Annotated in this window: 52 protein-coding genes and 2 pseudogenes (1 of these 54 cut by a window edge); 37 read left to right on the forward strand and 17 right to left on the reverse strand. The window is 70.1% G+C overall.

Features of this window, described 5'->3' with window-relative positions:
* Positions 1-88: 88 nt before the first annotated feature.
* The 5 genes from ASF44_RS13020 (at position 89) to ASF44_RS13040 (ending at position 3,604) form a co-directional block, all read left to right on the forward strand.
* A complete protein-coding gene (locus tag ASF44_RS13020; protein WP_156374484.1) occupies positions 89-604 on the forward strand; it encodes a hypothetical protein in 516 nt (171 codons plus the stop codon).
* A complete protein-coding gene (locus tag ASF44_RS13025) occupies positions 604-798 on the forward strand; it encodes a hypothetical protein (protein WP_056899665.1) in 195 nt (64 codons plus the stop codon). The genes ASF44_RS13020 and ASF44_RS13025 overlap by 1 nt, the downstream gene beginning before the upstream one ends.
* A gap of 858 nt (positions 799-1,656) precedes the next feature.
* Complete coding sequence (locus ASF44_RS13030) at positions 1,657-1,902, forward strand: hypothetical protein (RefSeq protein WP_056899666.1); 246 nt, start codon at positions 1,657-1,659, stop codon at positions 1,900-1,902.
* Positions 1,899-3,020, forward strand: a complete 1,122-nt coding sequence (locus tag ASF44_RS13035; RefSeq protein WP_056899667.1) for a site-specific integrase — start codon at positions 1,899-1,901, stop codon at positions 3,018-3,020. The genes ASF44_RS13030 and ASF44_RS13035 overlap by 4 nt, the downstream gene beginning before the upstream one ends.
* Positions 3,021-3,160: 140 nt before the next feature.
* A complete protein-coding gene (locus tag ASF44_RS13040; protein ID WP_056899668.1) occupies positions 3,161-3,604 on the forward strand; it encodes a DUF2501 domain-containing protein in 444 nt (147 codons plus the stop codon).
* 31 nt (positions 3,605-3,635) lie between these two features.
* On the opposite strand, the gene ASF44_RS13045 is transcribed toward ASF44_RS13040, so the two are convergent.
* A complete protein-coding gene (locus tag ASF44_RS13045; protein ID WP_056899669.1) occupies positions 3,636-4,115 on the reverse strand; it encodes a YqaA family protein in 480 nt (159 codons plus the stop codon).
* Positions 4,116-4,236: 121 nt separating this feature from the next.
* On the opposite strand from ASF44_RS13045, the gene dusB reads away from it, so the two are divergent.
* From dusB to purH, 3 genes are read left to right on the forward strand one after another with little or no spacing between them, the layout of a single operon-like run.
* Positions 4,237-5,277 carry a tRNA dihydrouridine synthase DusB gene (gene dusB, locus ASF44_RS13050; protein ID WP_056899670.1) on the forward strand — a complete coding sequence of 347 codons (1,041 nt, stop codon included), beginning with the start codon at positions 4,237-4,239 and terminating at the stop codon, positions 5,275-5,277.
* Positions 5,274-5,510, forward strand: coding sequence for a helix-turn-helix domain-containing protein (locus tag ASF44_RS13055; protein WP_056899671.1), 237 nt, complete (start codon positions 5,274-5,276; stop codon positions 5,508-5,510). The genes dusB and ASF44_RS13055 overlap by 4 nt, the downstream gene beginning before the upstream one ends.
* 37 nt (positions 5,511-5,547) lie before the next feature.
* Entirely contained in the window at positions 5,548-7,179 is a 1,632-nt protein-coding gene (purH, locus tag ASF44_RS13060) for a bifunctional phosphoribosylaminoimidazolecarboxamide formyltransferase/IMP cyclohydrolase (protein ID WP_056899672.1), read from the forward strand.
* Between the two features lie 67 nt (positions 7,180-7,246).
* Here the strand turns inward: purH and ASF44_RS13065 are convergent, their stop codons facing one another.
* The 3 genes from ASF44_RS13065 to ASF44_RS13075 form a co-directional block, all read right to left on the reverse strand.
* Entirely contained in the window at positions 7,247-7,993 is a 747-nt protein-coding gene (locus ASF44_RS13065; protein ID WP_082524746.1) for a glycine zipper 2TM domain-containing protein, read from the reverse strand.
* Positions 7,994-8,085: 92 nt separating this feature from the next.
* Positions 8,086-9,387 (reverse strand): glutamate-1-semialdehyde 2,1-aminomutase, encoded by a 1,302-nt coding sequence (gene hemL / locus ASF44_RS13070; protein WP_056899673.1) that lies wholly within the window; start codon positions 9,385-9,387, stop codon positions 8,086-8,088.
* 5 nt (positions 9,388-9,392) lie between these two features.
* Positions 9,393-10,328 carry a bifunctional hydroxymethylpyrimidine kinase/phosphomethylpyrimidine kinase gene (locus tag ASF44_RS13075; RefSeq protein ID WP_056899674.1) on the reverse strand — a complete coding sequence of 312 codons (936 nt, stop codon included), beginning with the start codon at positions 10,326-10,328 and terminating at the stop codon, positions 9,393-9,395.
* A 145-nt stretch (positions 10,329-10,473) separates the two neighbouring features.
* On the opposite strand from ASF44_RS13075, the gene ASF44_RS13080 reads away from it, so the two are divergent.
* From ASF44_RS13080 to ASF44_RS13145, 14 genes and pseudogenes are all read left to right on the forward strand, one after another.
* Complete coding sequence (locus tag ASF44_RS13080; RefSeq protein ID WP_056664812.1) at positions 10,474-10,626, forward strand: rubredoxin; 153 nt, start codon at positions 10,474-10,476, stop codon at positions 10,624-10,626.
* A gap of 25 nt (positions 10,627-10,651) precedes the next feature.
* Positions 10,652-11,041 carry a PleD family two-component system response regulator gene (locus ASF44_RS13085; RefSeq protein WP_056899675.1) on the forward strand — a complete coding sequence of 130 codons (390 nt, stop codon included), beginning with the start codon at positions 10,652-10,654 and terminating at the stop codon, positions 11,039-11,041.
* A gap of 23 nt (positions 11,042-11,064) precedes the next feature.
* Positions 11,065-11,547, forward strand: a complete 483-nt coding sequence (locus ASF44_RS13090) for a chemotaxis protein CheW (protein ID WP_156374485.1) — start codon at positions 11,065-11,067, stop codon at positions 11,545-11,547.
* Positions 11,546-11,926 (forward strand): annotated as a pseudogene (locus tag ASF44_RS13095) (methyl-accepting chemotaxis protein); the annotation flags it as partial. The gene ASF44_RS13090 and the pseudogene ASF44_RS13095, both read left to right, overlap by 2 nt.
* A 32-nt stretch (positions 11,927-11,958) precedes the next feature.
* On the forward strand, positions 11,959-16,986 hold the full coding sequence (locus ASF44_RS13100; RefSeq protein ID WP_056899678.1) for an Hpt domain-containing protein: 5,028 nt from the start codon (positions 11,959-11,961) through the stop codon (positions 16,984-16,986).
* A gap of 413 nt (positions 16,987-17,399) precedes the next feature.
* Positions 17,400-18,668 carry an ABC transporter substrate-binding protein gene (locus ASF44_RS13105; protein WP_056899679.1) on the forward strand — a complete coding sequence of 423 codons (1,269 nt, stop codon included), beginning with the start codon at positions 17,400-17,402 and terminating at the stop codon, positions 18,666-18,668.
* 125 nt (positions 18,669-18,793) lie between these two features.
* On the forward strand, positions 18,794-19,732 hold the full coding sequence (locus tag ASF44_RS13110; RefSeq protein ID WP_056899680.1) for a carbohydrate ABC transporter permease: 939 nt from the start codon (positions 18,794-18,796) through the stop codon (positions 19,730-19,732).
* A gap of 10 nt (positions 19,733-19,742) precedes the next feature.
* Positions 19,743-20,588 (forward strand): carbohydrate ABC transporter permease, encoded by an 846-nt coding sequence (locus ASF44_RS13115; RefSeq protein ID WP_056899681.1) that lies wholly within the window; start codon positions 19,743-19,745, stop codon positions 20,586-20,588.
* A 6-nt stretch (positions 20,589-20,594) separates the two neighbouring features.
* Entirely contained in the window at positions 20,595-22,244 is a 1,650-nt protein-coding gene (locus ASF44_RS13120; RefSeq protein ID WP_056899682.1) for an alpha-glucosidase family protein, read from the forward strand.
* Between the two features lie 13 nt (positions 22,245-22,257).
* Entirely contained in the window at positions 22,258-23,448 is a 1,191-nt protein-coding gene (locus ASF44_RS13125) for an ABC transporter ATP-binding protein (RefSeq protein ID WP_056899683.1), read from the forward strand.
* Positions 23,449-23,509: 61 nt separating this feature from the next.
* Positions 23,510-25,966, forward strand: coding sequence for a glycoside hydrolase family 65 protein (locus ASF44_RS13130; protein ID WP_082524747.1), 2,457 nt, complete (start codon positions 23,510-23,512; stop codon positions 25,964-25,966).
* 20 nt (positions 25,967-25,986) lie between these two features.
* The gene (gene pgmB, locus ASF44_RS13135) at positions 25,987-26,646 is read left to right on the forward strand and encodes a beta-phosphoglucomutase (RefSeq protein WP_056899725.1); all 660 of its coding nucleotides are present in this window, start codon (positions 25,987-25,989) and stop codon (positions 26,644-26,646) included.
* A gap of 96 nt (positions 26,647-26,742) precedes the next feature.
* Positions 26,743-28,014: a carbohydrate porin gene (locus ASF44_RS13140; RefSeq protein WP_056899684.1), complete on the forward strand. Its 1,272-nt coding sequence runs from the start codon at positions 26,743-26,745 to the stop codon at positions 28,012-28,014.
* A 165-nt stretch (positions 28,015-28,179) separates the two neighbouring features.
* Positions 28,180-28,518 (forward strand): PRC-barrel domain-containing protein, encoded by a 339-nt coding sequence (locus tag ASF44_RS13145; RefSeq protein WP_056899685.1) that lies wholly within the window; start codon positions 28,180-28,182, stop codon positions 28,516-28,518.
* Between the two features lie 11 nt (positions 28,519-28,529).
* On the opposite strand, the gene ASF44_RS13150 is transcribed toward ASF44_RS13145, so the two are convergent.
* Positions 28,530-30,032: a deoxyribodipyrimidine photo-lyase gene (locus ASF44_RS13150; RefSeq protein ID WP_056899686.1), complete on the reverse strand. Its 1,503-nt coding sequence runs from the start codon at positions 30,030-30,032 to the stop codon at positions 28,530-28,532.
* Positions 30,033-30,073: 41 nt separating this feature from the next.
* Between ASF44_RS13150 and ASF44_RS13155 the strand changes: the two genes are divergently transcribed.
* The 7 genes and pseudogenes from ASF44_RS13155 (at position 30,074) to ASF44_RS13185 (ending at position 35,346) form a co-directional block, all read left to right on the forward strand.
* Positions 30,074-30,673, forward strand: a complete 600-nt coding sequence (locus ASF44_RS13155; protein WP_056899687.1) for a YqgE/AlgH family protein — start codon at positions 30,074-30,076, stop codon at positions 30,671-30,673.
* Positions 30,670-31,089: a Holliday junction resolvase RuvX gene (ruvX, locus tag ASF44_RS13160; protein WP_056899688.1), complete on the forward strand. Its 420-nt coding sequence runs from the start codon at positions 30,670-30,672 to the stop codon at positions 31,087-31,089. Before ASF44_RS13155 ends, ruvX begins: the two co-directional genes overlap by 4 nt.
* Before the next feature lie 84 nt (positions 31,090-31,173).
* Complete coding sequence (pyrR, locus tag ASF44_RS13165; protein WP_056899689.1) at positions 31,174-31,671, forward strand: bifunctional pyr operon transcriptional regulator/uracil phosphoribosyltransferase PyrR; 498 nt, start codon at positions 31,174-31,176, stop codon at positions 31,669-31,671.
* Between the two features lie 2 nt (positions 31,672-31,673).
* The gene (locus ASF44_RS13170; RefSeq protein WP_056899690.1) at positions 31,674-32,636 is read left to right on the forward strand and encodes an aspartate carbamoyltransferase catalytic subunit; all 963 of its coding nucleotides are present in this window, start codon (positions 31,674-31,676) and stop codon (positions 32,634-32,636) included.
* A gap of 2 nt (positions 32,637-32,638) precedes the next feature.
* Positions 32,639-33,934, forward strand: coding sequence for a dihydroorotase (locus tag ASF44_RS13175; RefSeq protein ID WP_056899691.1), 1,296 nt, complete (start codon positions 32,639-32,641; stop codon positions 33,932-33,934).
* Positions 33,935-33,938: 4 nt separating this feature from the next.
* Positions 33,939-34,685 (forward strand): 1-acyl-sn-glycerol-3-phosphate acyltransferase, encoded by a 747-nt coding sequence (locus ASF44_RS13180; protein ID WP_056899692.1) that lies wholly within the window; start codon positions 33,939-33,941, stop codon positions 34,683-34,685.
* Between the two features lie 14 nt (positions 34,686-34,699).
* Positions 34,700-35,346, forward strand: a pseudogene (locus tag ASF44_RS13185) (aspartate/glutamate racemase family protein).
* Between the two features lie 73 nt (positions 35,347-35,419).
* Here ASF44_RS13185 and ASF44_RS13190 read toward each other — a convergent pair.
* A complete protein-coding gene (locus tag ASF44_RS13190; RefSeq protein WP_056899693.1) occupies positions 35,420-36,490 on the reverse strand; it encodes an ABC transporter ATP-binding protein in 1,071 nt (356 codons plus the stop codon).
* A 91-nt stretch (positions 36,491-36,581) separates the two neighbouring features.
* On the opposite strand from ASF44_RS13190, the gene ASF44_RS13195 reads away from it, so the two are divergent.
* Positions 36,582-38,195, forward strand: coding sequence for an iron ABC transporter permease (locus ASF44_RS13195; protein WP_056899694.1), 1,614 nt, complete (start codon positions 36,582-36,584; stop codon positions 38,193-38,195).
* Between the two features lie 3 nt (positions 38,196-38,198).
* Here the strand turns inward: ASF44_RS13195 and infA are convergent, their stop codons facing one another.
* From infA to ASF44_RS13215, 4 genes are all read right to left on the reverse strand, one after another.
* Positions 38,199-38,441: a translation initiation factor IF-1 gene (gene infA / locus ASF44_RS13200; protein ID WP_056899695.1), complete on the reverse strand. Its 243-nt coding sequence runs from the start codon at positions 38,439-38,441 to the stop codon at positions 38,199-38,201.
* Positions 38,442-38,648: 207 nt separating this feature from the next.
* Positions 38,649-39,095, reverse strand: coding sequence for an HIT family protein (locus ASF44_RS13205; protein WP_056899696.1), 447 nt, complete (start codon positions 39,093-39,095; stop codon positions 38,649-38,651).
* 49 nt (positions 39,096-39,144) lie between these two features.
* Positions 39,145-39,987 carry a dienelactone hydrolase family protein gene (locus ASF44_RS13210; RefSeq protein ID WP_056899697.1) on the reverse strand — a complete coding sequence of 281 codons (843 nt, stop codon included), beginning with the start codon at positions 39,985-39,987 and terminating at the stop codon, positions 39,145-39,147.
* 100 nt (positions 39,988-40,087) lie between these two features.
* Entirely contained in the window at positions 40,088-40,981 is an 894-nt protein-coding gene (locus ASF44_RS13215) for a LysR family transcriptional regulator (RefSeq protein WP_056899726.1), read from the reverse strand.
* Between the two features lie 104 nt (positions 40,982-41,085).
* Here ASF44_RS13215 and ASF44_RS13220 point away from each other — a divergent pair, with 104 nt between their 5' ends.
* The 7 genes from ASF44_RS13220 to ASF44_RS13250 all read left to right on the forward strand — a co-directional run bounded on the left by ASF44_RS13220 (position 41,086) and on the right by ASF44_RS13250 (position 50,272).
* Positions 41,086-43,203, forward strand: coding sequence for a 3-hydroxyacyl-CoA dehydrogenase NAD-binding domain-containing protein (locus ASF44_RS13220; protein WP_056899698.1), 2,118 nt, complete (start codon positions 41,086-41,088; stop codon positions 43,201-43,203).
* Positions 43,204-43,241: 38 nt separating this feature from the next.
* On the forward strand, positions 43,242-44,429 hold the full coding sequence (locus tag ASF44_RS13225) for an acetyl-CoA C-acyltransferase (protein ID WP_056899699.1): 1,188 nt from the start codon (positions 43,242-43,244) through the stop codon (positions 44,427-44,429).
* Positions 44,430-44,437: 8 nt separating this feature from the next.
* The gene (locus tag ASF44_RS13230; RefSeq protein ID WP_056899700.1) at positions 44,438-45,634 is read left to right on the forward strand and encodes an acyl-CoA dehydrogenase family protein; all 1,197 of its coding nucleotides are present in this window, start codon (positions 44,438-44,440) and stop codon (positions 45,632-45,634) included.
* Positions 45,635-45,650: 16 nt separating this feature from the next.
* Positions 45,651-46,787, forward strand: a complete 1,137-nt coding sequence (locus ASF44_RS13235; RefSeq protein WP_056899701.1) for an acyl-CoA dehydrogenase family protein — start codon at positions 45,651-45,653, stop codon at positions 46,785-46,787.
* Positions 46,788-47,236: 449 nt separating this feature from the next.
* Entirely contained in the window at positions 47,237-48,034 is a 798-nt protein-coding gene (locus tag ASF44_RS13240; RefSeq protein ID WP_056899702.1) for an oxepin-CoA hydrolase, alternative type, read from the forward strand.
* Between the two features lie 35 nt (positions 48,035-48,069).
* Complete coding sequence (locus tag ASF44_RS13245) at positions 48,070-49,233, forward strand: CaiB/BaiF CoA-transferase family protein (RefSeq protein ID WP_056899703.1); 1,164 nt, start codon at positions 48,070-48,072, stop codon at positions 49,231-49,233.
* A gap of 31 nt (positions 49,234-49,264) precedes the next feature.
* Positions 49,265-50,272 (forward strand): tripartite tricarboxylate transporter substrate binding protein, encoded by a 1,008-nt coding sequence (locus tag ASF44_RS13250; protein WP_056899704.1) that lies wholly within the window; start codon positions 49,265-49,267, stop codon positions 50,270-50,272.
* A gap of 12 nt (positions 50,273-50,284) precedes the next feature.
* Here the strand turns inward: ASF44_RS13250 and ASF44_RS13255 are convergent, their stop codons facing one another.
* The 7 genes from ASF44_RS13255 to ASF44_RS13285 form a co-directional block, all read right to left on the reverse strand.
* Positions 50,285-51,232 carry a hypothetical protein gene (locus tag ASF44_RS13255; protein WP_156374486.1) on the reverse strand — a complete coding sequence of 316 codons (948 nt, stop codon included), beginning with the start codon at positions 51,230-51,232 and terminating at the stop codon, positions 50,285-50,287.
* A 229-nt stretch (positions 51,233-51,461) separates the two neighbouring features.
* Positions 51,462-51,938: a hypothetical protein gene (locus ASF44_RS13260; RefSeq protein WP_162243807.1), complete on the reverse strand. Its 477-nt coding sequence runs from the start codon at positions 51,936-51,938 to the stop codon at positions 51,462-51,464.
* Between the two features lie 117 nt (positions 51,939-52,055).
* The gene (locus tag ASF44_RS13265) at positions 52,056-52,313 is read right to left on the reverse strand and encodes a DUF3253 domain-containing protein (RefSeq protein ID WP_200930597.1); all 258 of its coding nucleotides are present in this window, start codon (positions 52,311-52,313) and stop codon (positions 52,056-52,058) included.
* A gap of 72 nt (positions 52,314-52,385) precedes the next feature.
* Positions 52,386-53,372, reverse strand: a complete 987-nt coding sequence (locus ASF44_RS13270; protein ID WP_056899708.1) for a tripartite tricarboxylate transporter substrate binding protein — start codon at positions 53,370-53,372, stop codon at positions 52,386-52,388.
* A gap of 28 nt (positions 53,373-53,400) precedes the next feature.
* Entirely contained in the window at positions 53,401-54,360 is a 960-nt protein-coding gene (locus ASF44_RS13275) for a 2-hydroxyacid dehydrogenase (protein WP_056899709.1), read from the reverse strand.
* Between the two features lie 21 nt (positions 54,361-54,381).
* The gene (locus ASF44_RS13280; RefSeq protein ID WP_056899710.1) at positions 54,382-55,578 is read right to left on the reverse strand and encodes a mandelate racemase/muconate lactonizing enzyme family protein; all 1,197 of its coding nucleotides are present in this window, start codon (positions 55,576-55,578) and stop codon (positions 54,382-54,384) included.
* A 5-nt stretch (positions 55,579-55,583) separates the two neighbouring features.
* On the reverse strand, positions 55,584-56,168 hold the 3' portion of the coding sequence (locus tag ASF44_RS13285) for a tripartite tricarboxylate transporter substrate binding protein (RefSeq protein WP_056899711.1). It continues 381 nt past the right edge of the window; the window shows 585 of its 966 coding nt (coding positions 382-966); its start codon lies beyond the right edge, outside the window; the stop codon is at positions 55,584-55,586.

Here is a 56,168-nt window from a genome sequence, read left to right on the forward strand (position 1 = left end):
ACCTTCAACGGCGAGGACAAGATGTTCCGCAAGGGCCCGGCCGACTTGCCAGGTCGCGCCCTGCCCGATGACGACAACGAGGATCCCGATGACGAAGCGCCTATGGACCGCGGAGGAAGACGCACGGCTGCGAGCCATGTACACGACGGCCACGGTGAAGCAGATCGCGGAGCTGTTGAACCGCACGGAAATGTCGATCCGCATTCGGGCCTGGGAACAGGGTCTTCGGAAGCACCACAAACCGGCTTGCAACTGGAAGCCGATCGGCTCGGAGCGGATGGACCGCGGGATCCTGATCAGGAAGGTGACGGACACCGGCCGCGACAAGAAGGACTGGAAGCGGGTGGACGTGATCGAGTGGGAGGCCAAGAACGGCCCGATTCCCCCGGGGTACAGCCTGATGCTCAAGGACGGGAACGGCCCGAGGACGCAAGACAACCTGGCGCTGTTCACGAAGAGCGAGCACTTCAAGCGGGCGAGCGTGCACGCCATGCCCCCGGAGATCGCAGCGCTGTATCAGCTCAAGGGGCAGATCACGCAAGCCATCAACAGGCGGACGCGGACGGAGCAGCAAGCCCCATCGGAGCCATCCGACGACACCTGATGGCGACTCTGGCAGACCTGCGTGACCGCGAGAACCCGATGCCCATCGACCGCGCCAAGGCTGTGGCCGAGGTGGCCACGGTGCTGATCAACAGCGCCAAGGTCGAAGTCGAGTACCTGAAAGTGACCAAGCGCAAGACCGGCGAGTTCTTCCGGCCGGGAAAGGTGGTCGAGAACGGAGGCCCCAATGGATGAAGAACGCAGCGCTACGGCCACGGTTCGGGCCGCGGGGAGCTACGAGCCCTATGCCCTAGCGTGGCTCAACATCGCGCGACAGCAGAAAAACTGCCCCGTCAGGAAACTCTCGCTGCGAACGCGCAAGCCGATGTATCACCTCCCAGTGCAAGCGATAGGCCATGACAGGGGCCTCCCCACCGGTGAGGCTTCGTCCCGCCAGCATTTCCAAGGCCGGAACGCTGATCAGACAGGGACGATCTCTACCTCCGACAAAAAACTCAACCCGGCGCGGATTGATCCTGTACTGGGCGTGCTGGTCGGCGTTCACTGCGTTTTCTGCGGCGGCTCATTAGTTCAGCCAAAAATTCTGACCGAAGAATCAAACGCCCGGTACATCAAAAGACATGTGCCAGGGCCAGCCGGAGCGAACGCTAAACAGAGTCGGCGAGAGGCATCTGTGCTTTTTCAACGAGCTGGTGCCGCCGCCTCGAGCGCATCAACTCACATATTGGAGTTGCGTGCTTTCAGCGCGGTGTTTTGGTGGAGGAGCCACCCCTGCGCCCAGGCAAGCTCGGTTCGCTTCGCCGGAGCATCCTGCCAGTCGGAAACGGCATGTGGATTGAAGTGGAAGCAAACGCCTCGCCTAAACGCCTGCCATCCCTCAAGTTTTGCATTGGTCACGCTAAGAGTCATAGGGCATCCGAAGGGACTGGCGCGCCTGGGGAGCCCCGCGCGTAATCGACGGATGTTCTACCTCATCCGTGGCCACGTCAACGACGCCGACCCGACGCGGTTGGTCGAGGCCGCTGCCAGGACCTCTCCAACGCATGACGAAGCGCGCGATCGGCCAGTTCTCCGGCACGCGGAGGTGTTTGCGTGACTGCCGCCGTTCGTTGGGTCACTGTCGGGCTGGCGTCGGAACTGACAGGCTTCACCGAGGAGTTCTTCCAAGAGCACTCCCGGGGTGGCCTTTGGATTGAGGGCAAGGTCTGGAAGTGGGTGCAGGGCCGCAAGCTGTTTGACCTGCAGGCGCTGTACGACTGGATCGACCATCAGCCCAGCATTCCCTCGCGGCGAGGCCGTAAACCGAAGGACGAGGCCTGCCAGGTGATCGACGCATGAGCGGCGTGATCGTTCGCGACCGGCACCTGCAGATCGATCTGCGCGCGCAGGGCTTCGGCCGTGAGCGCCTGGAGATCGAGCCGACACCGGTCAACATCAAGTATGCCGAACGACTTCGCCTGGAGATCCTGGGCAAGATCGAGCGTGGCACCTTCGCGCTGGGGGACTACTTCCCGAACTCTCCGCGGGTGGCGAAGGATGCGCCGAGCATGACCTGGGCTGAGGTGGCGGCCGAGTGGAAGAAGGTGAAGCGCGGCGAGATCGAGCACAGCACCGCGCACAGCTACGCCCAGACGCTTTCGTCCAAGCACTTCACCGACTGGCAGGGCCTGCGCATGAACGCGCTGGACTACCGTGCGCTGATGGCCAAACTGGCCGCGCTGCCGCAACACCCGAAGACCTGGAACAACATCGCCAGCGTGCTCAGCATGGTGCTGGAGTACGCGAGCAAGGCGAAGCTGCTGCGCGAGCCGCTGCACCAGCACGTTGAGATGCGCCGTGCCAAGAAGCCGCTTCCGGACCCGTTCACCCTGGAAGAGGTCGAGCTGATGCTGTCCAAGATGCGCAACGACCGCGGCCGGCTGTACTACGAGTTCGCCTTCTTCAGCGGCCTTCGGCCAAGCGAGCAGATCGCATTGCGTTGGTCGAAGGTGGACTTCAAGCGGGGGACGGTGACGATCGACACTGCATTCACGCGCAGTGCGGAGAAGGGCACCAAGACGGGAGTGTCGCGCGAAGTCGAGCTGACAGGGCGAGCCCTGGCCGTCCTCGAAGAGCAGCGCGCCGTGAGCCATCTTGCCGGCGACCATGTGTTTCTTGGCATGGACAACCTGTTCTACACGACGACGAAGGGGCCGCTGGATGGCTGGTGGAAGCCAGCGATGAAGCTTTCCGGCCTACGCCACCGCGACGCGCGTCAGACGCGACACACCTTCGCGACGGTTTGTCTGCACGCCGGCAGCACGCCGGCCTGGGTGGCGCGTCAGCTCGGGCACTCGGTGGAGATGTTCTACCGTGTCTACTCCAAGTGGATCGAGGCGGCCGACGCGGGGTCCGAAGTCAGGCGGCTGAACAGCTTTCTGTCGGGTCAGAAAACCGGGACACAGACCGGGACATGACCCGCTTTTTCGGTGGTGTTCGCCGACCGCTTCCAGAGGGAGAATGGGGGGGTCAAGAAATTCGGCTGTTTTCCCTCTGCCTATAGGACCGGGTTCGATTCCTGTCGAGGGGACCAGCCTGAACCAACCAGGACTCCACCATGGCCCGCCTTCGCCTGCGCACCTCCACACTCGCCCTCGTGCTGCTGACCGCCCTGTCGGCGCAGGGCGCCAGCCCGCTCGACCAGCTCAAGAGCGCCGCCGGCGAACAACTGGGTGGTGGCAGTGGCGGCGCGGCCGGCATGCTCGGCGGCTTGGGCCTGCCCAGCATCGGCAGCGGCACGGCCAGCAATGCGGCCGGCGTGCTGCAGTACTGCATCGAGCGCAAGTACCTGGCCGGCGGTGCGGCCGGCATCAAGGACAAGCTGCTGGGCAAGGTCGGCCTGGGCGGCGGCAAGGAGACGCAGGACAAGGGCTACCAGAGCGGCCTGTCCGGCATCCTGAACGGCAGCGACGGCAAGTCCTTCGACATGGGCAAGATCCAGGACCAGCTCAAGGACAAGGCCTGCGGCTACGTGCTGGACAACGCCAAGTCGCTGGTCTGAGGCACCCCGGCTTGGGCGGCCGGCCTGCCACTCAGTGCCAGGCCCCTGGGAACGCCCACACCAGCGATCCCGTCATCGCCAGGTAGCGCAGGAACTTGCCGATGGCCATGTAGAACAGGCAAGGCCAGAACGGCAACTTCAGCCAACCCGCCACGGCGCACAGCGGATCGCCCACCGCCGGCAGCCAGGCCAGCAGGCAGGCCTTGGGCCCCAGCCGCTTCAGCCAGCCCAGCACGCGCACGTGGTGCGATGAATGGCTGTAGCGGTCAGCCACCTTGTGTGCGCCGTAGCCCATCCACCAGTCCACCGCACCGCCCAGCGTGTTTCCCACGGTGGCGACCAGGATGGCTGGCCAGAACATCTCGGGATTGAGCTTGACCAGGCCGAACACGACCGGCTCGGAGCCCAGCGGCAGCAGCGTCGCCGAGATGAACGACACGACGAACACCGTGCTCAGGCCGAACTCGGGCAGCGCCAGCGCGCTCAACAATTGGTTCAGCCAGGCTTCCATGAGCGGGCCAGTATAGGGATCCGGCGCATGGCGTCTGTAGGCGGGCGGATTGTTTCAATTGCTGAAATATGAGGCAGCTAGAATCGCTCCCCCGCCTCCGCCCCCACCCCTTCGCCCCACCATGCAGATCGGCCAGTTCCCATTGGCGAACAACGTGTTTGCCGCCCCCATGGCCGGGGTGACGGACCGCCCGTTCCGCCAGCTGTGCAAGCAGCTCGGGGCCGGCTATGCGGTGAGCGAGATGGTGACCTCGCGGCGCGACCTGTGGAATTCGTTGAAGACCTCGCGCCGCGCCGACCACACCGGCGAGGCCGCCCCGATCGCCGTGCAGATCGCCGGCACTGATCCGGACATGATGGCCGAGGCCGCCGCCTACAACGTGGACCGCGGCGCCCAGATCATCGACATCAACATGGGCTGCCCGGCCAAGAAGGTCTGCAACAAGTGGGCCGGCTCGGCCCTGATGCAGAACGAGGCACTGGCGGTGTCCATCGCCGAGGCCGTGGTGGCCGTCTGCGCGCCGCGCAACGTGCCGGTCACGCTGAAGATGCGCACCGGCTGGTGCGCACAGCACCGCAATGCCGTGGTGCTGGCGCGCGCCTTCGAAGGCGTGGGCGTGCAGATGCTGACCGTGCACGGCCGCACGCGCGAGCAGGGCTACAGCGGCCATGCCGAGTACGACACCATCGCCGCGGTGAAGGCCGCCGTGCGCGTGCCGGTGGTGGCCAACGGCGACATCGCCACGCCGGAGCAGGCGCGCGCGGTGCTGGCCGCCACGGGCGCGGACGCCGTCATGATCGGCCGCGCGGCCCAGGGCCGGCCCTGGATCTTCCGCGAGGTGGCGCACTTCCTGGCCACCGGCGAACACCTGGCGCCGCCGCTGGTGGCCGAGGTCCGCCGCCTGCTGCTGGACCACCTGGCCGAGCACTATGCGCTTTACGGCGAGTACACCGGCGTGCGCTCGGCGCGCAAGCACATCGGCTGGTATGTGCGCCAGCTGCCGGGTGGGGAAGATTTCCGCCAGCGCATGAACCGGCTGGAGCAGCCGGACGAACAACTGGCCGCCGTGGCCGCATTCATGGACGAGATGGGCAGCCGCCACGAGCGCATGCCCACGCCCGAACCGGGCAGCGCAGAACTTCTGGAGGAGACCGCAGCGTGAGCAAGAAAAGTATCGAAGAGTGCGTGCGCAGCAGCCTGGAAACCTACCTGAAGGACCTGCACGGGATAGAGCCGGGCGGGGTCTACGAGATGATGATCCGCGCCGTCGAGAAGCCCATGCTCGAGGTCGTCATGCAGCACGCCGAGCACAACCAGTCGCGCGCGGCCGAATGGCTGGGCCTGAACCGCAACACGCTGCGCAAGAAGCTGGTCGACCACAAGCTCATCAAGTGAGCCCCTTCCCTTTCTCTCGCCTTTTCCCCTCCATCCGATGAATGCACTGATCTCCGTTTCCGACAAGACCGGCGTGCTGGCGCTGGCCCAGGGCCTGCACGCGCTGGGCGTCAAGCTGCTGTCCACCGGCGGCACCGCCAAGCTGCTGGCCGATGCCGGCCTGCCGGTGACCGAGGTGGCCGACCACACCGGTTTCCCTGAGATGCTGGACGGCCGCGTCAAGACGCTGCACCCCAAGATCCACGGCGGCCTGCTGGCGCGCCGCGCGCTGCCGGCCCACGTGGCTGCGCTGGCCGAGCATGGCATCGACACCATCGACCTGCTGGTGGTGAACCTCTACCCGTTCGAGGCCACCGTGGCCAAGCCCGGCTGCACGCTGGAAGACGCCATCGAGAACATCGACATCGGCGGCCCGGCCATGGTGCGCAGCGCCGCCAAGAACTGGCAGGACGTGGCCGTGCTGACCGATGCCTCCCAGTACGAAGCGGTGCTGGCCGAACTGCAGGCCGGCAACGGCAAGCTCTCGGACAAGACACGCTTCGCGCTGTCGGTGGCCGCGTTCAACCGCATCGCCGACTACGACGGCGCCATCAGCGATTTCCTGTCGGCCGTCGACTTCGAAGCCAGCGCCGGCCAGCCCGCCCCCGTGCGCGCGCCGTTCCCTGCGCAGAGCAACGGCCGCTTCGTCAAGCTGCAGGACCTGCGCTACGGCGAGAACCCGCACCAGCAGGCCGCGTTCTACCGCGACCTGCACCCGGCGCCCGGTTCGCTGGTCAGCGCCAGGCAGCTGCAGGGCAAGGAGCTTTCGTACAACAACATCGCCGATGCCGACGCGGCCTGGGAATGCGTCAAGAGCTTCGACGAGCCGGCCTGCGTGATCGTCAAGCATGCCAACCCCTGCGGCGTGGCCGTCGGTGCCGATGCGCTGCAGGCCTACGGCAAGGCCTTCCAGACCGACCCGACCTCGGCCTTCGGCGGCATCATCGCCTTCAACCGGCCGGTCGACCTGGCGACAGCGCAGCAGGTGCACAAGCAGTTCGTCGAGGTGCTGATGGCGCCGGGCTACAGCGACGAGGCGCTGGCGCTGTTCCAGTCCACCAAGGCCAAGCAGAACGTGCGCGTGCTCGAGATCGCCCTGCCGAACGCCTATGGCGCCGCTGACGCGGCGCGTGGCGGCTCCAGCGATTGGGACAACGGCCGCAACGCCATGGACGTTAAGCGCATCGGCTCGGGCCTGTTGATCCAGACCGCCGACAACCACGCGCTGCAGTTGGCCGACCTCAAGGTCGTGACCAAGAAACAGCCCACGCCGCAACAGCTGCAAGACCTGCTGTTCGCCTGGAAGGTCGCCAAGTACGTCAAGAGCAATGCCATCGTGTTCTGCAAGGACGGCATGACCATGGGCGTGGGCGCCGGCCAGATGAGCCGACTGGACTCGGCCCGCATCGCCAGCATCAAGGCCGAGCACGCCAAGCTCTCGCTGGCCGGCACGGTGGTGGCGAGCGACGCCTTCTTCCCGTTCCGCGACGGGCTGGACGTGGTGGTGGACGCGGGCGCGACCTGCGTGATCCAGCCCGGCGGCTCCATGCGCGACCAGGAGGTCATCGACGCAGCGGACGAGCGCGGCGTGGCCATGGTGTTTTCGGGCGTGCGGCACTTCCGCCACTGAGCCCAGGCCTGCGCCAACGAAAAAAGCCCGCTCTTGGCAAGCGGGCTTTTTTGTGGGGCGGTGGCTCTCAGCGCCAGTACGGCCGCGGGCCGTAGTAGCGTGGCGGCGGCCCGTAGTAGCGCGGCGCCGGCGCATAGTGGCGGTGGGACAGGTTGGCACCGATCACGCCCAGGCCGATGCCGATGGCCAGCGGGGCCACATAGGACGAGGACGGCGTGCTGTAGACAGGCGCCGACTCATAGACCGTGGTCACCGGCTCGGTCTGGTAGACCGCCGTGGCCGGCTGCACGTAGGTGGTGCTGGAGATGATGCGGGCCGGCGCGCGCACCGGCGCCTGCTGCGGCGGCACGCTGCCGATGGGCGTGACCTGCAGCGGCACGCTCGGGCCCGGGTCGTTGGCCATCTGCACCTGGTAGCGGCGGCCGGCGTACTCGTAGACCACGTCGTAATAGGCGGCCTGGTTCTGGTAGAAGGTCTGCGTGCTGCAGTTCTGCACGGTCTGGACCTGGTCGGGCTGCTGGCCCTCGACCTGGTTGCCGACCACGGCACCGCCCAGGGCGCCGATCGCGGTCGCCGCGGCGTGGCCGCTGCCACCGCCGAAGGCACTGCCGATCACGCCACCGGCAATCGCTCCGATCACGGCGCCGGCCCCCGAGGGCCGCGAGGCCGTGACCACCTGCTGGTTGTTGCAGACCAGGCGCGGCACGGCCACCTGCTGCATCACGGGCGTGGCCGAGATCACCGTGCCGTACTCCTGGGCAAGCACCGTGGCGCTCAGCAGGCTGGCGCCGGTGAGAAGCAAAAGCTTTTTCATGGTGATCCTTACGATCTGCGGGCCTGCGAAAAGTTTAGGCCTTTACACAGGCTTTTCAACGTCCGGGACGCGCCCGGCGTTGACGGGCTGGATCAGCCCCCAGCCAACGTGCGGAACACGGCGCGCGCGGCGTCCACCGTCTGCGCGATGTCGTCTTCGCTGTGGGCGGCGCTGACGAAACCGGCTTCGTACAGGGCGGGCGCGATGTACACACCACGCTCCAGCAAGCCATGAAACAGTTTGTTAAAGCGCGGGCCGTCGGTGGTCATGACGGTGCGGTATTTCTGCGGCAGCGCATCGAGCAGGAAGAAACCGAACATGCCGCCTTCGCTGTCGCCGCTGAACGGCACGCCTTCGTCGGCCGCGGCCTGGCGCAGCCCGGCCACCAGGGCCTGCGTGTGCCGTGCCAGCGCCTCGTAGAAGCCCGGCTTGCCGATCTCGTGCAGCGTGGCGAGGCCGCAGGCCGTGGCCACCGGGTTGCCCGACAGCGTGCCGGCCTGGTAGACGGGCCCCAGCGGCGCCAGCTGCTCCATGACGGCACGGCGCCCGCCGAAGGCCGCCAGCGGCATGCCGCCGCCGATGACCTTGCCCAGCACCGTGATGTCGGGCACGAAGCCGGGGATGTCCTTGGCGTAGACGCTCTGGGCCCCGCCCAGCGCCACGCGGAAACCCGTCATGACCTCGTCGAACACCAGCAGCGCGCCGTGCTGCGTGCACAGCTCGCGGCAGCGCCGCATGAAGGGCACGCTGGCGCGCACGAAGTTCATGTTGCCCGCGATCGGCTCGATCATGAGGCAGGCCAGCGCAGCGCCGTGCTCGGCAAAGGCCTGCTCCAGGCCCGCGAGGTCGTTGTACTCGAGCACCAGCGTGTCCTGCACCACCTCGGGCGGCACGCCGGCGCTGGTCGGGTTGCCGAAGGTCGCCAGGCCCGAGCCGGCCTTGACCAGCAGCGCATCCGCATGGCCGTGGTAGCAGCCCTCGAACTTGATGATCTTCTTGCGCCCGGTGGCGCCGCGCGCCAGCCGGATCGCGCTCATCGCGGCCTCGGTGCCGGAGCTGACCAGGCGCACCATGTCCATGGACGGCAGGTGCGCCAGGATGGCTTCGGCCAGCTCGATCTCGCGCTCGGTCGGCGCGCCGAACGAGAAGCCCTGCACGGCCGCTTCCTGCACGGCCGCGAGCACCGCCGGGTGGCCGTGGCCGAGGATCATCGGGCCCCAGGAGCCGATGTAGTCGGTGTAGCGCCTGCCTTCGGCATCCCAGAAGTAGGCGCCCTGGGCGCGTTGCACGAAGCGTGGCACGCCGCCCACCGCGCGGAAGGCGCGCACGGGCGAGTTGACGCCGCCGGGAATCACGCGCTGCGCGCGTGCGAACAGTTCTTCGTTGGTGCTCATGGTGGTCAGTGGCGCACGGCGCCGTCGTCGTTGTCGGCCTCGGTTCCAGCCTCTTCCTCGCCGCCCTCACCCTCTTCGCCATCCTCGGGCTGGGCCCAGAACATGCGGTCCGGCAGCACATGGCCCATGCCGGGGCGGAAACCGCCGTCCAGGCTCTGGTCCAGGTAGGTCAGCGCCTCGCCCACGGCCTCGCCGAGTTCCGCGCCGCTGGCCAGCAGCGCGGCCAGGGCGGCCGACAGCGTGTCGCCCGCGCCCGTGAACTGGGCCTCGAACAGCTCGAAGCGCGCACTGGCCAGCACGGTCTGCGGCGTGGCCAGCACGTTGTCCACGTGCTGCTCGGGCAGCAGGATGCCGGTGACCAGCGTGTACGGCGCGCCCTTGTCGGCCGCGGCCTTGGCGATGTCGCGCGGCGAGGGGCTGCGCTGGGCGCTCCAGTCCGGCAGCAGCCAGCGCCACAGCGTGCTGTGGTTGCCCACGAGCACGGTGGTCTGCGGCAGCAGCAGCTCCTGGAAGGCATCGAGGTAGGCGTCGATCTGGTCCTCTTCCCACCACGACAGGTTGGGCATGTAGGCCACGACGGGCACGTCGGCGTAGTCGGCCGTCAGCTCGGCGATGGCCGACAGGTTCTCGGGGCTGCCGACGAAGCCGACCTTGATGACCTGCACCGCCATGTCCTCGAGCACGGCGCGCGCCTGCTCGGTCACGGCCTCCTCGTCGAAGCTGAAGTGGTCGAAGATCTCGGCGCTGTCGCGCGCATAGCTGCCCGTCACCACCGGCAGGGCATGCGCGCCCACCGATGCGATGGCCACCGCGTCGGCCGACAAACCGCCCGCGCCGCTGGGGTCGTTGGCGTTGAAGACCAGCACGCAGGCCGGACCGGCGTCCTCGTCCGTGGCAGACGCGTCGGGCTCGGAACCAGGGGATGCGTCAGGGTCGTTCATGCGGATGGCGGCGGGGCCTTGGGAGGGGGGTGGAGGGGCGTGCGCTGGAGCCTTGCCACCGGGCATTGCGCCCGGGACGCCTCTATACAATCGCCGGCATTCTATTGGAACGCCCCCGAACACTGTGACCGACCCTAAAACCTGGATGTGCCTGATCTGCGGCTGGATTTACGACGAAGCGGCAGGCGCGCCGGACGACGGCATCGCGCCGGGCACGCTGTGGGCCGATGTCCCGATGAACTGGACCTGCCCCGAGTGCGGCGCCCGCAAGGAAGACTTCGAGATGGTCCAGATCTGAGCGCCGGAACAGGACTCGCGGAACCATGACGACCACCACCCCCAGCCTGCGCGTGATGGTGGTCGACGACAGCAACACCATCCGCCGCAGCGCCGAGATCTTCCTCAAGCAGGCCGGCCACGAGGTGCTGCTGGCCGAAGACGGTTTCGACGCGCTGGCCAAGGTCAACGACCACGCGCCGCAGCTGATCTTCTGCGACATCCTGATGCCCAGGCTCGATGGCTACCAGACCTGCGCCATCATCAAGCGCAACGCGCGCTTCGCCGACATCCCGGTGGTCATGCTGTCGTCCAAGGACAGCGTGTTCGACAAGGCCCGCGGCCGCATGGTCGGCTCGCTCGACCACCTGACCAAGCCGTTCACCAAGGACCAGCTGCTGCAGGCCGTGCTGCAGTACGGGCGCCCTGGCGCGTGACCCCGGTCGCCACCGGCTGCGCCATGGCTCCGCACGACACCGCCCCCACCCTGCCGCCCGCGCACTGGCTGGCCGTGCAGGCCGGCGGCCAGCGCTGCCTGGTGCCGCTGGCCCAGGCCGGCGAGATCTTCCCGTGGACCGCCGTGCAGCCCACCCCGTACACGCGCGCGTGGTTCCTGGGCGTGGCCAACCTGCGCGGCGACCTGTGCGGCGTGGTCGACCTGGGGCGCTTCCTGCAGCGCGATGCGCCACGCAGCGAGGACACCGCGACGCCCGATGCCAAGCTGCTGGGCTTTCACCCCGCCATCGGCCTGAACTGCGCGCTGCGCATCGACCGGCTGCTGGGCCTGCGCAGCGCGGACGCCTTCGGGCCGGCAGCGCCCGGCACGCCGGACGTGCCGGCCTGGCTCGGCCCGCAGCACACCGACGCCGAAGGCCTCGTTTGGCAGACCCTGGACCTGCAGGCGCTGGCGCATTCGCCCGCCTTCCTGGCCATCGATGCCTGAGCGCCTGCACAGCGCCACTGGCGCCATGGACACGGTGCGCGTGCAGATCCAGGACGCCGCCAAACGCATCAAGCGCCTGGGCGAATCGTCCCAGCAGATGGGCGAGATCACCGCCCTGGCCGCCGACCTGGCCGAGCAGGCCCAGGTGCTGGCGTTGAACGCCGCCATCCAGGCCGCCTCGGCCCCGGCATGCGGACAGGGCTTCGCGACGGTGGCCAGCGAGGCGCAACGCCTGGCGGCGTGCTCGGCCGACGCCGCCAGCCTGATCGCCGGGCTCGTGCAGGCGCTGCAGTCCGACACGCACGACGCCATGGCCGCGATGGATCGCGCCACCCAGGGCGTGGTGGCCGGTGCGCGGCTGCTCGAAGGCCCCGCCACCCCCTTCCCCGTGCCCAGCCCCACCGAACCGACGTGAACGACACCACCGCCCAGCCGGCCACGCCTGCGCACGCCCCCGACCATCCCCACGACCTGGGGCCCGTGGCCTGGGTGCTCGAAGAGCTGCGCCGCACGCTGGATGCCGCCGCGAAATGCCTGCAGCGCTACCGCCGCGAGGCCGACGCCGCCGGCGGTGGGTTCCACGTGCCGGGCCTGCAGCACCTGCTCCAGGCCGGTCAGCTGCTGCACCAGTGCGCCGGCGCGCTGCACCTGGTGGAACAACCTGCCTGCGCGGCGCTGGCGGGCGCCATGGAAGCCGCCATCCAGCGCTTCGCCGAACAGCGCCAGCCCTGCACCGACGAGGCCGTCGCGCAGATCGAACAGGCGGGCCTGGCCATCACCGAATACCTGCAGGCCCTGCTGGCGGGCAAGCCCGTGGCGCCGGTCGAACTGTTCCCGCAATACCGCGAGGTGCAGGCGCTGGCCGGCGCCGGGCGCAGCCGCCCGGTCGACCTGTGGACGGCACCGCCATTGGCGCAGGCCGTGCCGCTGCCGGCCGATGCCCAGGCGCTGCACCACGACCCCTCCCTGCGCGGCCGCTTCGACCAGGCCGTGCTCAAGGTCGTGAAGACCGCCGACCCGGCCGCCGCGCAGGCGCTGCACGACCTCGCCCTGGGCCTGGCCGCCGGCAGCGCCGTGCCAGCGCAGCGCAGCTTCTGGCAGCTGGCGGGGGGCTACTTCCAGGCCCTGGCGCTGGGCCTGGTGCCGGCCGACCTGTACACCAAGCGCATCGCCTCGGGCGTGCTCACGCAATACGCCGCGCTGGCGCGCGGCGAGGCCGAGCCGGCCGCCGGGCTGGTGCACGAGCTGCTGTTCTACTGCGCCAGCGCGGTGCCGCCCGCGGATGCGGCCGGTGCCGCAACGCTGGCCGCCGTGCGTGCCGCCCATGGGCTGGACGCCAGCGGCGCGGCCGACTATGCGCAGCGCCGCTTCGGCCGCTTCCATCCGGTCCAGCTGGCGCAGGCGCGCAAGCGCATCGCCACCGCCAGCGAGACCTGGGCGGCCGTGGCCGGCGGCGATGCCCACCAGCTGCGCGCCGCGCACGAGCAGCTGCTGCCGCTGGCCGACGCGCTGGCCCGGCTGCACGACGACAGCGCCGTGCTCGCCCAGGCGCTGCTGCAGGCTGTCGAGGCCGCCTGGCGCGTGGGCGGCACGCCGCCCGTGCCGCCCTCGGCCGCGCTGTCGCTCGAGGTGGCCACGGCCCTGCTCTACCTGGACACGGCCTACGCCGACCTGGACCGCAGCGGCGCCGACCTGCGCGCGCGCTCGGCCCTGCTGGCCGAGCGGCTCGTGCGCGTGCAGCAGGGGCAGGCGCCCGAGCCCATGGAAGGCTGGATGGAGGCGCTCTACCACGGTGTCAGCGAGCGCCAGACCATGGGCAGCGTGGTGGCCGAACTGGGCCGCACGCTGGCGGAGATCGAGCAGGCGCTGGACCAGTTCTTCCGCGCGCCGCGCGAAAAGGGCGTGCTCGGCAAGGTCGTCGCCCAGCTCACGCAGATGCGCGGCGTGCTCTCCGTGCTGGACCTGCAGCAGGCCGCCCATGCCGTGCTGCGCATGCGCGAGACCGTGGACGGCTACATGGCCGACCAGGTGGACGACACCGCCGCGCTCAACACGAGCTTCGAGCGCCTGGGCAGCAGCCTGGGCGCGCTCGGCTTCCTGGTCGGCATGCTGGGCTACCAGCGCCACCTGGCGCAGCAGCTGTTCGTCTACGACGAGGCCCAGGGCCTGTTTCGCCTGCGCGCGGGCCATGCCGCGGACGGCGCCGGGCCCGGACATGGGCCTGAACCAGCACCCGCACCGGAGCGCGCGGCCGCCCCCGAACCCGAACCCGAACCCGAGCCCGTCCCGGAGCCCGGGCCGCCGGCCGCCGCCGCCGCCGCCGCCGAGGCCGAGGCCGAGGTCGAGGAAGATGCGCAGGCCGACCTGCTGCAGATCTTCCTCGACGAGGCACAGGCCGTCGTCCAGGACGGCCAGGCCGCCGTGCAGGCGCTGCGCGAGGCGCCCGAAGCGCATGCGCCGCTGGCGCAGCTGCGGCGCGCCTTCCACACGCTCAAGGGCAGTGCCCACATGGTGCAGCAGCACGACTTCGGCGAGGCCGCCTGGGCCTTCGAGGCGCCGCTGAACGCCTGGCTGGACACGCACCGCCCCGCCGACGCCGGCTTGCTGCAAGCCACGCAGCAGGCGCTGCAGGCCATGGCCGGCTGGATCGCCGACATCGCGGCCGGCCGCGACGCCGCGGACCGGCTGCCGGCGCTGCAGTTGGCGGCCCAGGCACTGCATGCGCCACCGCCGAACGGCAGCCCGCTGCCCGCGCAAGGCGAAGACGCACCGCCCGGTCACGACGACGACCACTTCCGCGAGATCGGCCCGCTGCGCATCGCGCTGCCGCTCTACAACGCCTTCCTCAACGACGCCGACGAGTGGTCGCGCCAGCTGCAGGCCGAGCTCGGCGAATGGGCCTTGCAGCAACCCATGCCGCCCGCGGCCGGCAGCCAGGCGCTGGCGCAGTCGCTGGCCGACAGCGCGGCCGGCGTGGGCTTCGACGCACTGGCCCGGTTGGCCGACCTGCTCGTCCAGGTGCTGGCAGGCGAGCCGCCGCGGTCCACGCAGCCCGTGCTCGACGCCGCCGAGGAAATCCGGCGCCTGCTGCACCAGTTCGCGGCCGGCTTCCTCAAGCCCGCGCGCGACAGCGTCGTGCAGGCGCTCAAGGCCCTGCTGCAGACCGCGCCGGACGGCGCCGCCTTCGAGGACGAGATCGACAGCCAGGACGCCATCGACGCCGACCTGTTCCCCGTGTTCGAGGACGAGGCCGCCGAACTGCTGCCGCAGCTCTCGGCGGCGTTGCGCCAGTGGCAGATCACGCAAGCCACGCAGGCCGCGCCCGCCGACGCTGCCGCGCGCCAGGCCGTGCTGCGCGTGCTGCACACCCTCAAGGGCAGCGCGCGGCTGGCCGGCGCGCTGCGGCTGGGCGCGCTCGCGCACCGGCTCGAAAGCGCGGCCGAGCAGATGCCCGACAACGCCGCGCCGCCGCAGATCGAGACGCTGCTGGCCCATGCCGACCGGCTGCAGCACGCCTTCGACCAGCTGCGTGCGCAGGTGCACGGTCTGGCCGCGCTGCCCGAGGAGGCCGTGGTGCTGCAGGCGCCCCGCCCCGTGTCCGGCCAGTCGGTGCGTGTGCGCGCGCAGCTGCTGGACCAGCTCGTCAGCGGCGCCGGCGAGGTGCTGATCACACGTGCGCGCATGGAGGCCCGGCTGGGCGAACTGGGCGGCGCGCTCGACGCGTTCGACGGCCGGGTCGAGCAGTTGCGCCAGCAGCTGCGCGAGCTGGAGACGCAGACCGAATCGCAGATCCAGGCCAGGCTGGCGCAGCCCGGCGCCAGCCTGGACACCTTCGACCCGCTGGAGTTCGACCGCTTCACGCGCACGCAGGAACTGGCGCGCGGCATGGCCGAGTCATTGGCCGGGCTGGCCGCCGCGCAGCGCCAGCTGCAGCGCGGCCTGCAGGGCACGCAGGACGACCTGGCCACCCAGGCCCGGCAGGCGCGTGCGCTGCAGCGCGAACTGCTGCGCACGCGGATGGTGCCGTTCGAGGCCATCGCCGAACGGCTGTACGGCACCGTGCGCCAGAGCGCCAAGGAGGCGGGCCGCACCGTGCGGCTGGACCTCGCAGGCGGCGGCATCGAACTGGACCGTGGCGTGCTCGACCGGCTGGCACCGGTGTTCGAGCACCTGCTGCGCAACGCCGTCACGCACGGCATCGAGGACCCCGCACAGCGCAGCGCGGCGGGCAAGCCGGCCGCGGGCGCCATCACCGTCACCGTGGCGCACGAGGCCAACGACATCGCGTTCGCCATCGCCGACGACGGCCGGGGCCTGGACCTGCCGCGCATCCAGGCCCGTGCCGCCGCGCTCGGCCTGCTGACGGCCGAGGCGGCGCTCACGCCCGACGAAGCCGCGGCGCTGGTGTTCCTGCCGGGCTTCACGACGGCCACCGCGGTCACGCCCATGGCCGGGCGCGGCATCGGCATGGACGTGGTGCGCACCGAGGTCCACGCGCTGGGTGGCCGCATCGAGACCGTGAGCCAGCCCGGCGCAGGCACGCAGTTCAGGCTGGTGCTGCCGCTGACCACGGCGGCCACCCAGGTGGTGCTGGTGCGCGTGGGCCAGCAGACCTTCGGCATTCCGACGCACCTGGTCGAGTCCGTGCGCCGCCTGGCGCCCGCCGAACTCGCACAGTGCTATGCGAGCGAACAGCTCGTCGAGGGTGGCGAGCCGCTGGCCTTCTACTGGGCCGGCGCGCTGCTGCAGTGCGCCATCGCGCAACCGGCCGCGCGCGAACGGCCGGCCAGCGTGCTGCTGCTGCACAGCGCACAGCAGCGCCTGGCCCTGCATGTGGACGAGGTGCTCGGCCACCAGGAGGTGGTGGTCAAGAACCTGGGGCCGCAGCTGGCGCGCCTGCCCGGCCTGTCCGGCATGTCGGTGCTGGCCTCGGGCGCCGTGCTGCTGCTCTACAACCCGGTGGCGCTGGCCGCCGTCTATGGCGTGATGGCGCGCCAGGCCCAGCACGAGCACGCGCTGCGCAACGGCGACGGCAGCCCCGCAGCAGACCCGACGGTCGCGCCCGCGCCGCTGGTGCTGGTGGTGGACGACTCCGTCACCGTGCGCCTGGCGACGCAGCGCCTGCTGCAGCGCGCGGGCTACCGCGTGGCGCTGGCCGCCGATGGCCTGCAGGCGCTGGCGCAACTGCAGGCCGAGCGGCCGGTGCTGGTGGTGACCGACATCGAGATGCCGCAGATGGACGGCCATGCGCTGACCCAGGCCATCCGCGCCGATGCCGCCCTGGCCGGCCTGCCCGTGGTCGTGATCAGCTCGCGCACGGCCGGCAGGCACCGCGACCATGCGCTGGCACTCGGCGTGGACCACTACCTGGGCAAGCCCTATGCCGAAGAGGAACTGCTGAGCCTCGTGCGGCGCCACGCCGCTGCCGCGACACCCTGAGTACGGGTGCGCGGCGGCGTCAGCCGTACGCCACGCATCGCGCCGCCTGCCTCTGCAGCAGTTCGCATCCTGGACCGCGCACGCGGGCGCTTGACGCAGCCGTTGCACCGCGGCCAGCACGGTCTTGCGCATGCCGCGCGCCATGTCGCTGAAGGCCCATGGGCCTGCCTTCGTCCAGGCGGCATGGACCAGCGCCGGCACCCACAGGCGACGCACGGATTGCACGCAAACAACAGCAAAGACCATCGCATGAGCCAATGGATGCAATGACTGCATGCATTCATGCCCATACCTGATAACACAGCGGTTACCAGGGAAAACGATTGCATTCCATCGTTTTGCTTTGAACACAATTTAACGATCCGCCGGAGAGACCGACGAACGCACACAAAACCACACGAGGGGAACCATCCGTGAAAGCCATCAGAACGACCTGCCTTGCCGCCGCCACCCTGGGCCTCGCCTGGTCGGCAGCCCAGGCCGGCGTGACCGTCACCGTGTCCTGCGGCACGGTCGGGCAGGACTTAGAGTTCTGCAAGAAAGCCACCGACGAGTGGAGCAAGAAGACCGGCAACACGGTCAAGCACCTGACCATTCCGCAGTCCACCTCGGACATCCTGGGCCTGTTTCGCCAGATGTTCGCGGCCAAGTCCAGCGACGTGGACGTGGTCTCCGTCGACGTGGTCTGGCCCAGCTCCATCAAGGCGCACCTGCTCGATCTCGGCCCCTACGCCAAGGGCGCCGAGAAGAACCACTTCCCGGCCATCGTGGCGAACAACACCGTCGATGGGCAGTTGCTTGCCATGCCCTGGTTCACCGACGCAGGCGTCCTGTACTACCGCAAGGATCTGCTCGAGAAATACGGCGAGAAGCCGCCCACCACCTGGGACGAACTCACCGCGACGGCCAGGAAGGTCATGGACGGCGAGCGCAAGTCAGGCAACGCCGACATGCAGGGTTACGTGTTCCAGGGCAAGGCCTACGAAGGCCTGACCTGCAATGCGCTGGAATGGGTGGCCAGCTACGGCGGCGGCTCCATCGTCGATGCCAAGGGCGACATCACCATCAACAACCCGCAGGCTGCCAAGGCGCTCACCACGGCCGCCGGCTGGATCGGCACCATCGCGCCCACCGGCGTGCTGAACTACGGCGAGGAAGACGCGCGCGGCGTGTTCCAGAAAGGCAACTCGGTCTTCATGCGCAACTGGCCCTACGCCTGGTCGCTGAGCCAGGGCGCCGACAGCCCGGTCAAGGGCAAGGTCGGCGTGGTCAACCTGCCCAAGGGCGGCGATGGCAAGCCGGCGGCCACGCTGGGCGGCTGGCAGCTGTCGGTCGTCAAGTACTCCAAGAACCCGGCCGTGGCGGCCGATCTGGTCATGTACCTGACCAGCCCCGAAGTGCAGAAGGACCGCGCGATCAAGGGCTCGTACAACCCCACCATCCCCGCGCTCTACAAGGACGCCGACGTGATCGCGGCCAACCCCTTCTTCGGCACGCTGTACGAGACCTTCGTCACCGCCGTGCCGCGCCCGGCCACCGCCACGGGGGCGAAGTACAACGAGGTTTCAGCCGCGTTCTGGAACGCATCGCACAGCGTGCTTTCCGGCAACGCCAAGGCCGACGACGCGCTGGCCAAGCTCGACGGCCGCATCAAGACCATCCGCCGCGGCCCCAAGTGGTGAGCCCGGCCTGAGCGCGGCGGCGGTCGCCCGCCGCCGCAACCCACCACCCCAAGCGTTCCCTGCAAGCCGGCCATGGCCGGCGGGCGGAGCGCGCGCACCCGTCTTCTTTTCCAGCAGGACATCCCATGAGCAGCCCGACTTCCGCGCTGACACGCGAGCGCACACGCAGCGCCTGGATCTTTCTCGCACCCACGGTCACCGTGCTGCTGCTGGTGGCGGGCTGGCCCCTGGGCCGCACGATCTGGTTCAGCTTCACCGACGCCAGCCTGGACACCATCGGCAGCGCCAGTTACCAGTGGGTCGGCTTCGCCAACTACTTCGGCGAGTACGGCGTCTTCAACTTCGGCGCGGCCGAGGGCTTCTGGCGCACCGACTGGGGCAAGGCGATCCTCAACACCTTCAAGTTCGCCACCGTCTCGGTGGTGCTGGAGACGGTGCTGGGCGTGGTCTTCGCGCTGGTGCTCAACGCCAACTTCAAGGGCCGCGCTTTCGTGCGTGCGGCGGTGCTGGTGCCCTGGGCGATCCCCACCATCGTCTCGGCCAAGATGTGGGCCTGGATCATGCACGACCAGTTCGGCGTGCTGAACGCCATGCTCAAGACCTGGGGCGTGATCGACAGCAACATCGCATGGACGGCCGACCCGGCCTACGCGCTGTGGTCCGTGGTGCTGGTGGACGTGTGGAAGACCACGCCCTTCATGACGCTGCTGACGCTGGCCGCGCTGCAGATGCTGCCGCGCGACTGCTACGAGGCCGCCCATGTGGATGGCATCCACCCGGTCAAGGTCTTCTTCAAGGTCACGCTGCCGCTGATCTGGCCGGCGCTGATGGTGGCCGTCATCTTCCGCCTGCTCGATGCACTGCGCGTGTTCGACATCATCTACGTGATGACGTCCAACAGCGTGGACACGATCAGCATGTCTGGCTTCGTGCGCCGCGAGATCGTGGACAACAACTACGTGGGCTACGGGTCGGCCGCCTCCACCGTGCTGTTCCTGATCATCGGCGCCTGCACGCTGCTGTACCTCAAGCTCTCGCGCGTCGACCTCGGCGGCAAGAAGTGAGGAGCGCGCGATGAACCTCTCCACCCAACGCCTGCTGGGCAGCATCGGCCTGTACGCGCTGGTCGCCGTGATCTGCCTGTTCTGCCTGTTCCCGTTCTACTTTGCGATCGTCACCTCGCTCAAGCAGGGCACCGAGCTGTTCAGCACCTCGCTGTGGCCCGACGCGCCCACGCTGAAGAACTACATCAGCCTGTTCACCGTGCCCGAGCAGCCGTTCGGCCGGCACCTGTTCAATTCGGTCGCCGTGTCCTGCCTGGTGGTGGTGGCCTCGCTGCTGCTCGGCGTCACGGCGGCCTACGCGCTGGGCCGCATCCAGTTCAAGGGCCGCGGCCTGCTGCTGCTGACGGTGCTGGCGGTGTCCATGTTCCCGCAGGTGGCCGTGCTGTCCGGCATGTTCGAGCTGATGCAGGCCATCGGTTTCTACAACCACTGGTGGGGCCTGACGCTGCCCTACATGATCTTCACGCTGCCGTTCACGGTCTGGGTGCTGACCACCTTCGTGCGCGACCTGCCCAAGGAACTCGAGGAGGCCGCCATCATGGACGGCTGCACCCCCTGGGGCGTCATCACCAAGGTGTTCCTGCCGGTCATGTGGCCGGCGCTGGTGACCACCGGGCTGCTGGCCTTCATCGCGGCCTGGAACGAGTTCATGTTCGCGCTGACCTTCGTGCTGTCCAACGCCGACCGCACGGTGCCGGTGTCGATCTCGCTGATCAGCGGCGCCGACAAGTACGAGATCCCCTGGGGCAAGATCATGGCCGCCTCGGTGCTGGTCACGCTGCCGCTGATTGCGCTCGTGCTCGTCTTCCAGCGCAAGATCGTCGGCGGGCTGACCTCTGGCGCGGTGAAGGGCTGACGCGCCATGACCGCAACTTCCAACCACGACTGGTGGCGCGGCGGCGTGATCTACCAGGTCTACCCGCGCAGCTTTGCCGACAGCAACGGCGACGGCATCGGCGATCTTCCCGGCATCACGGCCCGGCTCGAGCACATCGCCCGCCTGGGCGCCGATGCGGTCTGGCTGTCGCCCTTCTTCACGAGCCCGCAGAAGGACTTCGGCTACGACGTGAGCGACTACCGCGGCGTCGACCCGATGTTCGGCCAGCTTGCCGACTTCGACGCCCTGGTGGCGCGCGCGCATGCGCTGGGCCTGAAGGTCATGATCGACCAGGTGCTCTCGCACACCTCGGACCAGCACGCCTGGTTCGGCGAGAGCCGCGCCAGCCGCGACAACCCCAAGGCCGACTGGTACGTGTGGGCCGATGCGAAGCACGACGGCACGCCACCCAACAACTGGCTCAGCGTGTTCGGCGGCAGCGCCTGGCAGTGGGACACGCGGCGCTGCCAGTACTACCTGCACAACTTTCTGGCCAGCCAGCCCGACCTGAACGTGCTGAACCCGGCGGTGCAGGACGCGCTGCTCGGCGAGATGCGCTTCTGGCTCGACCGCGGCGTGGACGGCTACCGGCTGGACGCCATCAACTTCTGCTGCCACGACGCACAGCTGCGCGACAACCCCGGCCGCGGCGCGCCCGCGCACGTGGACCCCACGGCACCGGCCGCCAACCCGTATTCGTGGCAGGTCCATGAATTCGACAAGAGCCGGCCCGAGGCCCTGGCCTTCCTGCGCCGCCTGCGCGCGCTGGTGGACGCATACCCCGGCACCGCCATGGTCGGCGAGATCGGCGACGAGCGCGGCCTGGCGCTGATGGCCGCCTACACCGGCGGTGGCGACAAGCTGCACATGGCCTACTGCTTCGACCTGCTGGGCCCGCAGTACGACGCCGGCTACCTGCATGCGTTGCTGGCCCAGTCGCTGGACACACTGGGCGACGGCTGGCCCTGCTGGGCCATCTCCAACCACGACAGCGTGCGCGTGGCCACGCGCTGGGGCGGTGCACGGCCCGATCCGGCGCTGCTGCGCCAGGCCGCCGCGCTGCTGCTGACGCTGCGCGGCAGCGCCTGCCTCTACCAGGGCGAGGAACTCGGCCTGCCCGAGGCCGACATCGCCTTCGACGACCTGCAGGACCCCTACGGCATCGCCATGTGGCCCGAGTTCAAGGGCCGCGACGGCTGCCGCACGCCCATGGCCTGGCAGGCCGATGCGCCCGACCTGGGCTTCGGCAGCGGCGCCGCACGGCCCTGGCTGCCGCTGGCCGCCGGACACCGTGCGCTGGCCGCCGACCGCCAGTGGGCCGACGACGGCGCGCTGCTGCACCACTACCGCCGCCTGCTGCAGTGGCGCCGTGCGCAACCGGCGCTGCGCCAGGGTTCGATGGCCTTGCTGCCGCGCCAGGGCCAGGTGCTGGCCTTCGAACGCGCGCACGCCGGCCAGCGCCTGCTGTGCGTGTTCAACCTCGGTGCGCAGAGTGCCCGCTTCGCCTTGCCCGGCGAAGGCTGGACGCCGGACGCCGGTGCGCCTGCGCAGCCGCCCGGCCTGCGCAGCGGGCAGGGCGCGCTGCTGCTGCCGCCGCACGGCACCGCCTTCCTCACCTTGCCCTCCCAGACCTGACAGGAGAAGAACCATGTCCGCCATCAGCTTCCGCGGCGTCCACAAACGCTACGACGGCGCCAGCGCCGACACCATCCGCAACGTCGACCTGGAGATCAAGGACGGCGAGTTCGTGGTCTTCGTCGGCCCCTCGGGCTGCGGCAAGTCCACCCTGCTGCGCATGGTGGCCGGGCTGGAAGACATCTCCAGCGGCGAGCTGGCCATCAAGGGCCGGCGCGTGAACGAGACACCGCCCTCGCGCCGCGGCGTGGCCATGGTGTTCCAGAGCTATGCGCTCTACCCGCACATGACGGTCTACGAGAACATGGCCTTCGGCCTCCGGCAGCTGCGCACCGACAGCACCACCGTGGACCAGCGCGTGCGCAAGGCCTCCCGGATCCTGCAGCTCGACCCGCTGCTGCAGCGCCTGCCCAAGGAGCTCTCGGGCGGCCAGCGCCAGCGCGTGGCCATCGGCCGGGCCATCGTGCGCGAGCCCGACGTGTTCCTGTTCGACGAACCGCTGTCCAACCTGGACGCCTCGCTGCGCGTGCAGACCCGGCTGGAGATCGCCAAGCTGCACAAGGACATCGGCACGGCCAGCATGATCTACGTGACGCACGACCAGGTCGAGGCCATGACGCTGGCCGACAAGATCGTGCTGCTCAATGCCGGCGAGGCGGTGCAGCGCGATGGCAGCGTGGCCCAGTTCGGCGCGCCGCTGGCGCTCTACCACCACCCGGTCAACAAGTTCGTGGCCGGCTTCATCGGCAGCCCGAAGATGAACTTCGTGGCCGCGAAACTGCGCAGCGCCGGCCCTGGCCACGCCGTGGCCACGGTCGGCCCGGTCGCCTGCCAGGTCGATGTCGATGCCACACGGCTGAAGGCCGACAGCGATGTCACGCTGGGCGTGCGGCCCGAGCATGTGCAGGTTGCCGAGAAGGAAGGCGGCGCCAACGTGGTGACCGGCCTGGTCGCCTTCCTCGAGCAACTGGGCGAGGCCAGCTACGTCTATGTGCGCCTGGCTGGCGGCGAACTCGTCACGGTGCGCCAGAACGGCCATTGCGCGCGCGACATCGGCAGCCCCATCGCACTGCATTTCCCGGCGCGGCACTGCCACCTGTTCGATGGCGACGACGTGGCGCTGCACCGCACCGTCGATCCGCTGATGCTGAAAGACCGGCCCGTCGTCGCCGGCGTATCGATCTCGCGCACCGCCGCGCACTGAGCCTCCACACACCGCCGTCCGTCCTGCCGCGGCGCCGCGCGCCGCTTTTCGATTCCGCTCCATGACCCGCATTTCTTCCGCTGCGCTCGGCGTGGCACCCTGGTGCCTGCACGAAACCCGGTTCGACCCCGATCGCGCCGGCCTGCACGAAACCCTGTTCTGCCTGGGCAACGGCCGCATCGGCCTGCGCGGCGCGCACGAGGAGGGCAGCGCCTGGCCGGGCACCGACCAGGACGCGACCTACCTCAACGGCTTCCACGACGTGGCCGACATCGCCTACGCCGAGAACGCCTACGGTCTGGCCCGGCTGCACCAGTTCATCGTCGCCGTGCCCAACGGCAAGGCCGTGGCATGGCAGATCGACGGCGAACCGTTCGACCCCGCCAGCGGCCAGATCGAGGACTACGCCCGCGAACTCGACCTGCGCAACGGACTGCTGACGCGCCGCTTCGTCTGGGTCTCTCCACGCGGACGGCGCGTGGCCGTGCACAGCACCCGGCTCGTCAGCCTGGAGCGCGACGCGGTCTGCGCGCTGCGCTATGAACTCCAGGTGCTCGACGGCCCGGCCCACATCGCCATCGAGTCCTTCATCGATGCCCGGGCCCACGACATGGAGGCCAGCGACGATCCGCGCGCCGGGTCCGCCCACGCCGCCAAGTCGCTGGTCGAGGTCTCGGCCGAGCGGCACGGTCCGCAGGTGCTGCTGGTGCACCGCACCAAGCGCAGCGCGATGCAGGTGGCCAGCGCGCTGCACAGCCTGGCCTGGCATGCCGGCCAGGGGCCCATCGCCGCGCAGGACGCCGGCACCGCCGCCTGCCTGGGCCACCGCTTCGAGGCCGAGCTGCGGCAGCACGAAACCTTGCGGCTGGACAAGGTCTTCGGCCTCATGGGCTCGCACCACGCGCCGGCCGAAGACCTGCCGGCCTTGCTGGGCCGCGCCGTCGAGCAGGCGGTGGAGGCCGGCTTCGAGCAGCTGTGCGCGGAGCAGGCGGCCTACCTCGCACGCTACTGGCAGGACGCCGATGTCGTGATCGAGGGCGACGATGCGCTGCAGCAGGGCATGCGCTTCAACCAGCTGCACCTGCTGCAGTCGGTCGGCCGCGACGGCCGCACCAACATCGCCGCCAAGGGCGTCACCGGGAGCGGCTACGACGGCCACTACTTCTGGGACACCGAGATCTACGTGCTGCCCATGCTGCTGCACACGCAGCCGCAGATCGCGCGCCGGCTGCTCGAGTTCCGCTACCACACGCTGGACGCGGCGCGCGCGCGGGCACGCGAGATGGCCCACGCGCAAGGGGCGCTGTTCCCCTGGCGCACCATCGACGGGCCCGAGTGCTCCTCGTACTTCCCGGCCGGCACGGCGCAGTACCACATCAATGCCGACATCGCGTTCGCGGTCAAGCGCTACTGGGACGTGACCGGCGACGACGCCTTCATGCTGGACCACGGCGCCGAACTGGTGTTCGAGACCGCGCGCATCTGGATGGGCCTGGGCCACTACCAGCAAGGCCGCTTCGAGGACGGCAGCACGCGCCGCTACTGCATCCACACCGTGACCGGCCCGGACGAATACACGGCGCTGGTGGACAACAACTTCTACACCAACGCGATGGCCCAGATGCACCTGGGCTTCGCCGCCGAACTGGTGCAGTGGCTCGCGCAGCAGCATGCCGGCCAGTTGCTGAAGCTGCAGCTGCGCATCGGCCTGGACCTGCGCGAGGCCGAGACCTGGCAGGAGGCCGCGCGCCACATGTACCTGCCCTACGACGAGCGGCTCGGCGTGCACCCGCAGGACGACGGCTTCCTGGCCAAGCCGCGTTGGCCCTTCGACGGCGGCAACGACGCCCCCAAGCGCCCGCTGCTGCTGCACTACCACCCGCTGGTGATCTACCGCCACCAGATCTGCAAGCAGGCCGACGTGCTGCTGGCCCTGCTGCTGCTGGGCGAGCAGTTCCGCCAGGACGACAAGCGGCGCGACTTCGACTACTACGAGGCCATCACCACGCACGACTCCTCGCTGTCGCGCTGCATCTTCGGAATCATCGCCTCGGAGGTCGGCTACGCCGGGAAGGCCTACGCCTACTTTGCCGAGGGCGTGCGCACCGACCTGGACGACCACCACCGCAACACCCGCCACGGCGTGCACACCGCGGCCATGGCCGGCGCCTGGCTGGGCGTGGTGGCGGGCTTCGCCGGCCTGCGCATGCGCCGGCGCATGCCCACCTTCTGGCCCACGCTGCCGGCCGGCTGGCGCCGCTACAGCTTCAAGTTGCGGGTGGCCGGCGCACAGCTGGAGCTCGACATCGACGCCGAGCGCTGCACCTACCGGCTGCTCGCCGGCGACTGGCTGGCATTCCGGCATGGCGGGCAGACCGTGGTGCTGGGCGGGGAGCAGCGCGAGACCACGCTGGCGCTGCCGACTCCGGCCGCAGCGTCCGCCGAACCGCCCGCCGCCGCGACCGCCCCATCCGCACTGGCCGCCCCGTCCGCCGCTGCGCACGCCGCCTTCCCGTGACCCAACCGCCCGCCCCCACCGTGACCCGCTCCCGCCATTTCTCGCACGCCTTCATCTTCGACCTGGACGGTGTGCTCACCGACACCGCCCGCCAGCACCTGGCCGCCTGGGGCGCGCTCGCGCGGATGCTGCAGCTGCCATTCGACGCGGCCATGGAGGAGCAACTGCGCGGCCTGTCGCGCATGGACTCGCTGGAACACGTGCTGGGCCCGGCCGCCGGCCGCTTCAGCGCGGAACGCAAGCAGGCGCTGGCCGAGCACAAGAACGCCGCCTATGTCGACGCCATCGCCGGGCTGACGCCCGCCGACCTGCTGCCGGGCGCCCTGGCCGCGCTGCAGGCCGTGCGTGCGGGTGGCTGGGGCCTGGCGCTCGCGTCGGCCAGCCGCAATGCGCCCACGGTGCTCGCCCGGCTGGGCGTCGCTCCTCTGTTCGACCACGTCGTCGACCCGGCCAGCGTCGCGCACGGCAAGCCGGCGCCGGACATCTTCCTGGCGGCGGCGCAGGCATTGAACGTCGCGCCCGCGCACTGCGTGGGCATTGAGGACGCCGCTGCCGGCATCCAGGCCATCCGTGGCGCCGGGATGTTCGCCGTGGGCATCGGCAGCCCGCAGGTGCTGCGCGGCGCCGACCTGGTGCTGCCCGACCTGCTCGGCCTGCAGCCCGGCCTGTACCTGCGCTGAAGCCCCCCGCGGGCCACAGCCCATCGATTTCCAGGCCTGCCGGCCCTGGCGCGCAAGCCGGCACTTTCCACCACGAAGACCCCAGAGGAGAACCACATGACAACCCACCACCCGACCCGGCTCGCCGCCGCCATCGCCGCGCTGCTGCTGGGCAGCCAGCCGGTGCTGGCGCAGGACCAGGCCGCCGACCCCACCCGCGATTTCGTCAAGAAGGTCAGCGATGCCACCGGCCTGGAGTTCTGGGGCTACGCCCGCAGCGGCTTCTACAGCGGCAACAAGGACCAGGGCCGCCTGCGCGGCAATTACTCGCTGGGCGGCGATCTTCAGAAGTACCGCCTGGGCAACGAGGGCGACCACTACATCGAGTTCGGCATCGGCAAGCGCTTCGACCTGGGCGACGGCGGGAAGTGGGGCGTGTTCTACCAGCCCAAGATCTACAACGGCGACACCGGCACGGCCCAGGCCTACGCCACGATGACCGGCATCTTCGGCAACAGCGCCACGCTGTGGGCCGGCCAGCGCTTCCACCGCATCCAGGACGTGCACATCGTCGACAACTGGGTGATGGAAGACGGCGACAACTACGGCGCCGGCGTGGACGACATCCCGCTCTTCGGCGTGGGCACGCTGAACGTGGCGCTGTACAACTCCGACTCTTTCGACAACAAGGCCGGCAACCCGAACAACGCGCACCGCCTGAACCTGCAATGGCGCAAGATCCCGACCAACCCCGGGGGCTCGATCACCGTGACCGGCGCGCTGGTCAACGGCGACTTCGCGCGGGGCAGCGACGGCGGCGCGCTGGGCATCGTGCACAACCAGAAGGACTTCCTGGTCAAGGGCCTGAACAATTCGCTGATGCTGCAGGCCTCCAACGGCCATGCGGACATCCGCGGCAAGTTCTACGGCCTGGACGATGCGGCCGGCACCCCCAGCGCCGGCGCCCGGCAGCGCCGCATCCTGGACACGGTCGACTTCCAGATCGGCAAGCTCGGCGGCCAGGCCCTGATCGGCTACCAGACCCTCAAACCCGACCAGGGCCTGGAGCAGAAGGACTTCAGCCTCGGCGGCCGCCTGACCTACGGCATCGCCCCGCGCACCAAGCTGATCGGCGAAGTGGCCACCACCAGCCGCAAGATGGACGGCGGCGAGACCCAACGCCTGAACAAGGGCACCATGGCCGTGGCGTTCTCGCCCAACACCGACTTCTGGACCCGTCCGGAATTCCGCGTGTACTACACCCACGCCAACTGGAACTCGGCCGCAGCCGCTGCCCACTCGGATCCCGCCAACGGCCCCGCCTACGGCATCAACGACAAGCGCAGCAACAACACCTTCGGCGTGCAGATGGAAGTCTGGTGGGAGTGAGCCACGGGCACAGGCGTGCCGCCGCGGGCATGGGCGGCGGTGCCCGTGCCGCCTGCGCCGCCCAGCCTACGGGCGGCGGGCGCACGCGCTGACAGCGCGGCCGGGGCAGGCATGCGACAAAGCGGGCATGGGGCCGCCGGCCCCGCAACCGACAAGGAGATCGCGATGTCCAGTCCCACCATCACTTCCGACAAGGTCGAAGGCACGACCGTCTACGACGCCAAGGGCGGCAAGCTCGGCAGCATCGACAACCTCGTCATCGACAAGCGCTCGGGCCTGGTGCGCTACGCCGCGCTGGAGTTCGGCGGCTTCCTGGGCATCGGCACCGACCGCTACCCCATCCCCTGGCCCATGCTGCACTACGACACGGCGCTGGACGGCTACGTGGTGCCGCTGGATGCCGAACGCCTGGACAACGCGCCGCGCTACGAACGCGAGACGCAACCCGATTACAGCGACGACTACGGCCGCCGCGTGTACGAGCACTACGGCGTGACGTGGTGATCCGCGGGTGATCAGCGCCGCTTGGCCGTCGTCTTCTTGCCGGCCAGCGGCTTCTTGACCACCGCATAGCGCGCCAGCGTGCGTTCGCGCGCCTCGGCGTGGTCGACCACGGGGTGCGGGTAGTCGCGCCCCAGCTCGATGCCGGCTGCCGCCAGTTCGATGGCGCTGGCCTTCCACGGCGCATGCAGCAAGGGCGGCGGCAGGTTGGCCAACTGCGGCAGGTAGCGGCGGATGAACTTCCCTTCCGCATCGAACCGTTCGCTCTGCGTCACCGGATTGAAGATGCGGAAGTACGGCTGCGCATCGCAGCCCGTGGACGCCGCCCATTGCCAGCCACCGTTGTTGGCCGACATGTCGAAGTCGTTGAGCTTCTCGGCGAAATAGGCCTCGCCCCAGCGCCAGTCCAGGCCCAGGTGCTTGGTCAGAAAGCTGGCCGTGACCATGCGCAGCCGGTTGTGCATGTAGCCGCTCTGGTTGATCTGCGCCATGGCCGCGTCCACCAGCGGGTAGCCCGTGCGGCCCTCGCACCAGGCGGCGAACAGCGCGTCGGCATGCTTGCCGCGCTCCCACTTCACCGCGTCGTACTCCGGCTTGAAGGCCGACTCCGCGGCATGCGGGAAATGCGCCAGGATCTGCATGTAGAAATCGCGCCAGATCAGCTCGGACAGCCACACCGCCGGCCCCTGCATGCCCTGCGCGGTCAGCTGCTGCGCACTCGACGCGAGCTGGCGGATCGACACCGTGCCGAAGCGCAGGTGCACGCCCAGGTAGCTCGGCCCCTTGACGGCCGGGTAGTCGCGCGCCAGGTGGTACTGGTCCATGCGGTCGAAGAACTCCTCGAACAGCTGCTGGCCGCCGCTGGCGCCCAGCGGGATCTTGAGTTCGGCCAGGTTGGTCGGCTCGAAGCCGATGTCGGCCAGGCTGGGCACCGGCCGGCGGTCGCCTTCGGGCCGGGGCGCCAACGCCTCGGCATGGCGCGCCACCGGGTAGGACGACAGGTAGAACGCGTCCACCTTCTTGAGCCAGGCCGCCTTGTAGGGCGTGAACACGCTGTAGGGCGTGCCGGCCTGCGTCAACACCTCGCCGCGCTCGAAGATCGCCTGGTCCTTGCTGGTCAGCAGCGCCGCCCCCATGCCGGCCAGGGCGCCGCGCACCTGGGCGTCGCGCGCCATGGCCGGGGGCTCGTCGTCGTGGTTGGCGAACACGGCCTGGGCATGCAGCGCGTGCGCGAGTTCCGGAATCTCCTGGCGGGCCGAGCCCAGGCGCCAGATCAGCCCGCCGTGGCCGCCGTGGGGCGCCAGCCGGCACAGCGCGGCGTCGAGCTCGTCCAGCGCCGCCAGGATGAATTCCACGCGCCGGTCGGCACGGGGTAGCGCGTCCAGGATGTCCGTGTCGAGGATGAACACACAGTGCAGCTGGCGGCAGGCGCGCAGCGCGTGGTAGAGGGCGGCGTTGTCGAAAGCGCGCAAGTCGCGCCGAAACCACATCAAGCCGGTGTCGTACTTCTTTTCCATGCGGGAGATCCGGAACGGGGCCGTCGCTAAAATCGCGGCTTATGAGCTCAGATTCTGCGCCGATGAACCTCACGCATCATTTCCTGATTGCGATGCCGGGTTTGGAGGACGAAAACTTCGCGCGCAGTGTGGTCTATCTGTGCGAGCACAGTGCCCGTGGCGCGCTGGGCCTGGTCATCAACAAGCCCAGCGACATCAACCTCAAGAACCTGTTCGACAAGGTCGACCTGCCGCTGCGGCGCGACGACCTGTCCGACAGCCCCGTGTTCCAGGGCGGCCCGGTGCAGACCGAGCGTGGCTTCGTGCTGCACGAGGCCGTCATGGCGGCGCCGCCGCACGACAGCGAGAGCATCTACGCCTCGACCATGACCATCCCGGGCGGGCTGGAGATGACCACGTCCAAGGATGTGCTGGAAGCCCTGTCCACCGGCGCCGGCCCCAAGAAGGTGCTGGTTTCGCTGGGCTACTCGGCCTGGGGCGAGGGCCAGCTCGAATCCGAACTGGCCGAGAACAGCTGGCTGACCGTGGAAGCCGACGCGGCGGTGATCTTCGACACGCCGATCGAGCAGCGCTACGACCGCGCCCTGCTGCTGCTGGGCCTGCAGTCGTGGATGCTGTCGCCGGATGCGGGGCACGCGTGAGCCCATCCCAGGCCGCCGACGCCGTTCCCGCGCACTTCCAATCCTTTCTGGCCTTCGACTACGGCACCAAGCGCACCGGCGTGGCCGTGGGCAACCGCCTGACACGCACTGCCACGCCGCAGAGCACGATCCGCGCCGAGGGCGATGCCCGCTTCGCCCAGGTCGACGCCCGCGTGCGCGAATGGCAACCCGACGCGCTGGTTGTCGGCGTGCCCTTCCACCCCGACGGCGCCGCGCACGAGAACACCGCCCGCGCCCAGCGCTTCGCGCGCCAGCTGCGCGGGCGCTGCAAGCTGCCCGTCTACGAGGTGGACGAGCGCTACTCCACCACCGAGGCGCACAGCCTGGGCGCGCGCGACGCCGATGCGGCCGCCGCCTGCATCATCCTGGAACAGTTCCTGAGAAACCTGCCATGACACGACCCCCACGCTCATCGCTTCGCGTATCGCTGCCCCCCGAGGGGGCGCGTCAGTGCCTTCGGGCGGCCGGGCGCCACTGACATGAGTACCCTGACCCTCGACGCCGAGGCCCTGTACGCCGAGCTGCTGCGCGGCGTGCGGCCGCTGTGCACCCAAGGCACCCAGCTGGTGGGCATCGCCTCCGGCGGCGCCTGGCTGGCCGAACGCCTGCAGGCCGACCTGCAGCGCGCCGGCAAGCCCGGCGTGATCTCCTCGTCCATGCACCGCGACGACTACGGCCAGCGCGGCATGGTGGCCGGCGCCAGCGCCACGGCGCTGGCCTTCGACGTGACCGGCGCGCACATCGTGCTGCTGGACGACGTGCTCTACACCGGCCGCACCATCCGCGCCGCGCTCAACGAACTGTTCGACTACGGCCGCCCGGCCAGCGTGCGCCTGGCGGTGCTGGTGGACCGTGGCGCGCGCGAGCTGCCGGTCCAGGCCGACTTCGCCGCCGCGCGCGTGGCGCTGCCGGCCGGCCAGTCGCTGGCGCTGGCCCGCAGCGACGCCGGCGCCTTCAGCTTCGAAATCGAGGGGTGAGCATGCTGGCCAGAGGCAACCCCCAACTCAACAAGCACGGCGAGCTGATCCACCTGCTCTCCATCGAAGGCCTGCCCAGGGACATCCTGACGCAGATCCTGGACACCGCCGCCAACTTCGTCAGCGTGGGCGACCGCGAGGTCAAGAAGGTGCCGCTCTTGCGCGGCAAGAGCGTGTTCAACCTGTTCTTCGAGAACAGCACGCGCACGCGCACCACCTTCGAGATCGCGGCCACGCGGCTGTCGGCCGACGTGATCAACCTGGACATCGCGCGCTCCTCTGCCGCCAAGGGCGAGTCGCTGCTGGACACCATCGCCAACCTGTCGGCCATGGCGGCCGACCTGTTCGTGGTGCGGCACAGCGAATCGGGCGCGCCCTACCTGATCGCCCAGCATGTGGCGCCGCACGTGCATGTCATCAACGCCGGCGACGGCCGGCACGCGCACCCCACGCAGGGGCTGCTCGACATGTACACCATCCGCCACTACAAGAAGGACTTCAGCAACCTCACGGTGGCCATCGTCGGCGACGTGCTGCACTCGCGCGTGGCGCGCTCGGACATCCACGGTCTGACCACGCTGGGCTGCGCCGAGGTGCGCGTGGTCGGCCCCAAGACCCTGGTGCCCGGCGACATGGCGCAGATGGGCGTGCGCGTGTGCCACACGCTGGAAGAAGGCATCAAGGACTGCGACGTGGTCATCATGCTGCGGCTGCAGAACGAGCGCATGAGCGGCGCGCTGCTGCCTTCCAGCCAGGAGTACTTCAAGAGCTTCGGCCTCACGCCCGAGAAGCTGGCGCTGGCCAAGCCCGACGCCATCGTCATGCACCCAGGGCCGATCAACCGCGGTGTGGAGATCGACTCGGCCGTGGTCGACGGCAAGCAGGCCGTGATCCTTCCGCAGGTCACCTTCGGCATCGCCGTGCGCATGGCGGTGATGGGCATCGTCGCGGGCAACGAGGCATGAGCATGAAGACGCTGATCCAAAACGGCCGCGTGATCGACCCGGCCTCGGGCCGCGACACCACGGCCGACATCGCCATCGCCTCGGGCCGCATCGTGTCCATCGGCCAGGTCTCGGCCGAATTCAAGCCCAACCGCACCATCGACGCCAGCGGCCTGGTGGTCATGCCCGGCCTGGTGGACCTGTCGATGCGCCTGCGCGAGCCCGGCCACGAGCACGAAGGCATGCTGGAGAGCGAGATGGCCGCGGCCGTCGCCGGCGGCGTGACCAGCCTGGTCTGCCCGCCCGACACCGACCCCGTGCTGGACGAGCCCGGCCTCGTGGAGATGCTCAAGTTCCGCGCCGAGAAGCTGCACCAGGCCCGCGTGTTCCCGCAAGGCGCGCTCACGCGCAACCTGGCCGGCGAGGTGCTGACCGAGATGGTCGAGCTGACCGAGGCTGGCTGCATCGGCTTCGGCCAGGCCGAGGTGCCGCTGGCCAACACCCAGGTGCTGCAGCGCGCGCTGCAGTACGCGGCCACCTTCGGCTTCACCGTGTTCCTGCGCCCGCAGGACCGCGACCTTGGCAAGGGCGTGGCCGCCAGCGGCCCGCTGGCCACGCGGATGGGCCTGTCGGGCGTGCCCGTGATCGCCGAGACCATCGCGCTGCTGACGATCTTCGAACTCATGAAGGTGACCGGCGCGCGCGTGCACCTGTCGCGCATCTCCAGCGCGGCCGGTGTCGAACTCGTGCGCCAGGCGCGCGGCGCGGGCCTGGCCGTCAGCTGCGACGTGAGCATCAACTCGCTGCACCTGACCGACCAGGACATCGGCTACTTCGACAGCCGCGCCCGCGTGAGCCCGCCGCTGCGCCAGCAGCGCGACCGCGATGCGCTGCGCGCCGCGCTGGCCGACGGCGTGGTGCAGGCGCTGGTGTCCGACCACACCCCGGTCGATGCCGACGCCAAGACCCTGCCCTTCGCCGAGGCCGAGCCTGGCGCCACGGGCGTCGAGCTGCTGCTGAGCCTGGCCCTGAAGTGGGCCGACGAGCAGGGCGTGCCGCTGCCGCAAGCCCTGGCCACGGTGACGAGCCAGCCGGCCGCGCTGCTGGGCAGTGCGCTGGGCACGCTGCAGGCCAGCCTGGGCCAGCTGGTCGAGGGCGGCGTCGCCGACGTCTGCGTGTTCGACCCCGCCGCGCGCTGGACCGTGACCGACGCCGCGCTCAAGAGCCAGGGCAAGCACACGGCCTTCACGGGCTACGAACTGCCGGGCCGCGTGCGCTGGACGCTGGTCGGCGGCCACCTCGCCTACGACGCAAGCTGAAGCCATGCGCCACGCGCGTGCGCTGTGGCGCCTGCTGCGCCTGATCGGCCATGGCACGGCGGGCCTGTGGACCATCCGCACCCGCTTCGCCGGCTGGGAGCCGCGCCAGCGCGAACAGGCCGTGCAGGCCTGGGCCGCGCGCGTGCTGGCGCTGTCCGGCATCCGGCTGGACGTCGGCGGCCAGGCCATGGCCGCGGGGCCGGTGCTGCTCGTGGCCAACCACATCTCCTGGCTGGACATCGTGGTCATGCACGCGGCCGGCTACTGCCGCTTCGTCTCCAAGGCCGACGTGGCGCACTGGCCGCTGATCGGCAGCCTGGCCACGGGCGCGGGCACGCTCTACATCGAGCGCGCCTCTCGCCGCGACGCCATGCGCGTGGTGCACCACATGCGCGACCGGCTCGTCGCCGGCGACGTGGTGGCGATCTTTCCCGAAGGCACGACCGGCGACGGCCGCACGCTGCTGCCCTTCCATGCCAACCTGGTGCAGGCCGCGATCAGCGCCGACGTGCCGATCCAGCCGCTGGCGCTGCGCTTTGCGGACAGCGACGGCGCGACCAGCTTCGCGCCCAGCTTCGTCGGCGACGAGACGCTGGTCGGCTCGGTCTGGCGCACGCTGGCGGCAGATGGCCTGGTGGCCCAGGTGCGCTATGGCGCGCCGCAGGAGCACGGTGGGCGCGACCGGCGCGCCTGGGCACAAGCGCTGCACGACAGTGTGGCCCGCCTGCGCCAGGAACTCGGCCACCGCTGACACCAAGGAATGCCATGCCGCGCATCGCGCTGATCCACGCCCTCGCCCACTCGGTCGCCCCCATCAACCACGCCTTCGAGCGCGATTGGCCGCAGGCCAGCGGCATGAACCTGCTGGACGACAGCCTGTCGGCCGACCTGGCCATGAACGGCCGGGGGCTGGATGCGGCCATGCATGCGCGCTTCCAGGCGCTCGCACAGTACGCGGTGGACACCGGCGCGCAAGGCATCCTGTTCACCTGCTCGGCCTTCGGCCCCTGCATCGAGGCCGTGGCGCGGCGCCATGCCGCCATCCCGGTGCTCAAGCCCAACGAGGCCATGGTCGAGGAGGCGCGCAAGGCCGGGGCACGCTCGGCCTGATCGCCAGCTTCGCCGGCACGCTGCAATCCATGCCGCCCGAATTCCCGGACGCGGTGCCGCTCGAACTGGCGCTGGCCGACGGTGCGCTGGATGCGCTGAACGCCGGCGACACGGCCCGCCACGACGCGCTGGTGGCCGAACAGGCCCGCGCGCTGGCCGCGCGTGGCTGCACACGCATTGCGCTGGCGCAGTTCAGCATGGCGCGGGCGCGGGCGGCCTGCGCGCAGGCGACCGGCCTGCCCGTGTTGACGACGGTGGACAGCGCCGTGCGCGCGCTGCGGGCGCGGCTGCCGGCCGGGTGACGCCGCGGCCTGCGGCACCGGCAGGCCGCCGGATGTGCACGACGGGAACGGCCCGCCATCGCGGGCCGCGCGTCTAACCGCCCCGCGGAAACATCACCACATGGTCAAGATCCGCCCGCACCCCGATCCACTCCCCGATCCGGTGGTCATGGTGGCTCGGCACATGCGCCAGCACGGTCTCGCCCGAGGCCAGCCTCAGTGTGTAGAGGAACTCCGAGCCGCGGAACGCCTTGCGGATCACCTCGGCCTTGACCGGCGCGGCGTCGTCGTGCACCACGTCGTCGGCACGCAGCAGCAGGTCCTGCGGGCCGCCTTGCGCGAGGCTGGCAGCGGCCTGCGCTGCGGCCGCGCCATTGACCGGGCCCAGCGGCGTTTCCAACAGCAGGCGCCCATCCACAGTCGAGACAGTGGCCGGCGCGAACACCCCATGGCCGATGAAGTCGGCCACGAAACGCGTGGCCGGCCGGTGGTACAGCGTGTACGCATCGGCCCACTGGTGCAGCTGCCCCTCGTGCATGACACCGATCGCGTCGCCGATGGCAAAGGCCTCGAGCTGGTCGTGCGTGACGAACAGAGCCGTGGTCTTGGCCGCCTTCAAGATGGCCCGCACCTCGTGCGCGAGCCGCTCGCGCAGCTCCACGTCGAGGTTGGAGAAGGGCTCGTCGAGCAGCATGAGCTGCGGCCGCGGCGCCAGTGCGCGCGCCAGCGCCACGCGCTGCTGCTGGCCGCCGGACAGCTCGTGCGGCGCACGCCGCTCGGCGCCGCCCAGGCCCACGAGTTCCAGCACCTCGGCCACGCGCGCAGCCCGTTCGGCCTTGGGCAGGGCCGACAGGCCGAAGCCCACGTTGCGGCCCACGTCCAGGTGCGGGAACAGCGCGTAGTCCTGGAACACCATGCCGATGCGGCGCTGCTCGGCCGGCAGCTGCAGGCCCGGCGCGCTGACCGGCGTGCCGGACAGGCGGATCTCGCCGCCCTGCGCCGGCTCCAGCCCGGCCACGGTGCGCAGCAAGGTGGTCTTGCCGCAGCCCGAGGGGCCGATCAGCACGCCGATCTCGCCGGCCGCGAGGCCGAAGCCGACATCGGCAACCGCCGGCCGCGCGCGGCCGGCGTACTGCACGACCAGGTGGGAGACATCCAGGAACATGGCAAGGATTGTAGGCAGCGCGATGCGTACAATTCTCATCTCCCCAGGGCGCCTGCCGCCCGTCCCACTTCCCCCTCCGTCCTGCACCCTCATGCCCCGCCGCTGGCTGTCCCTGCCCTGCATGCTGCTGGTCGCGGCACTGCTCACGCTGCCGGTGCTGTCGGTGCTGGCGTCCTGGGCGCAGTGGAGCACCGAGACCGGCCAGATCCTGCGCGAGTTGCGCCAGACAGTGCTGCCCGGCTACATCGCCACCACGCTGGGCCTGGCGGCCATGGTCGGGGCCGGCGTGGTGCTGGTGGGCACGGGCGCCGCGGCCTGCGTGACGCTGTTCGACTTCCGCGGCCGGCGCACGCTGGAATGGGCGCTGCTGCTGCCGCTGGCCATGCCGGCCTATGTGGTGGCCTACGCCTACACCGACTTCCTGCAGTTCAGCGGTCCGGCCCAGACCTGGCTGCGCGAGAGCTTCGGGCTGCGCGGGCGCGTGCTGCCCGAGGTGCGCAGCCTGGGCGGCGCGGCCGTCGTGTTCACCTTCTCGCTGTACCCCTACGTCTACCTGCTGGCCCGCACCGCGCTGGCCGAGCGCGCCGCGCACCTCATGGAGGCCGCGCGGCTGCTCGGCGCGCCGCTGGCCCGGCGCATCCGCCAGGTCGCGCTGCCGATGGCGCGGCCGGCCATCGCGGCCGGCACGGCGCTGGCGCTCATGGAGACGCTGGCCGACTTCGGCGTGTCCAGCTACTTCGGCATCCAGACCTTCACGGCCGGCATCTACAAGGCCTGGCTGGCGATGGACAACCGCATCGCCGCGGCCCAGCTGGCCACCATGCTGCTGGTCTTCGTGGTGCTGCTGCTGGGCCTGGAGCAGCGTGCCCAGGCGCGCATGCGCTTTGCCAGCACACGCGGGCGCGCTGGCAGCCACGACGGCCGGCCCCAGGTGCTGACCGGTGGGCGCCAGCTGCTGGCGCAGGCGCTGTGCGTGTTCCCGGTGCTGATGGGTTTCGTGCTGCCCGTGGCCTTCATGCTGCGGCCCCTGGCGGCCGACTGGTCGGTGCTGCCCTGGGACCGCTTCGTGCAATGGGCAGGCAACAGCATCTGGCTGGGCGCGCTGACCTCGGCGATCGCCGTGGCGCTGGCGCTGTTCCTGGCGTTCTGCGTGCGCCGCACGCCGCAGCGGCTGCAGCGCGCCACCGTGCAACTCGTGGGGCTGGGCTATGCCGTGCCGGGTGCGGTCATCGTGGTCGGGCTGCTGCTGCCGGTGGGCTGGCTGCAGCAGGCGATGCCGCAGCTGGGCGCTGCCTACTGGGTCACGGCCACGGCGCTGGGCATCGTCTGGGCCTACCTGGTGCGCTTCTGCGCGGTGGCGCTGCAGTCCATGCAGAGCGGCTACGCGCGCATTCCGCAGAGCTTCGACGATTCGGCGCGCATGCTGGGCACCGGCGGCTTCGGGCTCATGGCGCGCGTGCACTGGCCGCTGCTGCACCGCTCGGCCGCCGCCGCCGGACTGCTGGTGTTCGTGGACGTGATGAAGGAGCTGCCCGCCACCATGGTGCTGCGGCCCTTCAACACCGACACGCTGGCCGTGGTGGCCTACCAGTTGGCCCGCGACGAGCGGCTGGGCGAAGCCGCCCTGCCCTCGCTGGCGCTGGTGCTGGTGGGCCTGCTGCCGGTGGTGCTGCTGAGCCGCACCCTGCGCAGCAAACCCGCCTGAGACTCAGCGCGGGCCGGGCCCGCGCGAATCGAGGTGGCGGAACTTGATGCGGCCCTTGGTCAGGTCGTAGGGCGAGAGTTCCAGCGTCACGCGGTCGCCCGCGAGGATGCGGATGTGGTGCTTGCGCATCTTGCCGGCGCTGTAGGCCACGAGGCTGTGGCCGTTCTCCAGCGTCACGCGGTACCGCGAGTCGGGCAGCACTTCCTCGACCATGCCGGTCATTTCGATGAGGTCTTCCTTGGCCATCGTCAGCTTTCGGTCTGTTTTGCCTTCCAGCCCGCCGCGCCAAGCCCGGCAGAGCCATCCATCGGTTGAATATCTTGTTGCCCGCTGCACACCGCACCGGCGGCGAGGCCGCCTTGTGCAGGCCACAGCGTACAAATGCGGGCGAAAGTTTAAACAGATGGCCGGCGGAAAACGTTGCGGGGCCGACACAGCCGTCCTTCAAGTTGCTCAGGCGGGTTGCAATGCAGCGCGCAGCCGTGCCGCGTAGTCCTGCAAGACGGCGCCGCCCGGCTCCTTGCGCGGCCAGGCCAGCGCCATGCCATCGTCTTCGTGGCGTGGCAGCACGTGCAGATGGAAATGGAACACCGTCTGCCCGCCGACCGGGCCGTTGGCCTGGAACAGCGTCATGCCGGGCGGGGCGAACACCGCCTGCGCGGCGTGGGCCACGCGCTGCGCGGCCTGCATCACGGCGGCAGCTTCCTCGGGCGTGATGTCCAGCAGCGTCACGGCGTGGCGCTTGGTCGCCACCAGCACATGGCCCGGGTTGACCTGGCCGATATCCATGAAGGCGACGGTCAGCTCGTCCTCGCAGACCTTGGCGGACGGGATCTCGCCCGCCACCAGGCGGCAGAACAGGCATTGGCCGGGCGGCGAGTGGTCGACGAACATGGGCATGCGGGTGGTCTCCTTCGCGGCGCATGGTAGCGGCGCCCGCAGCCCAGGCTCAGACCAGCGCCTTGCTCAACGTCGCCAGCAGGCGCGTCCAGGCACGCTCGGACTGGGCGGCGTCGTAGACCCGCGTGTCGGGCGGGCACCAGCCATGGGCCGCGGGGTACACCTCCACCTCGGCCGGCAGCTTCGCGCTCTCCAGCGCCGCGCGCAGGGTGGCCTTGGCTTCTGGGTCCTTGGTGTCGTCGTTCTCGGCCACCGCGATCAGGTAGTGCGCCTGCGTCTGGCCCACCAGGCGGTGCGGGCTGTCGGGCGCGGGCGTCACCATGGCGGCGCCATGGAAGCTGCCCACCGCGCCGACGCGGCCCGGCGCCACGGTGGCCGTGCGCACCGCGATCGGCCCGCCCATGCAATAGCCGGTGGTGCCCATCTTGCGCGTCTTGTCCACCTCGGCCTGGGCGTCGAGCCAGGCCACGAAGGTTTTGCCGTCGGACAGGTGCATGGCCGGCGTCAGGGCCTGCATGAGCGGCATCACCTCGGCGATCGGCGTCTGGCCGCCCTGCGCCGCGGTGGGCGCCTTCTTCTGGCGGTAGAAGGGGTTGACCACCAGCACGCTGTAGCCCGACTCCGCCAGGCGCCGCCCCATCTGCCGGAAGGCGGGGCGCAGGCCGAACACGTCGGGCCACACCAGCACGGCGGGCGCAGCGCCCGAGGTGGGGGCGACGAAGTAGGCGTCGCAGCTGCCGTCCGGCGTGGTGATGACCACGTCGCGTTCGGCCACGGCCACGGCGTTGGCCACGCCGGGCAGCACGGCCAGCAGGCCGGCGGACGCGGCCCACGCACCGAAGTCGCGGCGGGTGTACTTGTTGAGCTCTTCCTGGTCGTTCAGATCGCACATGCCTGGCTACCTCCATTGAAGAAAAAGGCACGGCAGCTTATGCGATGCAGCCGGCCAGCGCACACCACGGGGCTGTTTCTGCGGCCCACCATCGAGCCGGCTAAGCCGCTTCCCGCGCCCGCTGCAGGACGTACTCGATGAACGTCGCCATCGCCCGCGTGTGGTGCCGGTTCGGCATGTACAGCAGGTGCATGCGCGTGCCGAAGATCGACAGCCGCCAGGCGTCCAGCGCCGTCACCACGCGTCCTTGCGCCAGCAGGTCGCGCACCGTGTAGTCGGGCACCAGGCCCACGCCCAGGCCGGCGAGCACGGCCTCGCGCAGGAACATGAAGTTCTCCGAGATCAGCGTGGGCTCGATCAGCACCTCGTGCCGCTCGTCCTCCTGGTAGGCCGCCAGGCGCAGCTGCTTGCCGATCACGGCGGCCGTCAGCAGCGGCGTGTGCTGCAGGTCTTCCAGCCGCTGCGGCAGGCCGGCGCGTTCGGCATAGGCACGCGAGGCGCAGGCGATGAAGCGCACCGGCCCCAGGTCGCGCGCCACCAGGTTCTGCGGCGGCTCGGACAGCACGCGCACGGCCACGTCGACCTCGTCGCGCATGAGGTCTTCCACGCGGTTCTCGAACAGCACGTCGAGCACGATGGCCGGGTACTGGCGCTTGAACTCCAGCAGCCAGGGCGACATGGCCAGCTGCCCGTAGCCGCTGGGCACCGACAGGCGCACGCGGCCACCCAACTCCTGCCCGAGCGTGGCGATGGATTCGCGCGCGGCCAGCAGTTCGTTCTGGATCACGCGGCCGTGTTCGTAGAGCTTCAGGCCGATCTCGGTGGCCTCGAGCCGGCGCGTGGTGCGGCGGATCAGCTGCTGGCCAATCGCGCGCTCGACCTGGTTCAGGTGGTAGCTCACGTTGGCCCGGCTCATCTTCATGCGGCGCGCGGCCTCGGCCAGGTTGCCGGCGTCCAGGATCTGGACCAGCAGCGTCAGGGACTGGACATCCAGGCTCATTGTTCGAATCGGCTTGACGGTGTGTTTGAAGTCTATGCCATTGTCAAATCGAAATCGCGAACGAACAATGCCCGCTCCCCAACCCGAGGAGACAAGGCATGGCGAACTCGCCCGAAGAACAGGTGGTGCGCACGCAGCTGCACGGCAAGATCCTCCTGGTCACCGTGGACAACCCACCCGTCAACGCCCTGGGCGCGGCCGTGCGCCGCGGCCTGCTTGAGGCCATGGAACGCGCCGAGACGGACGCCGCCGTGGCCGCCGTGCTGATCGTGGGTGCCGGCAAGAGCTTCATCGCCGGCGCCGACATCCGCGAGTTCGGCCTGCCGCCGCAACCGCCGCTGCTGACCGATGTCTGCAAGCGCATCGAATCCTCGAAGAAGCCCGTCATCGCCGCCATCCACGGCGCCGCCCTGGGCGGCGGGCTGGAGGTGGCCATCGCCGCGCACTACCGCATCGCCGTGGCCAACGCCAAGCTCGGCCTGCCAGAGGTGCTGCTGGGCCTGCTGCCCGGCGCCGGCGGCACGCAGCGCGCCCCGCGCCTGGTGGGCGCCGCCGCCGCGCTGGACATCATGCTGAGCGGCCGCCACGTGGGCGCGGCCGAGGCCTTGAAACTGGGCCTCATCGACCGGCTGGCGCAGAGCGACGACACGCTGGCCGAGGGCCTGGCCTACGCCCAGGAACTGCTGGCCGCGCACGCCGGCCCGCGCCGTTCGCGCGATGCCGCGGGCCTGGCCGACGTGCAAGCCAGCCGTGCCGCCATCGCCGCCGCGCGCGCCGAGCAGGGCAAGAGGGCGAAGAACCTGTTCTCGCCGCACCGCATCGTCGACGCCGTCGAAGCCGCGCTGGACAAGCCTTTCGACGAAGCGCTCAAGTACGAGCGCGAGCTGTTCATGCAATGCCTGGCCAGCCCGCAGCGCGCCGGCCTGATCCACGCCTTCTTCGCCGAGCGCGACGTGGCCAAGGTGCCCGAGGCCGCGGCGGCCGAGCCGCGCCCCCTGACCCGCATCGGCGTGGTCGGCGGCGGCACCATGGGCGCCGGCATCGCCGTGGCCGCGCTGGACGCCGGCCTGCCCGTCGTGATGGTCGAGCGCGACGACGCCTCCATCGCCCGTGGCCGCGCCAACGTCGAGAAGGTCTACGACGGCCTCGTCGCCAAGGGCCGCATGACGGCGGAAGCCAAGGCCAAGGTCATGGCGCGCTTCAGCGGCTCGACCGATTACGCCGCCTTTGCCGACGTGGACCTCGTCATCGAGGCCGTGTTCGAAGACATCGAGGTCAAGAAAGCGGTGTTCCGCGAGCTCGACCGCGTCTGCAAACCCGGCGCCGTGCTGGCCACCAACACCTCGTACCTCGACATCGACGCGATCGCCGCCAGCATCGCCCGGCCGCAGGACGTGATCGGACTGCACTTCTTCTCGCCGGCCAACATCATGAAGCTGCTGGAGATCGTGGTGCCCGCCCAGGTCGCGCCCGACGTGGTGGCCACGGCCTTCGCGCTGGCCAAGAAGCTCAAGAAGGTGCCCGTGCGCGCCGGTGTCTGCGACGGCTTCATCGGCAACCGCATCCTCGCGGTGTACCGCCAGGCCGCCGACCACCTCATGGAAGATGGCGCGAGCCCCTACGCCATCGACGCGGCGGTGCGCAACTTCGGCTACCCCATGGGGCCGTTCCAGGTGTCGGACCTGGCCGGCGGCGACATCGGCTGGGCCACGCGCAAGCGCAAGGCGGCCAAGCGCGATCCGAAGGCCCGCTACGTGCAGGTGGCCGACCGCATCTGCGAACGCGGCTGGTTCGGCCAGAAGACCGGCCGCGGCTGGTACCAGTACCCGCAGGGTGCGCGCACGGGCGTGGAAGACCCCGAGGTGCTGGCCATCGTCGATGCCGAACGCCAGCGCGCGGGCATCACCCCGCGCGCCTTCAGCGAGGACGAGATCATGCGCCGCTACATGGCGGCCATGGTCAACGAAGGCGCCAAGGTCGTGGCCGAGGGCATCGCGCTGCGCCCGCTCGACGTGGACGTGACCTTCCTCTACGGCTACGGCTTCCCGCGCTTTCGCGGTGGCCCGATGCAATACGCCGACCAGGTGGGCCTGCCGAAGATCCTGGACGACATCCAGACCTTCGCCAAGGAAGACCCGCTGTTCTGGCAGCCCGCACCGCTGCTGCAGCAGCTGGTGGCCGAAGGCCGCAATTTCGCCAGCCTCAACAAGTCCTGATCCCCTTCCCGTCACAGACCACCACCGGAGACTCTCCCATGCGCGAAGCCGTCATCGTTTCTACCGCCCGCACGCCACTGACCAAGTCGCACCGCGGCGAATTCAACATCACGCCCGGCCCCACGCTCGCGGCCTTCGCCGTCAAGGCTGCGGTCGAGCGCTCGGGCCTGGACCCGGCGCTGATCGAAGACCTGATCATGGGCACCGGTTACCCCGAGGGCACGACGGGCCGCAACGTCGGCCGCCAGGTCGCGCTGCGCGCCGGCCTGCCGCTGGAAGTGGCGGGCCTGACGGTCAGCCGCTTCTGCGCCTCGGGCCTGCAGGCGATTGCCAGCGCGGCCGGTGCCATCGTGGCCGGCGCGCCGGCCATGGTGGCGGGCGGCGTGGAAAGCATCTCGCAGATCCGCACGCGCAGCGCCACCGACGCCGGCGACTCGGGCATGGACCCCTGGCTCGTCGAGCACAAGCCCGCGCTGTACATGGCCATGATCGAGACGGCCGACATCGTGGCCGCGCGCTACCACATCAGCCGCGAGGCGCAGGACCGCTTCTCGGCCGAGAGCCAGCGCCGCACCGAGGTGGCGCAGAAGTCCGGCATCTACGCCGACGAGATCGTGCCCTGCACCACCACCATGGCCGTGACGGACAAGGAAACCAAGGCCGTCACGCACCGTGAAGTCACCGCCACGGTGGACAACTGCAACCGCCCCGGCACCACCTACGAAGCGCTGGCCAAGCTGCAGCCCGTGCGCGCGCCCGACCAGTTCATCACGGCCGGCAACGCCTCGCAGCTGTCCGACGGCGCATCGGCCTGCGTGATGGTCGAGGCCAAGGAAGCCGAACGCCTGGGCTTGAAACCCCTGGGCGCCTTCCGCGGCTTCGCCGTGGCCGGCTGCGAGCCCGACGAGATGGGCATCGGCCCGGTCTACGCCATCCCCAAGCTGCTCAAACGCCACGGCCTCACCGTGGACGACATCGACCTGTGGGAACTCAACGAGGCCTTCGCCTCGCAGGCGCTGTACTGCCAGCAGCAGTTGGGCATCCCGCACGAGAAGCTCAACGTGAACGGCGGCGCGATCTCCATCGGCCATCCCTTCGGCATGACGGGCGCACGCCTGGCGGGCCACATTCTGCTGGAAGGCCGCCGCCGCAAGGCCAAGTACGCCGTCGTGTCGATGTGCATCGCCGGCGGCATGGGCGCCGCCGGCCTGTTCGAAATCTACTGAGCCACACCATGGACTTGAACTTCACGCCCGAGGAACACGCGTTCCGCGACGATGTGCGCAGCTTTCTCAAGGACAAGCTGCCGAAGCGCATCGCCGACAAGGTCAAAGCCGGCCAGCGCCTGACCAAGCAGGACCAGGAGGAGTGGCACGCCATCCTGCAATCGCGCGGCTGGCTGGCCTACCACTGGCCCAAGCAGTACGGCGGCCCCGGCTTCACGGCGGTCGAGAAGTTCATCTTCGACACCGAATGCTGCCTGGCTGGCGGCCCACGCATCGTGCCCTTCGGCGTGAGCATGCTGGGCCCGGTGCTGATCAAGTACGGCAGCCAGGCGCACAAGGACTACTACCTGCCGCGCATCCTCTCGGGTGCGGACTGGTGGTGCCAGGGCTATTCAGAACCCGGCGCGGGCTCGGACCTGGCCTCGGTCAAGACCACGGCCGTGCGCCAGGGTGACCACTACATCGTCAACGGCCAGAAGACCTGGACCACCCAAGGCCAGCATGCCGACATGATCTTCAGCCTGGTGCGCACCGACCGCGAGGCCAAGGCCCAGTCGGGCATCAGCTTCCTGCTCATGGACATGAAGGCGCCCGGCGTGGAGCTGCGCCCGATCCGCACGCTGGACGGCGACCGCGAGGTCAACGAGGTGTTCTTCACCGACGTGAAAGTGCCCGTGGAGAACCTGGTCGGCGAGGAGAACAAGGGCTGGACCTACGCCAAGTACCTGCTGACCTACGAGCGCACCGGCATCGCCGGCGTGGGCTATTGCGTCGCCACGATGGAAAAGCTCAAGGTGATCGCCGCCAAGGTCCTCAAGAACGGCAAGCCGCTGGACCAGGACCCGCTGTTCGCCGCGCGCATGGCCAAGGTCGAGATCGACCTGGAGAACATGAAGACCACCAACCTGCGCGTGCTGTCGGCCACGGCCCACGGCGCCGTGCCGGGTGCGGAAAGCTCCATGCTCAAGATCCGCGGCACCGAGGTGCGCCAGGAGATCCTCTCGCTGATCCGCCGCGCCATGGGCCCGTATGCCGCGCCCTACATCGAGGCCGCGCAGTACGAGGGCTACACGGGCGAGCCGCTCGGCCCGGACGCGGCCGCCACGGCCGCGGCCAGCTACTTCAACTACCGCAAGCTGTCGATCTTCGGCGGCTCCAACGAGATCCAGAAGAACATCATCTCCAAGATGATCCTGGGCCTGTGAGCAGGGAAGCGACACCATGAACTTCACACACACCGAAGACCGCCGCATGCTGGCGGACTCGCTGGACCGCTACCTGGCCGAGCAGTACGGCTTCGTCGAACGCGACCACATCGCCTGGAGCGCGCAAGGCACGAGCGACAAGCACTGGAACCAGCTGGCCGAGATCGGCGCGTTGGGCGCGCTGTTCCCCGAGTCCGTGGGTGGCTTCGGCGGCAGCGGCTTCGACGTGGCCGTGGTCTTCGAGAGCCTGGGCAAGGGCCTCGTGGTCGAGCCCTTCCTGGGCGCGCTCGTGGTCGGCCGCGCCATCGCGCAGGCGGGCACCGCAGTGCAACAGGAACGCATCGCCGGCCTCGTGAACGGCAGCACCGTGGCCGCGCTCGCGCACGACGAACCCGGCTCGCACTACGAGCCCACGCTGGTCGCCACGCGCGCCGAAAAGAACGCCAATGGCTGGGTGCTGAACGGCGCCAAGGCCGTGGTGCAGCAAGGCCAGCGCGCCGCTCTGTTGCTGGTCTCCGCGCGCACGTCCGGCAACACGGGCGATGCGCAGGGCATCTCGCTTTTCCTGGTGCCTGGCGATGCCGAGGGCATCGCCCGTCGCGATTACCCGAAGATCGACGGTGGCCGCGCGGCCGAACTCACGCTGCAGAACGTGCAGGTCGGCGCCGATGCGCTGCTGGGCACCGAAGGCGCCGGCGCGGACGTGCTGGAACACGCCACGGGCTGGGGCCTCCTGGCCCTGGCGGCCGAGTCGCTGGGCGCAATGGAAGTGGCCAAGCGCGACACGCTGGAATACCTGCGCACGCGCAAGCAGTTCGGCGTGCCGATCGGCAGCTTCCAGGCGCTGCAGCACCGCATGGCCGACCTGCTGATCGAAGTGGAGCAGGCGCGCTCGGCCGTCATCAACGCGGCCGCCGCGATCGACGGCGACAACCGCATCGCGCGCGAGCGTGCGCTGTCGGCCGCCAAGTTCAGCGTGGGCCAGATCGGCACGCGCGTGGCCGAGGAGGCCATCCAGCTGCACGGCGGCATCGGCATGACCTGGGAACTGCCGCTGGCGCACTACGCCAAACGCCTCGTGATGATCGACCACCAGTTGGGGGACGAGGACTTCCATCTGCAGCGCTACATCGATCTGGGACGCGCTACGTGAATGGCTTGTGGGTTGTAGGGAGCGCCCAGGCGGCGGCAGCGTGCCTGCGTTCTCCAGCCCACGCTCGCGGAAGCCGGCAGTGGCTTGCAACCCGCACGCCCTCGAACGCCGGATGTGCGTCAGCTGGGCATCTCGCCGTCGCGAATGGGGCCTGCGCCCGCAGGCCCACTACCACCGCCCGACACGACGGTGTCGCGCCAGCGCGGACGCGCCGGTCGTGCGCCCTCGCACCCACGCGACGTGAGGCGGGTGGTGCTGACATGCGGGCGCAGGGGCCATTCGCGGCCCAGAGATGCCCAGCACGCCACGCCATCGGCGAGAGTGCACAGCGTGCTGGAGCCACCAACGGCGCCCGCGAGCGTGCCCCGGAGAACGCGTGTCGGCGCCGCCTGCCGTTTTGGGCCGCAGCACCCGCGCGACTGAACTAACGAACAAACACCGGAGCAAAGATGACCAACGAAGCCCTGCTCACGCGCCGCGAAGGCGCCGTGCTCATCCTCGTCAACAACAACCCCGCCGCCCGCAACGCGCTGTCGGCCGAGTTCTACACGGCCGCCACGCAAGCCCTGGCCGATGCCGAAGCCGACCCCACCATCGGCGCCGTGGTGCTGACCGGCGCCGGCAACTTCTTCTGCGCAGGCGGCAACCTCAACCAGCTGGTCACGCGCCGCGAGATGGCGCCTGCCGAGCGCCGCGAGCGCCTGGAGCTGCTGCACGGCTTCGTGCGCCGGCTGCGTGACAGCGGCAAGCCCGTCATCGCGGCCGTCGAGGGCGGCGCGGCCGGTGCCGGCCTGTCGGTGGCGCTGGCCTGCGACCTGCTGGTGTCCTCGCGCGAGGCCTTCTTCAGCGCCACCTACATCAAGGTGGGCCTCACGCCCGATGGCGGGCTGACCTCGTTCCTGGCCGAGTTCGTCTCGCGCCAGCTGCTGACCGAGCTGTGCCTGACCGGCGAGCGCGTCACGGCCGAACGCCTGCACGCGCTGGGCGCCGTCAACCGCCTGGTCGACGCCGGCCAGGCCGAGGCACAGGCCATTGCGCTCGGCGCGCAACTGGCCCAGGGCCCGGCCCGCGCCAGCGCGCGCATCAAGGCGCTGTGCCGCGGCGCGCACGCGCGCACGCTGGACGAACAGCTGGAGCGCGAAGCCGTGTCCATGGTCGAAAGCCAGGGCGACGACGAAGCGCAGGAGGGCATCAAAGCCTTCCTTGGCAAGCGCCAAGCGGACTTCGCCGCGCTGCGCCGACGCTGACAATCGCGCATCCACAACGAACGGAGACTGTTCCCATGACCGCTACTTCCCCTGGACTGCCGCTGGCCGGCGTGCGCGTGCTCGATTTTTCGCGCGTGCTGGCCGGGCCGCTGTGCGCCCAGGTGCTCGGCGACTTCGGTGCCGACGTCGTCAAGATCGAGCACCCCCAGCGCGGCGACGACACGCGCGACTGGGGCGTGCGCGTCGGCAAGACCGAGACCACCTACTTCAACAGCATGAACCGCAACAAGCGGTCCATCACGCTGGACCTGGCCACGCCCGAAGGCCAGGACCTGGCTCGCCAGCTGGTCGCCAAGGCCGACGTGCTGGTGCAGAACTTCAAGACCGGCGGCATGGAGAAGATGGGCCTGGGCTACGAGCAGCTGCGCGCCATCAACCCGCGCCTGGTCTACGTCTCGGTGACCGGCTACAACCGCGGCGGCCCCGAGGCCAAGCGCCCGGGCTACGACCTCGTGATCCAGGGCCAGGCCGGCATCATGGCCATGAACGGCGAGGAGGGCCAGGGCCCGCTCAAGTTCGGCATCGCCGCGGTCGACCTCATGACCGGCATGGCCAGCGCCCAGGCCGTGCTGGCCGCGCTCTACCAGCGCGAGAAGATCGGCACCGGCCGCCACGTGGAGATGGCGCTGTACGACTGCGGCCTCATGATCACCGCCTACAGCGGCCTGGAGGCCTTGTTCCTGGGCGAAGACCCGCCCAAGTACGGCAACGCCCACCCGTCCATCGTGCCCTACGGCGTGTTCGACGCGGCCGATGGGCCGGTCATCATCAGCGTGGGCAACAACGCGCAGTTCGAACGCCTGTGCCTGGACGCGCTGGAGCGCCCGGACCTGGCCGCCGACGAGCGCTTCAAGACCAACCTGGGCCGCGGCCAGAACCGCGCCGTGCTGCTGCCCGAGCTCTACAAGGAGATCGGCGCCCGCAAGCGCGACCATCTCATCGCCGCGATGAGCAAGGCCGGCATCCCGTGTGGCGAGGTGCTGGGCCTGCACGAGGCGCTGACCTCGCAGCGCACCGCCGAAGGCGGCCTGGTCACGCAGCAGCCCCACCCCGTGGCCGGCACCACCCATGTGCTGGCGCCGCCCTACCGCCTGGATGGCGAGCGCCTGCCCGTGCGCCGCCCGCCGCCGCAGCTCGGCGCCGACCGCGACGCCGTGCTGCGCGAGTGGCTGGGCTGAGCACCTCTTCCTCACCGACCCGTTTTTTCGCATGACCCATCTGCAGAACCGTTCCGCTTCCTCCCGCATCACCCGCCGCGGGCTCACGGCCCTGGCCCTGGGCGCCGCACTGGCGCCACTGGCCGGCCGGGCCCAGGCCTTCCCGGGCAAGCTCATCACGCTCTACGTGCCGTTTCCGCCCGGCGGGCCGACCGACACGGCCTCGCGCATCGTGGGCCAGAAGCTGGGCGAGATCCTCAAACAGACCGTCATCGTCGAGAACCGGCCCGGCGCCTCGGGCTCCATCGCCGCTGCGGCCCTGGCCCGCATGCCGGCCGATGGCCACAGCCTCATGATGCTGGCCACGCCCACGCTGCTGGCGCCGCACCTGTACCCGGCCGTCAAGTTCGACATCAACAAGGACTTCACGGCCATCGGCACCACCTACGACCTGCCCATCGTGGTGGTGGTGAACCCCACGCAGCTGCCCGACGTGCGCACGCTGTCCGAGCTCATCGCCAAGGCCAAGGCCAGCAAGGCGCCGCTGAACTACACCAGCTCGGGCCAGGGCAGCTTCGGCCACCTGACCATGGAGCTGCTCAAGATCCAGGGCGGCTTCGACATGACGCACGTGCCCTACAAGGGCGGCGTGCCGGCCATCACCGACCTGCTGGGCGGCCAGGTGCCTGTGATGTACGCCGACATGGTCGCGGCGCTGCCGCACATCCAGGCCGGCAAGCTGCGCGCCATCGCGGTGGGTTCGCCGCAACGCGTGCCCTTCCTGCCCGACGTGAAGACGGTGGCCGAGCAGGGCTTCCCGGGCTTCTCGGCCGTCTCCTGGGGTGGCCTGCTGGCACCGGCCGGCACGCCGGCCGCGGTGGTCGCGGCGCTCAACGATGCGCTCAAGCAGGCGCTGGCCGATGCCACCGTGCAGGACAAGCTCAAGGGCGCGGGCACCTTCGCCGCCTGGCAGTCGCCGGCCGACACGGCCGCCCGCATCCGCGCAGACGACCAGAAGTGGGGCCAGCTCATCAAGGACAAGGGCATCGCGGGCAGCTGAGCGCCCCGCCGCTCAGTACGTCAGCACCGAGGCCCGCGTGCGGCTCGCGCCCTGCAGCAGGTTGCCGCGCAGTTCCACGCTGCGCTGGCCGGGCGCCACGCGCAGGTAGACGCCGCCGCTGGGCCGGTCGTCGATGAGCGTGTTGTTGTGCAGCACGAGTTCGTTGCGGGCCCAGCGGTAGCCTTCGGCGCCGTACGAGACCATGGTCGAGTTCTGCGTGCCGGGCGCCTGGCGCACCACGTTTTCGGTGACGCTGGCCACGCCTCCGTTGGGCAGCTCCAGCTCGTAGCTCGCGCTGCCGGGGTTGCCATCGACGAGCTGGTTGCGGTGGATCTCGTTGACCGCCGCGCGGCTCTTGAGCAGGTGGCCCACGCGCGCGTCGCGCGACTGGCTGTCGGTCATGCTGAACCTGCCGATGGCGCCCACGTACAGGTTGTGGCTCTGCCCGTCGCCGGCGCCGTTGGCCTGGAACAGGCTCTGCGCGATGCGCAGTTCGGCCTGCGGGTCGCTGGCCGTGAGGATGCCGTTCTCGTTGTCCACGAAGCTGCAGTCGACCACCTGCAGCCGCCCCGCCTCGAAGCGGATGCCGGCGCCATTGCGGTCCGGCACGCGTGCGCCGCGGAAGTCGAAGCCCTGCACGAGGATGTCGCCGCGCACGACCCAGATCCCCTTGCCCTCGGCGTTGGCGCCATCGGCCCACAGCCGCACGCGGCCACCCACCGCGCGCACCACCAGCTGGCGCTGCGTCCAGACCGCCACGTCGCGCCGGTAGTCGCCGGCCTGCACCTCCACCACGTCGCCGTCGCGCGCGGCACGCGCCGCCTGCGCGATGCTGGTGTAGGTGTGGCCGGGGCCGACCTGCAGCGTCGCCGCGTGCGCTGCGCCGAACGGCAGGGCGCAGGCCGCTAAGGCCAACCCCAGTGCCAGCCTGCGCCGGCGACGTGTCATCGCTTGTTTCATCTCCAACTCCCCTGCGCGTGTGCGCAACATGCGGTTACGGCGCGTGCCGGGGCCTGCGCGCAGGAAGAAGGCGGTGCAAAGACCGCTGTGCCCGCAGGACTGCACTGGCGCCCCCATCGAAGGACGGCTGGAAATTATTCAGTTCCCGGCGCACGAACGGCCTGGGCCGCGCCTGCGCAGTCGTTACGCTTTGTGCAGTGCTGCAGCGCAGTGGGGCTCACGTGCCAGCTCAGCGCCCGCCCGCGAGACGCTCGATCTCGGCACGGCCCAGCGCGGTGATGCCGATGACGATGGCGCGGTCCCCATCGCCACCGGGTGCATCGTCGTACGTCACTGCTGCCTCCAGCAGGCGTTGCTTGCGCAGCGCATCGACGAGGCCGACCGCAGGGCCCGACACGGGGAGTGGAAATGCCGCCTTGGCCAGGCCGACAAGGTAGGCGCTGGCAGCATCCTCGCGCGCCGCCCCCGGGCTGCCGGCGGCCGCGGCGAGCTGGCTGCGCAGCCAAGAACTGCCGCCGAGCGCGTGCAGCTGCGCGGCTTCGGCCTGCGACAACTCCAGCCGCACCGAGACCACCCCGCCCGGCGGCGGATCGGCCGGTGCCTGGGTGCTTGCATCCGCATTCGACATGGTGGCGTTCTCCTTCGCGACGTGGCCGACACAGCGCCGGCCCAACGCCGACGCGACCGGCCCGCGTGCGGCGTGCACGGGCGCCAGTCTGGCCCAGTGTGGAACACGCGCCGCCTCGCGCGTTGCCAGCGCGGCCCGTTGGGCGCCGTCAGCCGCCACGCCACGCGTGCGTCGCGCCGCGCGGACTGCGTGGCCTCAGCTCTTGTCCGGGCGGCCCAGGCGGATCGGGCCGCCGCGGCTGGTCGCGTCCACCGGCACGCCCTTGCGCGTCACGCGCAGGCGCTTGTCCTGCGCCAGCCGCTGCGCCACCTGGCGGACCTGTGGCATCAGCGCGCGCCAGCGGTCCGCGTCCGCCACCAGGGCGCGGGCCACGTCGGATGGGCAGACCGTCGCGCCCTCGCACCGCTGCGCGAGCAGGCCGAACAGGCACTCTTCGATGGTGCTGTCCGCCACGGGCTGTGCCCCAGGCTTGCGCCCGGGCGTCATGCGGCGATGCCCTGCATGGTGACGCTCCTTCCGATGGCCCTATTCGGCCTTGATGTTGTTGTCCTTGACCACCTTGCCCCAGCGCACCGTCTCGGTCTGCATCCACTCGGCCATCTGCTGGCGGCTCATGTCCGAAGGCTCGGAGCCGAGCTCCGCCAGGCGCTTGGCCACGTCGGGCCGCGCCACGATCTGCTTGACCGTGGCCTGCAGCTTGTCGAGCACCGCGGGCGGCGTGCCGGCCGGTGCCAGCAGGCCCTGCCAGGAGCCGGTCACGAAGCCCGGGATTTGCGACGCCACCGTGGGAACGCCGGGCGTGGCCGCGAAGGGCTTGGCGCTCGTGACCGCGATGGCCTTGATCTTGCCGCCCTGCACCAGCGGGTTGGTCGCCAGCACGCTGGCCATGGCGCTGTCGATCTGTGCGCCGGCCAGGTCCGCCAGCGCCTGGGCGCCGCCCTTGTAGCCGATCACGTTGAACTCGAAGCCCTTGTCCTGCGCCAGCATGATGCCGGCGAGCTGGCTGATGGACGCCAGCGGCGTGCCGAAGCTGACGGGCTTGCCCGACTTCTTGGCATAGGCGGCCAGCTCGTCGATGTTCTTGACCGGCAGGTCTTGGCGCACCACCAGCAGGTGCGGCGAGTAGGCCGGCATGGTGACGGGCGTCAGCTCCTTGAGCGGGCTGTAGTTGAGCTGGGCGACGCTGGGGCCGATGGTGGCGTTGCTCATGTCCATCAGCAGCAGCGTGTAGCCGTCGGGTGCGGACTTGGCCACGAAAGAAGCGCCGATGTGGCCGTTGCCGCCCGCCTTGTTCTCCACGATCACGGGCTGCTTGAGCGTCTCGCCGAGTTCCTTGGCCAGCAGGCGGCCCAGCACGTCCGAGGTGCCGCCCGCGGGGTTGGGCACGATGATGCGGATCATCTTGTTCGGGTAGTCCTGCGCGTGGCCGGGCAGCGCGGCGCCGGCCAGCAGCGCCGTGGCGGCGATGCCGAGCGCGCGGCGGGAAAGGGTGAGGGTCTTCTTCGATGCCATGCTTGTCTCCGGTGGTGAATGGGGGGTGTCAGCCTGCAGGATGGATCACGTTGCGCAGCGGCTGCCCGTGCTGCAGCCGCGCGATGTTGTCGGCCATGAAGCCGTAGCGCCGCGCCAGCAGCGCTGGCGTGATGGCCGAGATGTGCGGCGTGGCGCGCACGTTGGGCAGTTCGTGGATCGGCAAGCGCGAGGGCGCGACGGGCGGCTGGCCCTTCTTGGGGTATTGGTACCAGACGTCGAGCGCAGCGCGGCCCAGGCGCCGCGATTGCAGGGCCTCGTACAGCGCCTGTTCATCGACCACCTCGGCGCGCGCCACGTTGACGAGCAGCGCGCCGGCCGGCAGCAGCGCCAGTTGCTGCGCGCCGATGAGGCCGCGCGTGCCCTCGTCCAGCGGGCAAGCCAGCACCAGCACGTCGGCGCGCGGCAGCACGCTGTCGAGCGCGGAGACGGCCACGGCCTCGTCGGCCAGTTCGGGGGCGGCCGGCTTGCCGCTGCGCGTGACCGCGACCACGTGCATGCCGAACGCCCGCGCGCGCCGCGCGATCTCCTGGCCGATGTGGCCGAAGCCGACGATGGCCACGGTGCGTCCTTCGGCCTCGCCGTGCTGGGGCCGCGCGGCGTAGACCTCGGCGAAGGCCTCGGCATCCAGGCGGGCCGGGTACTGCCACAGCTGCAGGCAGTGCTCGAGGATGGCGTGCAGCGTGAACTCGGCGATCGGCACCTCGTGGCCGTGCACGTTGCAGACCGTGGTGCCGGCCGACAGGTCGGCCAGCGCGATTTGCTCGGCACCGGCGCCCGGCACGTGCACGAGGCGGCAGCGCAGGCGCGCGGCCGCGTCGGCGTCGATGGCGTTGGCGATGACCACATCAGCGTGGATCTCGCCCGTGGCGGGGAAGGCGTCGAGCGCCTGCACCTCGTGTGCGGCGCCCAGCAGCGCGCGCAAGCGCGGCGCGTTGGGGGCGTGGAGTCCGACGATCTTGATCAGCATGGAATGTCTCTTGTGAAAAGGTCAGCGGCTTTCGCGCACCACCAGGCCAGGTTGCTGCTTGAAGCTGTCCTGCAGCCGCGTGCCCAGGCCGGCCGCCACCGGTGGCTGGGCCATGCCGTCCTCGATGACGGGCAGGCCGGTCACGATGTCGCGGTACCAGGTCGCCAGCGTGGCGCGCACCACCTCCTGGTAGATGGCGGTGGGCGCGTGCAGCGCCATGTGCAGGCCAGCCATCAGCGTCACGGGGCCGGTGCAGTCGTGCGGCGCCAGCGGCCGGTTGTAGGCCTGGGCCAGCGCGGCGATCTTGCGGCCTTCGGTGATGCCGCCGCACCAGGAGAGGTCGAGCATCACCACGTCGAGCGCATCGCCGGCCAACAGGTCGCGGAACGGGCGCAGGCCGCCCAGCGTCTCGCTGCCGCAGATGGGCACGCGCGTGCGCCGGCGCAGGTCCGACAGGCCGGCCACGTCGTCCATCTTGTTGAGCGGGTCCTCGACCCAGAACACGTTGTACTCCTCCAGCGCCTGGCAGATGCGCAGCGCCGAATGGCCGCCGAACAGGCTGTGCAGCTCGCACATCACCTCGATCTGGTTGCCCACGGCCTCGCGGATCTGGCGGAAGGGCTGCAGGCCCTTCTCCAGGTCGGCCAGCGTGATGAGGTTGCCGCCGCTGGCGGGCACGTAGATGTCGAAGGGCCAGATCTTCATGGCCTTGTAGCCCTCGGACAGCAGGCCCTTGGCGAGAGTGCCGGCATCGCGCATGAAGGCGACCTGGTCGTCGTAGGGGCCGGCAGCCTCGTCGCCCGCGCCGATGTCGCGGCGCTTGCCCGTGGTGTTGTAGGCGTAGCCCGCGCAGGTGTTGTAGACCGGCACGCTGGCCCGCGCGCCACCGCCGAGCGCCTGGTACACGGGCACGCCCTGGCGCTGGCCGGCCAGGTCCCACAGCGCGATGTCGACGGCGCTGGCCGAACGCACCTCGGTGCCCGAACTGTTGTAGCCCACGTAGGGCGTGAGCAGCTGGCGCGAGATGCCTTCGATGTGGCGCGCATCGCGGCCCAGCAGCACGGGTGCGAGTTCGGCGTGCAGGCAGGTCTCGACGGCGGCGGCGCCGCGGAAGGTCTCGCCCAGGCCGACGAGGCCGTCGCTGGTCTCCAGTTCCAGCCAGATCAGGCTGGGGCGCTCGGGCAGGCGGTAGGTGCGCAGGGCGCGGATGGTGGTCATAGGGGTCAATCAGCGGTGATCTTGCGGGTGTCGATGAGGGTCTTCCAGCGTGCGAATTCCTTGGCTTGGAAGGCAGCGAACTCGGCCGGCGTGTTGGCCACGATCTCCAGGCCCTGCTCGGTCAGGCGCGCGGCCACCTTGGGGTCGCGCATGGCGGCGGCCGCAGCCGCGGCAGCCTTGTCGCGCACGGCCGGCGGCAGGCCGCGCGGCGCGGCCAGGCCCTGCCAGGAATAGACCTCGGCGCCCTGCACGCCGGCCTCGGCCAGCGTCGGCGTGTCGGGCAGCACGGGCGAGCGCTTGGCGCCCGTCACGGCGATGGCGTGCAGCTTGCCCGCGCGGATCTGCCCCAGCACGGCGTTGACGTTCTGGAACGAGTAGTCGACCTGGTTGCCCAGCAGGTCGTTGAGGGCCGGCGCGCCGCCCTTGTAGGGCACGTGCAGGCCCTCTGTCTTGGTCTGCTGCCAGAACAGCTCGGCCGACAGATGGTCCGAGGCGCCATTGCCCGAACTCGCGAAGCTCACCTTGCCGGGGTTGGCGCGGAGTTCGGCCAGCACATCGGCCACGCTACGCGCCTTCTTGGCCGGCGCCGC

The sequence above is a fragment of the Pseudorhodoferax sp. Leaf274 genome, assembly GCF_001422445.1.
GTDB lineage: Bacteria > Pseudomonadota > Gammaproteobacteria > Burkholderiales > Burkholderiaceae_C > Pseudorhodoferax.

What these genes read in the sequence shown, in the direction of transcription:
- ASF44_RS13020 (WP_156374484.1), top strand. Translation starts at nt 89, where the DNA reads ATGACGAAGCGCCTATGGACCGCGGAGGAAGACGCACGGCTGCGAGCC.
- ASF44_RS13025 (WP_056899665.1), top strand. Translation starts at nt 604, where the DNA reads ATGGCGACTCTGGCAGACCTGCGTGACCGCGAGAACCCGATGCCCATC.
- ASF44_RS13035 (WP_056899667.1), top strand. Translation starts at nt 1,899, where the DNA reads ATGAGCGGCGTGATCGTTCGCGACCGGCACCTGCAGATCGATCTGCGC.
- ASF44_RS13040 (WP_056899668.1), top strand. Translation starts at nt 3,161, where the DNA reads ATGGCCCGCCTTCGCCTGCGCACCTCCACACTCGCCCTCGTGCTGCTG.
- ASF44_RS13045 (WP_056899669.1), bottom strand. Translation starts at nt 4,115, where the DNA reads ATGGAAGCCTGGCTGAACCAATTGTTGAGCGCGCTGGCGCTGCCCGAG.
- dusB (WP_056899670.1), top strand. Translation starts at nt 4,237, where the DNA reads ATGCAGATCGGCCAGTTCCCATTGGCGAACAACGTGTTTGCCGCCCCC.
- purH (WP_056899672.1), top strand. Translation starts at nt 5,548, where the DNA reads ATGAATGCACTGATCTCCGTTTCCGACAAGACCGGCGTGCTGGCGCTG.
- ASF44_RS13065 (WP_082524746.1), bottom strand. Translation starts at nt 7,993, where the DNA reads ATGAAAAAGCTTTTGCTTCTCACCGGCGCCAGCCTGCTGAGCGCCACG.
- hemL (WP_056899673.1), bottom strand. Translation starts at nt 9,387, where the DNA reads ATGAGCACCAACGAAGAACTGTTCGCACGCGCGCAGCGCGTGATTCCC.
- ASF44_RS13075 (WP_056899674.1), bottom strand. Translation starts at nt 10,328, where the DNA reads ATGAACGACCCTGACGCATCCCCTGGTTCCGAGCCCGACGCGTCTGCC.
- ASF44_RS13080 (WP_056664812.1), top strand. Translation starts at nt 10,474, where the DNA reads ATGTGCCTGATCTGCGGCTGGATTTACGACGAAGCGGCAGGCGCGCCG.
- ASF44_RS13085 (WP_056899675.1), top strand. Translation starts at nt 10,652, where the DNA reads ATGACGACCACCACCCCCAGCCTGCGCGTGATGGTGGTCGACGACAGC.
- ASF44_RS13090 (WP_156374485.1), top strand. Translation starts at nt 11,065, where the DNA reads ATGGCTCCGCACGACACCGCCCCCACCCTGCCGCCCGCGCACTGGCTG.
- ASF44_RS13110 (WP_056899680.1), top strand. Translation starts at nt 18,794, where the DNA reads ATGAGCAGCCCGACTTCCGCGCTGACACGCGAGCGCACACGCAGCGCC.
- ASF44_RS13115 (WP_056899681.1), top strand. Translation starts at nt 19,743, where the DNA reads ATGAACCTCTCCACCCAACGCCTGCTGGGCAGCATCGGCCTGTACGCG.
- ASF44_RS13120 (WP_056899682.1), top strand. Translation starts at nt 20,595, where the DNA reads ATGACCGCAACTTCCAACCACGACTGGTGGCGCGGCGGCGTGATCTAC.
- ASF44_RS13125 (WP_056899683.1), top strand. Translation starts at nt 22,258, where the DNA reads ATGTCCGCCATCAGCTTCCGCGGCGTCCACAAACGCTACGACGGCGCC.
- ASF44_RS13130 (WP_082524747.1), top strand. Translation starts at nt 23,510, where the DNA reads ATGACCCGCATTTCTTCCGCTGCGCTCGGCGTGGCACCCTGGTGCCTG.
- ASF44_RS13140 (WP_056899684.1), top strand. Translation starts at nt 26,743, where the DNA reads ATGACAACCCACCACCCGACCCGGCTCGCCGCCGCCATCGCCGCGCTG.
- ASF44_RS13145 (WP_056899685.1), top strand. Translation starts at nt 28,180, where the DNA reads ATGTCCAGTCCCACCATCACTTCCGACAAGGTCGAAGGCACGACCGTC.
- ASF44_RS13150 (WP_056899686.1), bottom strand. Translation starts at nt 30,032, where the DNA reads ATGGAAAAGAAGTACGACACCGGCTTGATGTGGTTTCGGCGCGACTTG.
- ASF44_RS13155 (WP_056899687.1), top strand. Translation starts at nt 30,074, where the DNA reads ATGAGCTCAGATTCTGCGCCGATGAACCTCACGCATCATTTCCTGATT.
- pyrR (WP_056899689.1), top strand. Translation starts at nt 31,174, where the DNA reads ATGAGTACCCTGACCCTCGACGCCGAGGCCCTGTACGCCGAGCTGCTG.
- ASF44_RS13170 (WP_056899690.1), top strand. Translation starts at nt 31,674, where the DNA reads ATGCTGGCCAGAGGCAACCCCCAACTCAACAAGCACGGCGAGCTGATC.
- ASF44_RS13175 (WP_056899691.1), top strand. Translation starts at nt 32,639, where the DNA reads ATGAAGACGCTGATCCAAAACGGCCGCGTGATCGACCCGGCCTCGGGC.
- ASF44_RS13180 (WP_056899692.1), top strand. Translation starts at nt 33,939, where the DNA reads ATGCGCCACGCGCGTGCGCTGTGGCGCCTGCTGCGCCTGATCGGCCAT.
- ASF44_RS13190 (WP_056899693.1), bottom strand. Translation starts at nt 36,490, where the DNA reads ATGTTCCTGGATGTCTCCCACCTGGTCGTGCAGTACGCCGGCCGCGCG.
- ASF44_RS13195 (WP_056899694.1), top strand. Translation starts at nt 36,582, where the DNA reads ATGCCCCGCCGCTGGCTGTCCCTGCCCTGCATGCTGCTGGTCGCGGCA.
- infA (WP_056899695.1), bottom strand. Translation starts at nt 38,441, where the DNA reads ATGGCCAAGGAAGACCTCATCGAAATGACCGGCATGGTCGAGGAAGTG.
- ASF44_RS13205 (WP_056899696.1), bottom strand. Translation starts at nt 39,095, where the DNA reads ATGCCCATGTTCGTCGACCACTCGCCGCCCGGCCAATGCCTGTTCTGC.
- ASF44_RS13210 (WP_056899697.1), bottom strand. Translation starts at nt 39,987, where the DNA reads ATGTGCGATCTGAACGACCAGGAAGAGCTCAACAAGTACACCCGCCGC.
- ASF44_RS13220 (WP_056899698.1), top strand. Translation starts at nt 41,086, where the DNA reads ATGGCGAACTCGCCCGAAGAACAGGTGGTGCGCACGCAGCTGCACGGC.
- ASF44_RS13225 (WP_056899699.1), top strand. Translation starts at nt 43,242, where the DNA reads ATGCGCGAAGCCGTCATCGTTTCTACCGCCCGCACGCCACTGACCAAG.
- ASF44_RS13230 (WP_056899700.1), top strand. Translation starts at nt 44,438, where the DNA reads ATGGACTTGAACTTCACGCCCGAGGAACACGCGTTCCGCGACGATGTG.
- ASF44_RS13235 (WP_056899701.1), top strand. Translation starts at nt 45,651, where the DNA reads ATGAACTTCACACACACCGAAGACCGCCGCATGCTGGCGGACTCGCTG.
- ASF44_RS13240 (WP_056899702.1), top strand. Translation starts at nt 47,237, where the DNA reads ATGACCAACGAAGCCCTGCTCACGCGCCGCGAAGGCGCCGTGCTCATC.
- ASF44_RS13245 (WP_056899703.1), top strand. Translation starts at nt 48,070, where the DNA reads ATGACCGCTACTTCCCCTGGACTGCCGCTGGCCGGCGTGCGCGTGCTC.
- ASF44_RS13250 (WP_056899704.1), top strand. Translation starts at nt 49,265, where the DNA reads ATGACCCATCTGCAGAACCGTTCCGCTTCCTCCCGCATCACCCGCCGC.
- ASF44_RS13255 (WP_156374486.1), bottom strand. Translation starts at nt 51,232, where the DNA reads ATGAAACAAGCGATGACACGTCGCCGGCGCAGGCTGGCACTGGGGTTG.
- ASF44_RS13270 (WP_056899708.1), bottom strand. Translation starts at nt 53,372, where the DNA reads ATGGCATCGAAGAAGACCCTCACCCTTTCCCGCCGCGCGCTCGGCATC.
- ASF44_RS13275 (WP_056899709.1), bottom strand. Translation starts at nt 54,360, where the DNA reads ATGCTGATCAAGATCGTCGGACTCCACGCCCCCAACGCGCCGCGCTTG.
- ASF44_RS13280 (WP_056899710.1), bottom strand. Translation starts at nt 55,578, where the DNA reads ATGACCACCATCCGCGCCCTGCGCACCTACCGCCTGCCCGAGCGCCCC.